The sequence below is a fragment of the Citricoccus sp. GCM10030269 genome, from assembly GCF_042665635.1.
Lineage (GTDB): Bacteria > Actinomycetota > Actinomycetes > Actinomycetales > Micrococcaceae > Citricoccus.
On record NZ_JBHTCV010000002.1, the window covers coordinates 682,044 to 739,714 of the forward strand.

Sequence of the window (57,671 nt, forward strand, 5' to 3'; positions counted from 1 at the left end):
GTCCAATCCGGCGGCCGAGAGCCGGTCCACCGGGCCGTCGTCGGGCATTGCGGGGGTGGCATCCTGTGGGGGGGTGGCGGGCAGGGCGGCGGCCACCTCACGGCGGAAGGCGCCCACCGCCTCACCGAGCTCGGCGGGGCGGCCCTCGGCGTCTCCGCGCCAGAACGGCAGGCGTCCGGGCTGGCCGAAGGCCGGGACCACGAGGACGCGGTCGTGCGTGATGTCCTGGATCTGCCAGCTGGTGGCTCCCAGGACGATCACGTCCCCGACGCGCGACTCGTAGACCATCTCCTCGTCGAGTTCGCCGACCCGCCGACCGCCGGTTCGCGTGGTGCCCGCCGAGGCCTTTCCTGTTGACTCGGGGCCAGCCGGGGTATTGCCGTTGCCAGCTGTGCCCTCGCCAGCCGTCCGATCCTCCGTGCCTGCCAGAAAGACGCCGAAGAGTCCGCGGTCGGGGATGGTGCCACCCGAGGTCACGGCCAGCCACTGAGAGCCGGTCCGGCCGCTGAGACTGCCGGCCTCACGGTCCCAGACGACGCGTGGGCGCAGCTCGGCGAACTCGTCCGAGGGGTAGCGGCCCGAGAGTAGGTCCAGCACCGACTCGTACGCCGAATGGGGCAGGGTGGCGAAGGGGGCGGTGCGGCGAAGACGGTCGAACCAGTCCTCGACGTCCAGGTCCTCCAGGGCGCAGGCGGCCACCGTCTGCTGGGCCAGGATGTCCAAGGGGTTCTTCGGGATGGACAGTGACTCGATCTTGCCGGCGAGCATGCGTTCGACCACCACGGTGGTGTCCACCAGGTCGCCGCGATGCTTGGGAAAGAACCAGCCGGTGGAGGTCTCACCGACCTGGTGACCGGCGCGACCCACTCGCTGCAGCCCAGAGGCCACCGACGGCGGCGACTCCACCTGGATCACCAGATCCACCGCGCCCATGTCGATGCCGAGCTCCAGGGAACTGGTGGCCACCACGCACCGCAAGCGCCCCGACTTCAGAGCGTCCTCGATCAGGGCCCGCTGTTCCTTGGACACGGAACCGTGATGGGCCCGCGCGAACTCGGCTTCGGTACCCTCGCCTGCGGTCCCGGCTGATTGACCCGCGCCTCCCATCAACTGGGCCGGGGCCTGACGAGCAGGTGGGTGGGCAGGTTCGCGGGCAGGTTCGAGGGGAGGTTGGGGCGGAGGATTGCGGAACTGGTCAGCGACCTCCCGGTTCTCCCAGATCTCATTGAGCCGTCCGGTGAGGCGCTCGGCGAGACGCCGCGAGTTGGCGAAGACGATGGTGGAGCGGTTGGCGGCCACGAGATCGACGATCTGTTCTTCCACATGAGGCCAGATGGAAGCCTGCGCCTCGATCCCCGAGGCCGGCCCCAAGTCGTGAGCCGCTTCTGCGGCCGGCAGCTCGGTCATGTCCGGAACCGGGACGGTGACATGCACGTCCCAGGACTTGGTGGCCGCCGGCGCCACGACGCGCACCGGTTGAATGCCGCCCAGGAACCGGGCCACCTCGTCCTTCGGTTCCACCGTGGCCGACAGTCCGATGCGCTGCGCCGGTTGAGGCAACAGCGCGTCGAGCCGCTCGAGGGAGATCGCCAGATGGGTGCCGCGTTTGGTGCCGGCCACTGCGTGCACCTCGTCCACGATGACCGTCTCCACACCGGCCAGGGTGGACCGCGCCTGCGAGGTCAGCATCAAGTACAGCGACTCCGGAGTGGTGATCAGGATGTCCGGCGGATGACTGACCAGGCGTCGGCGCTCGCGGGCCGGAGTGTCCCCGGAACGCACGCCGACGCGGACCTCCGGGGCGTCATGGCCGAGCCGTTTGGCGGTCTGCGTGATGCCGATCAGCGGCGCCCGCAGGTTGCGTTCCACGTCCACCCCGAGCGCCTTGAGCGGGGAGATGTACAGGACCTTCGTTCCAGCGTTCGCGGATCCCGACGCCGGCCGCTCGCCTCCCGCTTGCGACGTGCCCTGCTGCTGTGGGGCTGCGGCGGTCGAGGAGGCCGAGGCGGAATCGGTGCGCAGGAAACTGTCGAGCGCCCAGAGGAACGCGGAGAGCGTCTTACCCGAACCGGTCGGGGCCACCACTAAAGCGTGCTGTCCCGAGGAAATGGCGTCCCACGCCCCTAACTGGGCACTCGTGGGCGTGGCGAAGGCCCCGGCGAACCACTCACGGGTTGCGGGGGTGAATCGGTCCAGGACAGACGCGGGATCCGGGGCAGTGGGCATCGTGGATTCAGCCTACGACTCGGCACGGACACGGCAAGCGGGTCAGTCCGTCGGCTGACTCCTGATTTGTCCCAGTGCTCCGGACCGCACCCAGCACTACATCACTGGGTCCTGTCCGCTCGACTGGGTCCCGTCGGGCGCTACACAAGCCGATGGGCCGGCGTCGGGACGGTCATACGTGGTGGTAGGGGCGACCGCCGGCGATTTCCTGAGCTCGGTAGAGCTGTTCGGCCAGGATGAGGCGCACGAGCTGGTGCGGGAAGACGAGCTTCGACAGCGACCACACGGTGTCCGCCCGGGAATGCACTGACTCATCCACGCCGTACGCGCCGCCGATCACCACGGTGACGGCCTGCCCGGTGTCGAAGCGTGACTGGAGGTGCCGTGACAGGCCGGGGGAGTCGAAGGTGGTCCCGCGTTCATCGAGCAACAGCACATGGTCGCGCTCGCCGACCTTGGTGAGGATCCGCGCTGACTCTTCGGCACGGGCGGAGTCGCCGTCCCGGGCCGAATGGGGCAGCAACTGCCACGAGACGTCGAAGGGCTTCTTGAGGCGCTTGGCGTAGCGGTCGATGCCGTCGGCCACCCATGGCTCGTGTTTCTTGCCGATGGCCAGGATCTTCACGCTCATAGGTCTATGTTCTCAGGGTGCTCTCAAGATGCCCTGATGGCGGAAAACTCCCCCGGGGCACCGCGGAGAGCGCGGATCACGGTCCGATGGAACCAGTCGAGTGCGGCGGTGTGCTGACTCGTCTGGCGCCGGAGCAGGGAGATCTCGGCGCCGGGTGCCTCGAAGGGGAGATCGCGCACCACGAGCGGCCACGACTCGGACCAGCCGGCGGCGATCGACTGCGGGACCGTGGCGATCAGGTCATCCCGTGCCGCCAGCAGCGGAGGCAGCGAGGCGAAATGGTTGACGGACGCCACGGGTTGCACGGCGGTGCCCACGCGACGAATCGCGGCTTCCAGATGGGGGCGTCCCGAATCCCCGGCGACGACGGCGTGGTCGGCCTGGAGATAATCGCTGACGGACACCGGACTCGCAGCCAGCGGATGGTTCTCGCCCATCAGGACGGCGTACCGCTCCTCTTTCAGCACCACGTGATCGAAGGAACCAGAGATCGGCAAGGACGTCACGGCGAGATCCACTGTGCCGCGGGCCAGCCACTCGGGCAGCTCACTGACGTTCAGGGGCACGGTGTCGATCCGGACTCCGGGTGCCTGCGACCGTACGGCGGCGAAGAGGGCGGGGAAGTAGCCGATCTCGCCCAGCTCGGACATGGCCACGGTGAATCGTCGCTCCGAGGTCTCCGGGTCGAATCCGTGCACCGAGTCGAGGACACGGTCAATGGAGACCAATGCGTCCCTGAACTCCGGATACATCGAGTGGGCCAGGGGACTGGGGTCCATGCTCCGACCCGCTCGCGTGAACAGCGGGTCGTCCAGGTGGCGCCTCAACCGGGACAGCGCCTGACTCATGGCCGGTTGGGTGACGTACAGGCGAGCTGCGGCCGCAGTGAGGCTCCGCGACTCGTAGACGGCCACGAATGACCTCAACAGGTTCAGGTCCACGAGGTCTCCTGGGGTAAGCGCCGACATGTTGTGCATAAGCAATCCTTATGCCCACTCGGCCCAACTATACGTACGCTGATGGTGATTCATGCCCCAACCTCATGACCCACCTCATGACCCACCCCTCGACTCGTTTGGAGACTCCATGACCGAATCATTGGCCGATGCCATCACCGCAGCCGGCTCCGCCGTGAACTACCTGCGCAATGCCCCCGTGAAACCCACCGTCTTTCCTGTCCAGCCGGAGTTCACCAACTGGCGTTCGGAGCAGAAGTCTTGGCGGACCTCGGTGGCACTGCTCGACCAGTCCCATCACATGACCGACCTGTTCATCACCGGCCCTGACGCGCTGAAGCTGCTCTCCGACGTCGGGGTCAACAGCTTCAGCTCCTTCGCGGTCGACCGGGCCAAGCAGTTCATCGCGGTGAACCATGAGGGATACCTGATCGGGGACGCGATCCTGTTCCACCTCGAGGAGAACTCCTTCGACCTGGTCGGATGGCACATGGTGCTGGACTGGGTGCAGTACCACGGAGAGAAGGGCGAGTACGACGTCTCCTTCGAGCGAGATGCTAGCTCCGCGGTGCGTCAGGGCGACCCGAAGCAGTACCGCTTCGAGATCCAGGGGCCGAAGGCGTTGGAGCTCATGGAGAAGGCCACGGGTCAGCCGGTGCCCGAGACCAAGTTCTTCCGCATGGCCACCTTCGAGATCGACGGCGTGACCGTGCGGTCGTTGCGCCACGGCATGGCCGGTCAGCCCGGCTTCGAGCTCTTCGGGCCGTGGGCCGATGGCGAGCGAGTGCGTTCCGCGCTGTTGGCTGCTGGTGAAGGACTCGACCTCGTGCAGGTGGGGTCGAAGGCGTACTCCTCGTCCAACCTGGAATCAGCCTGGGTGCCGTCCCCGTTCCCGGCGATCTTCAGCGGCGAAGGAACCCAGGAGTACCGGGAATGGCTGCCGGCCAGTCGGGCCGGATCTCTGGCCGGCAGCCTGCAGTCCGAACGAGTGGAGGACTATTACCTCACGCCGTATGACCTCGGTTACGGGCGCAGCGTGTCCTTCGACCACGAGTTCATCGGCCGGGCCGCTCTGGAGCGCCATGCCGCCGAGCAGCGGCGCCAGAAGGTGACCCTCGTCTGGGAGCCGGAAGATGTGGCCGCGGCCCTGCGGTCGCAGTTCGAGCCCGGAGTGCCCGCGAAGTACATCGATCTGCCCAAGGCCCGGTATGGCCAGTACCAGGTGGACCGGGTGCTCGTGGACGGCAAGGACGTCGGGATCTCCCACGACGCCGGCTACATCACCAACGAGCAGGCGTTCGTCTCGCTGGCCAGCCTCGAGAACGAGTTCGCCAGCCCCGGGACCACGGTCACCGTCCTCTGGGGAGAAGAGCCGAACTCCACCAAGCCGTCGGTGGAGGCGCACCGACAGGTCTCCATCCGGGCCACCGTAGAACCGGCCCCGTATTCGGCCTTCGCCCGGGAGAACTACCGGAAGAACTGACCCGGCTCTCCAGGGGCCAGGGCCCTGACGAAAAACGCCCCCGGCTCCGTGGATCTCTACGGAGCCGGGGGCGCTTTCTCGGCGGTGACGGTGGGATTTGAACCCACGGTAGGGGTGAACCTACACAACATTTCGAGTGTTGCACCTTCGGCCGCTCGGACACGTCACCAGGCGTTCCATGGTATCCGCCGGGCACGTCGGTCCCAAAATCGCCGCTCAATCGCTTGCCCAGTGCTTCTGCCGTGCCGGCTCACCGTCTGCTCACCGCCGGCTCGCCACTGCAGATCACCTGTTCACCGTCTGTGCAGGGTCGGTGGTCCGCTGATGCCACAGGTCGCTTCCGAGAGTGCTGCCGGCATCGCCGCGTCCGGACGCACCAGGTTCCGCGGTCCTCCGGTGCTGATCCACGATTCCAGAGCCTCGAACCGGGTGCCTTGCTCCGTTCCGGTGAACCACACGAGAGGGCCGGCCTGCCCGCTGGATCCGTCTCGACGACCCACCGCGGCGACGCTGGCCAGCTCGCACCGTCCGAGACAGGTCGACGAGACCATCACGGCACCGGCGGTGCCGGCAATCGTCGACTTGATGCGGTCGGTCGTCTCGCCGTGCCGGCTCAGTCGCCGCAGTGCGGCGCACCGGTGGCCGACGCACCACGCCAACAGCGGCCCGCTGGCGTCATCGTGGTGGGCCGGCCGGGGCGACCGGCGAGTCTGACGTGGCTGGGGTGACGCGGACGACTCAGGTGACTCGGGTGACTGCGGCGACGATGAGGGCATGGCCCGACGGTATGCTAAATGAGATCGGTTCGCAATAACTGGAGTCGATCACAGAGCCCCGCCCCGCGCTAGCCGCGGTGAGCGTTGAAGAACTCGGTCAGCAACCCGACGCATTCCGGACCGCGCACTCCCGGATGCACTTCGACCCAGTGATTCAGCCGGGGTTCCCGCACCACATCGAACACGGACCCGCACGCCCCGGCTTTGGGGTCCCAGGCGCCGAAGACCAGGCGCGGAACCCGGGCCAGCATGATCGCGCCGGCACACATCGCGCAGGGTTCCAGCGTCACCACCAACGTGCAGTCGGACAGTCGCCATCCATCGCCAGAACCGGTTTCCCGACGCGCGGCGGTCGCCCGGCGTAAGGCCAGCACCTCCGCGTGGGCGGTGGGGTCGCCCGTCGCCTCGCGCTCATTGCGCCCCGTGCCCAACACCTCGCCCTGCGGTCCGACGACGACGGCGCCGATCGGCACGTCGTCGGACTCGGCAGCAGCCCGGGCTTGCTCGAGGGCGAGTCCCATCCAGGCATCGTGCTCGGTGTTTCTCATGACCGCGCTCCGTCGCCATCGCCAGGAGAGCGCGGAATCGCCAGGAAGGAGGTCCCCGCCAGGGCGGCGCAGCCCAAGGCAAAGGCGGCCATCGGCATCGGATTGTGCTCCCCGCCGATGCCCACCAAGGGGGCCACCGCTGCACCCAGCAGGAACTGGAAGGCGCCCATGAACGCCGAACCGGTGCCGGCCGCCGTCGGGACCGACCGCATGGCCAGAGCGGAGGCGTTGCCGAGCACGAAGCCCAGCGAGAAGGTCAGCGCGAACATGCAGATCAGCACGGGTACCAGGGCCGTGCCGAGCAGGACCGTGGTGAAGAGGCCGACGGTGGCCAGGAGCAATAGGGTCAGTCCGCCTCCCAGGACCCGGCGGACGGGCAGAGTGCTGACGAGGCGAATGCTCAGCGCGCCGGAGCCCATGAGGCCGAGCGAGTTCACGCCGAAGACGATCGAGTACTGCAGTGGCGTCAGCCCCACCACGTTCTGCAGCACGAACGGCGAGGCGGAGATGTAGGAGAACAGCGCGCCGAAGGACATCGCGAAGACCAGGGTGGCCGTCACGTAGCCGCGGTGACGCAGTACCGTCCCGGCGTTGGCGAGCAGGTTGCGCAGGCCTCCGGCGTGCCGCTGAGCCGGCGGAAGCGTCTCCCGCACCACCGTGGCCACACCGAGGATCATCACGGCCACCAGGGCGGCGACGACCCAGAAGATCCCGCGCCAGTCGAGGAACTCCAGCACCACGCCACCGGCCAGGGGAGCGAGGACGGGCATGATGCCGCCGATCACCATCATCAGGCTCATCAGCTTGGCGGTGGAGGGGCCTCGCGTGGTGTCGGTGATGATGGCCCGGGCCAGCACGATGCCGGCGGCACCGGTGAACCCCTGGAGGAACCGGGCGATGGTCAGCACGGTGATGTCCGGAGCCAGCGCACAGACCACGCTCGCGGCCAGGCAGAGCACGGTACCGGCCAGCAATGGCCCTCGTCGCCCGGTGGAGTCGGAGAGGGGGCCGATGACCAACTGCCCGGCGGCCAGGCCGAGCATGAAGGCCGTCAGGGTGAGTTGAACGCCCGAGGCGGTGGTGCCCAAGTCGGTGGCGACGTCCGGGAAGGCCGGAAGATACATGTCGGTCGCCAAGGGTGCGACAGCAGAGAGCAGGGCCAGCAGGCCCACCAGAAGGGTGGTGGGCGCTCGCGGTGCTGGTTCTGGGGTGGGTACGGTGTAGCTTCCGCGGCTCGGCTCGGGCACTCGGTTCCTTTCGGAGTGTGGGGATGGCAGGCGCTGACGTGGGCGCTGGCGTGGGCGGTGCCGTCAGGACTGACACTGACATTGTGTCAGGACTTGGTGGCGGCAATCCGTGGGCGGAGGGCGGTCGCCGGGCAGTCGGGAGGCGGCCCGGTAGGGTTGTGACCATGCGCGTAGAGCTCGTAGAACACCCGTTGGTGGCCCACAAATTGACGGTTCTCCGGAAGGCGAAGACACCGTCGATGATCTTCCGGCAGCTGACGGAGGAGCTCGTCATGCTGCTGGCCTACGAGGCGACGCGGGACGTCGCCATGGAGCCGGTGGAGATCGAAACGCCGGTCTCGGTCACGACGGGGATGCGGCTGGCCAAGCCCACGCCCCTCGTGGTCCCCATCCTCAGGGCGGGCCTGGGCATGCTGGAGGGCATGGTGCGCATGGCTCCCACCGCAGAGGTCGGTTTCCTGGGCATGGCCCGGAACGAGGAGACCCTGGACATCGTCACGTATGCCGAACGTCTTCCGGCGGACCTGACCGGCCGCCACGTGTTCATTCTCGATCCCATGCTGGCCACTGGTGGAACCCTCGCCGAGGCCGTGCGCTTTCTGTACGAGCGCAACGCACGGCGCGTGACCTGCATTTGTCTGCTCGGAGCGCCTGAAGGCATCGACCGGTTGGAGAGGGAGCTCTCCGAGGTGGACGTGACCATTTACCTCGCGGCTATTGACGAGAAGCTGAATGATCAGTCGTACATCGTGCCCGGTCTCGGCGATGCGGGCGACCGCCTGTATGGCCTGGCCGAATGAGCTGATCCGGTCGGGTCGCTCCGGACGTCGATCGGCCCCCGTCAGCGTGAGCTTGGTCACTTTTGAGCGTGTTTGTCTCAAATGCTGAGACAACAGGGCAATTGTTACTTGCACGGAACAAATATGACGACAGAGTGTTGTCCCATGAACTTCAGCGACTCGGCCCTCTCCGAGGGGATCGCGACCGCCGGGCGATGGCGCCAGCGGTACGGCCGAGTCGGCTCCCGTCGCGGGTGTAGCCGGCGGGTTCGGCCGTAACCCGGTCTAACCCGCCAGCTCCGCACCGGACAGGACACTGACGCAAGGATTCATCGACATGACTACAAGTCCCCAGGGATACGTCCACATCTCCGTCCGCAACGCCCAGCGGCGCGCGGCCCGAGTTCGCAGCTATCGCCAACACGGCGGCACCTATGGGGCACCGGCGAGCCAGCCGAACCACCAGCTGCACTCGGTTCAGAACGAAGCGGAGGCCGGGTCGGACGGGACGCAGCCGGGCCCTCAGACCGCGCCGATGCCGGTCTTGGCGCCCAATGGCGTTCCAGGTCCCCAAGCTGTGGCCACGGAGACCGAGGCCCGTGGCTTCGTGATCTACGTCGGCATGGACGAGTCCGCCGCATCTGCCGCCGGGACCTCGCTGACCCGTCTGGCCAATGAGTTGCGCCACTACGTCGAATCCCTGGTGCCCGGATCTGAGTCTGCGGCTGCCGTTGCGATTGCTCCCGCGGGAGCCCCGGGATCGGACTTGGAGGTCGTTCGGCAGGTCCTGGGAGACCCGACGATCCAGCTGGGCGAGCGTCCTGACCTGCGCCAGGCTCCGGCGCCCGTGTCCACCCGGCAGCCCGGGGTGCTCATCGATCTGGCCCGGCGCGAGGTTCAACTCGATGGCGAAGGGCTGAACCTGACCTACAAGGAGTTCGAGCTGCTGAACTACCTGGTCGAGAACGGTGGCCGGACCGTGGGCCGCGATGAACTCCTCGAGTCCCTGTGGAAGAACTCCGACGAGGTGCCCAACGAGCGCACCATCGACGTCCACATCCGTCGGCTGCGCTCCAAGCTCGGTCGCCTCTCCGGCACCGTGCGCACCGTGCGTGGACAGGGCTACCGCTTCTACGAGCACCCCGAGGTCGTCGTGTGGGCGGCCCCGGAGTACAGCATCTGAGCCGACGTCGTGATGTCCGCACCAGCCGGTGCCGAGAGGACGGGCGAGAAGACGCTGCTGATCCTCCGCCACGCCAAGTCGGATTGGCCGAACGGGGTCTCCGACCATGATCGTCCCCTCGGTGGCCGTGGTGATCGAGAGGCTCCCGTGGCCGGGCGATGGCTCGTGGAGCAGGGGCTCTATCCGGACATGATCCTGTGCTCGGACGCCGTGCGAACCCGGCAGACCTGCACCTGGGTGTGCAGCGAGCTGGGGGAGAAGGCGCCGACGCCGTATCTGGACTCCCGGCTCTACGACGCCGACGCGGCCGCCGCCCTCGCCGTGATCAATGAGACCGAGGAGCAGGTCCGGACGCTGATGGTCGTCGGGCACATGCCGTGGGTCCAAGATCTCGGGATGCGCATCGCCTCCGTCGATTCTGATGAGGACGCCGTGGTGAGGATGGCCGAACACTATCCCACCCTGGGGCTGCAGGTCTTCCGGATTCGAGGCGAGTGGGCCACCCTCGACGGCCGTGACGCGCGGATGACCCATTTCGTCGTCCCGCGCCCCTGAGCTGCGGTCCTTGAACTGCGGTCATCGAGGCTGGCGCTGGTGCTTTTCGCGCCGATCCTGACACGTCGCAGTCATTTTGCATGCGAGTCGTCAGGATGAGCACGAATCGCGCGAAAGTCACCACTAAATCGCGGGCAAGCCGCCCTTGACTCGTGAGCCCCGTTAACGACGAAGGTCGGGACACATTTTCACTGTGTCCCGACCTCTGAATTCGGTGCGCCCTAAGGGATTCGAACCCCTGACCTTCTGTTCCGTAGACAGACGCTCTATCCAGCTGAGCTAAGGGCGCTCGGCCGCGAACGGCCTTGAAAGACTATACCGGTCCACCCATTGTTCACCAAATCGTGGGGACGCTCGGTCGGTGGATGCTTCCGCGGGCGAAGACGTATAGGGTAGCCCGACCGACTTCGTCACCGAGAAAGCGGCGGAATCTCCGTAGGTAGAATGGCCACCGGAGACGGTGTACGCACAATGGAGTGCCGGCCCCTGCACGGCCGCATTCCCGGGGCGAAACCGGAATGCACCCGCAACCCAATGGAGGAAACCCCCATGGTCATCAACTCCTCGCTCACGTTCGCAGATCGCGCCGTGGCGGACGCGCCGACCAGCTACGGCAAGCTGCTGGACTGGGTGAAGGAGGTCGCGGAGCTCACCGAGCCCGACTCTGTGTATTGGGTGGATGGGTCGCAGGAGGAATACGACCGTCTCGCGGGCGAACTCGTCGAAGCCGGAACGTTCGTCAAGCTGGCCGAGGACAAGTTCCCCAACTCCTATGCAGCGTTCTCCGACCCGGCCGACGTCGCGCGGGTGGAAGACCGGACCTTCATCTGCTCCGAAAAGGAGGAGGAGGCCGGCTTCACGAACAACTGGATGGACCCGGCCGAGATGAAGTCGATCCTCCAGGACGCCTTCAAGGGTTCCATGCATGGCCGCACCATGTACGTGCTTCCCTTCGTCATGGGCCACCTGGAAGCCGATGATCCGAAGTTCGGTGTCGAGATCACCGACTCCGCCTACGTGGTGAACTCCATGCGGATCATGGCCCGCATCGGTACCGATGTGCTGAAGAAGATGGAAGAGACCGAGGCGTTCTTCGTCCCGGCACTGCATTCCGTCGGGGCGCCGCTGGAAGAGGGCGACGTCGACGTGCCGTGGCCGTGCAACGAGACCAAGTGGATCGTGCACTTCCCGGAAGAGCGCTCCATCTGGTCCTACGGTTCCGGCTACGGCGGCAACGCCCTGCTGGGCAAGAAGTGCTACGCGCTGCGGATCGCCTCGGTGATGGCCCGGGACGAGGGCTGGCTCGCCGAGCACATGCTGATCCTCAAGCTGACCAACCCCGAGGGCAAGTCCTACACCGTTTCCGGCGCCTTCCCCTCGGCCTGCGGCAAGACCAACCTCGCGCTGATCGAGCCCACTATCGAGGGCTGGAAAGCCGAGACCCTGGGCGATGACATCACCTGGATCCGCCCCGGGAAGGACGGCGAGTTCCGCGTTGTCAACCCCGAGGCCGGCTACTTCGGCGTGGCACCGGGCACGGGATGGTCCACCAACCCGAACGCCATGAAGGCCATCAGCAAGGGCAACTCCATCTTCACCAACGTCGCCCTCACTGACGACGGCGGCGTGTGGTGGGAGGGGATGACCGAAGAGGTGCCTGCCCACCTGACCGACTGGCGGGGCAACGACTGGACTCCGGAGTCCGAGACGCCGGCCGCCCATCCGAACTCGCGGTTCTGCACTCCGATCGACCAGACCGAGATGCTGGCGCCGGAGTACCAGGAGCCCAATGGGGTCAAGCTGGACGCCATTCTCTTCGGCGGCCGCCGCAAGACCACCATCCCGCTCGTCACCGAGTCCTTCGACTGGGAGGACGGCATCTTCAAGGGCGCCACCCTCTCCTCGGAGACCACGGCGGCCGCCGCCGGAGCTGTGGGCGTGGTCCGCCGCGATCCGATGGCCATGCTGCCCTTCATCGGCTACGACGCCGGCAAATACCTCGGCCACTGGGTCAAGGTCTCCGGCGAGGTCGATCAGGACAAGCTGCCGAAGATCTACCTGGTGAACTGGTTCCGGCGTAACCGCGACGGCGGCATGGCCTGGCCCGGATTCGGGGAGAACTCCCGCGTGCTCAAGTGGATCGTCGAGCGGCTCGAAGACACGGCGGGTGCGAAGGAGACCTCCATCGGCTATGTGCCCACCGCAGACGCCCTCGACCTGACGGGCCTCGACGTCGCCGAGAATGACCTCGAAGACGCCCTGAAGGTGGACCCGGAGGAGTGGAAGACCGAGAGTGCCTCGATCCAGGAATGGTTCGACCGCTTCGGTCCGTCCCTGCCGGAGTCGATCCGCGGTCAGCTGGAGGGCCTGAAGCAGCGCATCGGTGCCTGACCGGAAAGCACTGCTTTCCTGAACTACTACACAATGCACGACGGCGGCCGTGTCCTCCCCGGACCCGGTCGCCGTCGGCGTAGCGCGTCCGGCCTGCCTGGAATACTGAGTCCATGGCGGACATCAACGACGACGGCGGCTCCCCAGCGATGATCGCGGAGACGAGCCGTGCCGACTTGCGCGCAGAGGCACGGGAGATCCTGTGCGCACTGGTGGGCCGTGAGGACGCCGATTTCCACCCGGGGCAGTTCGAGGCCATCGAGGCCCTGGTGGCCGACCGCCGTCGTGCACTGGTGGTTCAGCGCACCGGCTGGGGGAAATCAGCGGTCTACTTCGTGGCCTCCCTGTTGTTGCGCGCCCGCGGCGCGGGGCCCACGCTCATCGTCTCGCCGCTCCTGGCCTTGATGCGGGACCAAGTTGCGGCAGCGGCCCGGGCGGGGGTGCGGGCGGAAGCCATCAACTCGGCCAACGCCACCGAATGGGATCTGATCCAGGAGCGTTTGGCCGAGGACGCCGTCGACGTGCTTCTCGTGTCTCCGGAGCGGCTCAACAATCCGCGCTTCCGGGACGTCCAGCTACCGAACCTGATCCGTCGCACGGGGATGCTGGTGGTGGATGAGGCCCACTGCATCTCGGACTGGGGCCACGACTTCCGCCCGGACTACCGCCGGATCCGCGATCTGATCGGTCAGCTGCCCGGCACCGGGGACCGGCGGGTTCCGGTGCTGGCCACCACGGCCACCGCCAATGAACGGGTTGTTCAGGACGTCGCGGAGCAGTTGGGCGTGGCCAGCACCGAGGACGTGTTCATTCTCCGGGGGCCCTTGGCACGTTCGTCTCTGCGCCTCGGGGTGCTGCGCATGCCCAGTCCGGCCAGCCGGTTGGCCTGGCTGCTGACCCATCTCGGCTCCTTCGGCGGATCCGGCATCGTCTATGCCCTCACGGTCTCGGCGGCAGAGGACACGGCCCGTGCCCTGCGAGAGGCGGGCTACGAGGTCGCCGCCTATACCGGCCGGACCGACCCGGAACAGCGCGCCGAGTTGGAGCAGTCCCTCAAGGACAACCGGGTCAAGGCCCTGGTGGCCACGTCAGCGCTCGGAATGGGATTCGACAAGCCGGACCTCGGCTTCGTGATCCACCTCGGCGCTCCGAGTTCTCCGGTGGCCTACTACCAGCAGGTGGGCCGTGCCGGACGCGCCACCGATCATGCCGACGTGCTCTTGCTACCCGGGACGGAGGACCGGGAGATCTGGCGCTATTTCGCCACCACATCGATGCCGGATGAGCACCGCGCCCGCGCCGTGCTGGGCGAGTTGGAGGCGGCGGGCCGGCCGCTGTCCTTGCCTGCCCTGGAGACCAGAGTGGACGTGAAGAGAACGCCGCTGGAGCTGCTGCTCAAGGTCCTCGCCGTGGACGGGGCCGTGGAACGCACTCAAGGTGGTTGGCAACGGACGAGCCAGCCCTGGAGCTATGACGGTGAACGCTACGGTCGGGTGGCTCAGGCCCGAGTGGCCGAGGAAAAGCTCATGCTCGACTACGAGAACACCACTGAATGCCGGATGGAGTTTCTCGCGCACGTCCTCGACGATCCGGACGCCTCCCCGTGCGGCCGCTGCGACAACTGCGCCGGCGCCTGGTACCCCACGAGCGTCGAGCAATCAGCCAAAGACCACGCCACCCGTGCCCTGGGCCGAGTGGGGGTGGCGATAGAGCCCCGCCGCAGCTGGCCGAGCGGCATGGACCGCCTCGGTGTGCCGCTGAAGGGACGCATCCCCGAGGACCTGCAGGTCAGCGAAGGCCGGGCGGTGGCCAGGATGACGGACCTCGGGTGGGGTGGACGGCTTCGCGCACTGTTCAGTACGGCCCAGGACAGTGCGCCGCAGGACGGTGCAGTGCAGAACGCGGTGCACAACAGCGCGGATGCTCCGATCGACCAGGATCTGCTGCAGGGTGCCGTTCAGGTCCTGGCCGCCTGGAACTGGGAGCAACGTCCGGTGGCGGTGGTGTCCATGCCATCCCGGACCCGCCCCGAACTGGTCCGTTCCTTCGCCGAGGGCATCGCCCGCATCGGGAAGCTGCCCTACCTGGGATCCTTGGAGTTCGTGGACGGCGGTCCGCGCAGTGAGCCCGGCGGCAATAGTGCTTTCCGGCTCGCCTCCGTCTGGAAGCAGTTCACCGTCCCGGAGGCGATAGCGGCTCAGCTGGCCTCCGCCAGAGAGGCTGGTCAGGACGGGCCGATCCTGCTGGTGGACGACCGGGCGGACAGCAAGTGGACGCTCACCGAGGCCGGACGGATTCTGCGCGAAGCCGGCGCCCCCGGGGTGCTGCCCCTGGTATTGGCCCTAGCGGGATAGCGCCAGTGGACTACTAGCGGACTACTAGCGGATCAGCGGTGCCCAGGCTGTTGGTGCCGCGGGTCAGGATCCCTGACCGCCCACCAGGCCCAGCACCTCGTCGCGCACCGTCGCCATGGTCTGCTCGTCATGAGCTTCCCCGTTGAAGCGCAGGAACGGTTCCGTGTTCGAGGGCCGGAGGTTGAACCACCAGGAGCCGTCCTGAGCGGAGACGGTGGTGCCGTCCAACCGGTCCACCGTGACGGCGGTCCCGGCCAGTGCCGTTCCGGCCACCGTGTCCTGGCCGGACGCGGTGGCATCCTCGGCCAGTGAGGGAGCGAAGACGGACAGCACGCGGCTGACCGCGCCGACCTTGTCCTGCACTTCGGAGTTGATCTCCCCGGAGGCGAAGTACGGGTTGTATTCGGCGGCCAGCTCGGACAGGGGCAACTGCTGCTCTCCGAGAGCGGCCAACACGTGCATTGCCGCCAGCATGCCGGTGTCCGCGTTGTAGAAGTCGCGGAAGTAGTAGTGCGCGGAGTGCTCCCCGCCGAACGCCGCGTGCTCCTGGGCCATCACGGCTTTGATGAAGGAGTGCCCCACGCGCGTCTTCACGGCCCGGCCGCCTTCGGCCTCGACCAACTCGGGCACGGAGCGGGAGGTGATGAGATTGTGGATGACCACCGGCTCGGTCTCCGGGGCGTGGACGGTCCCGTTGACGGTGTCGCCGGCCTTGGCGCGGGCGATCTCGCGGCGAGCGACCAGTCCAGTGACCGCCGACGGCGACACGGGATCGCCCTTCTCGTCGATCACGAAGCAGCGGTCCGCGTCGCCGTCGAAGGCCAGACCGATGTCCGCGCCATGGTCCACCACCGCGCGCTGCAGGTCGCGCAGGTTCGCCGGTTCCAGCGGATTGGCCGGGTGATTCGGGAAGGTGCCGTCCAGCTCGAAGTACAACGGCTCGATCTGCAGGGGGAGGGCGGAGAGCACAGTGTCGCCCAGGACGGCGGGGGTCGTCTTGCCGGCCATGCCGTTGCCGGCGTCCACCACGACCTTCAGCGGCCGGATGCCGGACAGGTCCACGAGGGAACGCAGGTAGGACGCGTAACCGGCCAGCATGTCCTGCTCGCTCACCGTGCCGGACGCCTCGGCGGCCGGGATGTCTCCGGCATCGAGATAGCGCTGGGCGACGTCACGGATCTCGTACAGGCCCGTGTCTGAAGACACCGGAACGGCTCCGGCCTGAGCCATCTTCATGCCGTTGTAGGCGGCCGGATTGTGCGATGCGGTGAAGACCACGCCGGCGGCGTCCTCGACACCACAGGCGTAGTAGAGCATGTCCGTGGAGATCAGCCCGAGCATCACCACATCCGCCCCACGCCGGGTCGCGCCCTCGGCGAAGGCCTGTGCGAAGGCGGGGGAGGAGGGGCGCATGTCGCCGCCCACCAGGACCCGCGAGCCGGCCAGTCCGAGCACATCCACGAAGGCTGCTCCCACCGCCCGCACGGAGTCGTCGGTGATGGTGTCCCCGACGAGGCCGCGCACGTCGTAGGCCTTGAAGGACTGGCTGAGATCCACTGAAGTCGTCACGGAATGCCATCCTAGGCCAGGTGCGCCGCGGGAGATGGTCAGGCACGGGCCAGCGGCTAAAGTCGACAGCGTGGGCGGAGACGAAACGGGATCCTGGTACGGGCACACGCCGAGAACTCCCGGATACCGCAAGCTGCTGCTGGGACTGTTCCTGGCCGGCGTCGCCACCTTCGCTCAGCTGTACTCCCCCCAGGGGCTTCTGCCCCTGATCAGCGTCGACCTCGGTGTCACCGCCCACGATGCGGCCCTGACGATCTCCTTGGCCACCCTCGGACTCGCGATCAGCGTGATCCCGTGGTCGTACGCCGGAGACCGCTTCGGGCGGAAGAAGACCATGGGATGGGCCGTCATGGCCGCCAACGCCTTCTCGCTGGTGGCCGCGCTGGTGCCCGGATTCGAGGCGGTGCTGGCATTCCGGTTCCTGGAGGGCTTCGCGCTCGGGGGCGTGCCCGCACTGTCACTGGCGTATTTGAACGAAGAGGTGTCGGCGAAATCGTCCGCGTTGGCGGCCGGAACCTATATTTCGGGAACCACCCTGGGCGGGCTCCTCGGCCGGATCGTCGCCGCCCCCATCGGTGAACTCGCCCACTGGCGTACCGGCATGCTCGTGGTGACGGTGATCTCCGTGGGCTGTGCCGTCGCCTTCCTGCTGCTGGCACCGGCGGCCCGCGGCTTCATTCCGCACCGCACCTCCCTGAAGCAAGCCATCGGCGCGCTGTCCGGGAATCTGCGGTCGCGAGCGCTCTGGACCATCTACGCCCAGGCCTTCCTGCTCATGGGTGGCTTCGTGGCCATGTACAACTACCTCGGTTTCCACCTGGCCGAGGCCCCGTTCAACCTGCCGGTCGCCGTCGTGTCTCTGGTCTTCCTGGCGTATCTGGCCGGGACTTGGACGTCCCCCCTGGCCGGGCGACTGGCCGGCACGTATGGGCGCAGGCCGGTGCTGTTGGTGTCCACGGCGGTGATGATCGGCGGCGTCCTGCTGACCCTAGTGCCGCTGGTCTGGGTCGTGCTGGTGGCCACGGTCGTCTTCACCGGCGGATTCTTCGCGGCGCACGCGATCGCCTCGGGCTGGGCCGGGGCGGCCGCGGTGGCGGGACGGGCCCAGTCGGCGTCGCTGTACAACTTCGGGTACTACGCCGGCTCGAGCGTCTTCGGCTGGCTCGGCGGGATCTTCCTCGCCGGCGCAGGCTGGCCCGGGACGGTGTTCATGACGGCGGGCCTGGCGGTGCTGGCGATGATCCTGGCCAGTCTCATGCGCAGCCCCGACCACAGATGAGAACGCTCTCATCCTGGACTCATGTGCTCCTCATAGCGCGTTGATTCGATGGTTCTCGAGGCCGGCGGAACACCCCGAGCGGTCACGGAAACACAGTGAGAGGCCACGCCATGACCATCGAGATGACGCATTCGAGCAGCGCACTGACCATCGTGGACACCGCCGCGGCCACGTACCAGCGTCTGGATCTGCCGCCGTCGTGCCGCATCCAGGCCGCCTACACGACCCGTTTCGTCGCTGAGGCGCTGGAGGCCGAGAGCACCTCGTTCCACTTGGCCGCCGGGCCCACGGTTATCCCGCGGGCCGGCGACGTGGTCGTGGCCCGGGTGACCGAGATCCGCCACCACAAGCGCGTCGAGACCCCCGCATCCCGCAAGGCTATCCTGTTCCCCGGTTCCCTCATCATGGTCGCCTACGGTCATCGGTACGCCGCCGACCAGTTCCTGGCCCACGTCCCGTCGTCCTTGGAGCCGTGCCACCTGATCGCCGCTGGCGGACTGGCCGGCACCGTCACCGAACAGCATGCCGACATGGACGACCCGACGATGATCGAGCCGCTGGGGCTGCTGGCGGACGAGTCCGGCATCGTGAATCTCTCCCGCTTCGCTCCGTACTCCTTGAACCCCGTCCCGGAGATCGGCGCCTCCGCCGCGGAACTGAGCGCCGCCCTGCCGGGCCGCCCGACCGTCGTCGCCGTGCTCGGGACCTCGATGAACTCCGGGAAGTCCACCGCCATGGCCACCCTCGTCAACGGCCTGACCAAGGCTGGCCTGACGGTCTCGGCCGGCAAGTCCACCGGCACCGGCGCCGGCAATGACCCGATGATCTACGGGGACGGCGGGGCCGCCAAGGTCCTGGACTTCACGGACTTCGGGTACCCGACCACCTTCAAGCTCGATTTCGAGCAGGTCCGCTCGCTGACCGTGAACCTGGTGGATGCCATGGCGGAGACGGACACGGACGTGGTGCTCGTCGAGATCGCCGACGGTGTCTACCAGGGGGAGACCGCCCGACTGCTGCGGGACCCGCTCTTTCAGTCCGTGGTGGATCGGGTGGTCTTCGCCGCCGGAGATGCCCTCGGCGCCGTGGGCGGCGTCCGCGAACTGCAGGATGCCGGCCTCGACGTGGCCGCGGTCTCCGGGGTGCTGACCTCATCGCCGCTGGCCACCGCCGAGGCGAACGAGATCCTCGCCCGCCTCGGGGTGCCGGTGATCGACACCTATGAACTGACCGACGCCGCGGTCTCGACAGCACTGCTGCCCCATGCCTGAGCGGCTGGCCATGAGACCGCACAGCGATGTCCAGTCCGACGGCTCAGCTGATCCAGTGGGCGCCGACACGGATCTGGAGGACGAGGGAACGGTTGAGGCCACCGGCCGGGGCGAGAACGGGCAGAGCGCGAACAGCCGGGGCGCGAACAGCCGCGGCGAGAACAGCGAGAAGATGCCCACCGTCTGGGCGGGCCGTCGTCGCTATCTGCTGGTCATCCTGTTCCTGTTGGGCATCTTCCAGGCCATCATGGCGCTGGTCATGGCCTTCACGGTGAACGCCCTGCTGGGGGCTCCCGCCCGAGTCAACGCCGCTCTCAACAACGGCACGGCCGCGGATGGATCCGCCCTGCCCCCGGCCGTGGCCGAGGCCGGAACCTACGTGCCCTGGCTCCAGCTCTCCATTCTGGCCGTCTCTGTGCTGTCCATCTTCGGAGCCCGTTGGGGCGAACGCGTGGTGGGGGAGGACCTCGGGCAGGACTACGTCTACGAGCTGCGCCGCAAGCTGATCGGGACGACCTTGGCCGGGCCCGGCAACCCATCGCTCGGGATCACCATCACCCGTGCGTCCAATGACCTGACCGCCGTGCGCAATTGGATCTCGCAGGGTCTCGTCCCGTTGCTGACCTCGCCGCCGTTGATCGCGGTGGTGCTCGGGGCGCTCGCCATCTCGCATTGGCAGGTGGGGCTGGCCGTCGGTGTTCCCATCGTGCTGCTCGGTGTGGCGGTGCCGCCGCTGGCCAAGGTGACCTTCACCCGCGCGAGGTACCTGCGCCGTCGTCGTGGGCGGATGTCCGCTCGCATTGCGGACACCGTCCGGGCCGGGGAATCGGTCAAGGCCGCCGGGGGCATCAAGCGCGAACTCAACGCGCTGGACCGGGATTCGGGCAAGGTGGTCAACGCCGCCGTCGCTCGCGCTCGCATCACCGGACTGGTCCGCGCATCCGCCATCACGGCGGCCTCGCTGGCCACCGCCGCCGTGGTGGTGCTGGGAGCTCTCGGGCTGATCGACACCGCCGGTGTGGCCTCGGCCATGACCCTGGTGGGCGTGATGTCCACCCCGCTGGGGGACCTGGGGCGCGTGGTCGAGTACCGGCAGAACTACAAAGCCGCCCGCCGGATCCAGGCCCCTCTACTGGCCCAGGCCGAGTCGCTCCTGAAGGCCGAGGAAGACCGGGAAGAGCGTTGGAAGCACGTGGAGCGGGACCGCTCGGTCGCCCAGCGCAATAGCCTGTGGGTCCGCCGCATGGTCGTCCAGGGTCGGCGCGTGCCCATGCTGCACGCCACCGCCGGTGACGTCATCCAGATCCAGTCCCATGACCCCGGCCGGATCGAGCCTTTCCTGGCGACGTTGTTGGCGGGGCAGAACACCGCCGCGGAGCCGGGCGGCGACGTCCCGCCCCTCGAGATGACGGTGGACGGCTACGACTACACCCGGGCGCCGGGACGCCAGCGCCGCAAACTGCTCGGCCACGCCTCCACGCGCATTCCGCTCGAGCGGGGGAGCCTGTCCCGAGCGATCACCTACCGCAAGCCTCAGGCCACGGAGGAGCAGACCCGCGAGGCCTTCGCCCGAGTCGGGCTGGACGAGGTGCTCGGTGCTTTGCCGCAGGGCGAGAGCACGAGGATCAAGAACGGTGGACAGCCGCTGACGGGCTCTCAGGTGGCCCGCCTCAAACTGGGCCGTGCCCTGCTGGACAATCCGTCGCTGCTGGTGCTGGACGGTATCGATTCCGACCTTGACGAGGACGGATTGCGCCTGCTCCGAGCCGAGCTGGAGGCCTACCCCGGGGTCGTGTTGTTCACCTCACACAACCCGGAACGAGTGGCCCCCGGGCATCGGGTCTGGACCGTCGACGCACCCTGAGGGTATCGCCCTAGACTGGGACCATGGAGTACTTCATTCCGGTGCTGATCGTCGTGGTCGTGGGCGCCGTCGTCGGCGGTGGTGCCTGGTGGCTCTCGCGCCGTGCGAATTCCGGGACCACGTCCGAGCAGGACAGCGGCCGCACGCGCCGTGGGTTGCTCGCCGGCCGCGTCAGCTCCGAGAATGCGCGCGCCGCCTCACGTCGGCTGGACCAGGAAACCCACCGGGAGGTCTACCGGCTCATCGCCGCCGGGCGGACGTCCGACGCCGTCATGGCCTACCGCCGCTCCACCGGCGTCGGCACCTTCGAGGCGATGATCGACGTCCAGGCCCTGGCCACCTACCCCCAGATGTGGAGCAAGCCGGACACCGGCAGCGACACCAACACCAGCACGACGCCGGCTCCCTCGCCCGCCGCCGACGGCTCGCCGTCCATCCCGCCGCAGGAACAGACCCCGGATGCCCCGACGGCGCCGGAGACCTCCGACCTCGTGGTACCCGAGGATTGGCTCGGCGATCAGCTGCCGGCCGACCGCCCCTTCGAGTTGGAGGTGGTCCGCGACGAGACCACGGTTCGTGTCTCCTCCGACGACCTGCCGCCGTTCCTGCGCGACCAGCTCACCGCCCTGGTGCGGGACGGCCGCGTAGAGGATGCGGCCCTGGAACTCTCTGCCAACACGGTGCTGACCGCCGAGGAGGCCCTGCACTTCCTGCACATTCTGCAGCGGGAGCAGGGCCAGGACGACTGAGGGTTCTCTCAGCCGGGGCCGGTGGGGCCGTCCTCCGGATTGGCCGTGTTCACGTCCCTATTGAGGTCGGACGCGGTCTCGTCGGTGTCTCCGCGCTGGGTTCCGAGTCCACCGATCCCGGTGGCCGCCGTGTCTTGGGCAGCCGCTAGACCGAGATCCCGGTCGCTGTCGGCATCAGGGTTTGAATCTGTGCCGGGGCTGGAACCGGGCTCTGTGCCGGATTCCGGTGGTCGACCCCCGCCGCCGCGGTATTCCATGGAGTAGTGCTCGTAGAGGCGGCGCTCCTCATCGGGCGACAACAGGCCATCGGGATCGACGTTCGGGGCATCCTTGATGAATGCCTTGTCATAGGGAACCTGGAGGCCGTCGTCGGTCTGTGCAGCCTGATCGACCGGCACGAAGGTCTCCTTCAGGCCGAACAGGCCGGTCTTCACGGTTACGAAGGTCGGCTGGTCACTCTGGTCGTCGAGATACACCTGGCCGACCGTTCCGATCTTCTCACCGTCGTTGCCGAAGACGGTGGCGTTCTGCAGCCAGTCGATGGAGTGGTTGTCGGGCATGATCTGCTCTCCTTCGTTCCTAGCTTTCGGACCCAGCTTTCGTACCGAGCGGTCACCCTTCCGAGGCTAGGCACTGTGCAGTCCTGAGGCTAGATCCGCGGCGCTCCCGCCCGCCTACCCGCCTGCCCGCCTGCCCGCCTGCCGAGTTTTCGCGCTGATCCTGACCGCTCGTGCTGAAAATGACTGCGACTCTTCAGGATCGGCACGAATCGCGACACGGTAGCCAGGGAATCGCGGCGCAATAGCAATAGGGAGGAGTGGCGGCATGTGAGCACGGTAGCCAGCGAGCGGCAGAGTCAGGGCAAGGAAAAAGCCCGGAACCTCATGGTTCCGGGCTTCCCACTGCGGAGACGGGGGGATTTGAACCCCCGGTCCAGCTTTCACCGGACCCTTCATTAGCAGTGAAGTCCATTCGGCCGCTCTGGCACGTCTCCACTGTTCCCATCGCTCAGATGGTAACCCTGACATGGTAGCGGGACTGGCCCGCATAGATCAAAGCGGTCCATCACCCACGGACTGCCAGAGGAACTCGAGAGATCGCGCGTGCATGGCCGCAGCCTGGCGGTGGTCGGAGGCGCCGGCGTGGCCGCCGTCGAGGTCCTCGTGGAACCACACGTTCGGCACGCCCAGGCGCTCCATCCGAGCGGCCATCTTGCGGGCCTGCACGGGGCCGACTCGATCGTCCGAGGTGGCCGTCCAGACCAGCAGGTCCGGGTAGCCGGTTCCCTCGCCCTCGGCGTCACGTCCCGCCTCTGCACCCGGCACGTCGCGGTCGAGCAGCAGGTGGTACGGCGAGAAGGTGCGGATGAACTCCCACTGGGCCGGATCGTCCGGGTCGCCGTACTCGGCAATCCAGCTGTGACCGGCGGAGAGGACCGTGTAGCGGCGCATGTCCAGCAGCGGCACTCCGCAACTCAGGGCCCCGAAGAGTTCGGGGTACCGGGTGGCCATATTGCCCATGAGCAGACCACCGTTCGAGCGGCCGGTCGCCGCCAAATACGGCCGACTCGTCACCCCGCGGCGCACGAGGTCACGCGCGACGGCGGCGAAGTCCTCGTAGGCCCGGTGCCGGTTCTGCTGCAGGGCGGCCCGGTGCCACTGAGGGCCGTATTCGCCACCACCGCGAATGTTGGCGATGACGTGGATGCCGGACCGGCCGGCGTCGTTCCGGCGGGTCAACCAGCCCAGGCCGTACACACCGGAGTACGCGGGCAGTTTGGAGGCGAGGAATCCGCCGTACCCGTCCATCAACACGGGGTTCTGCCCGTCGCGCTCGAGGTTCTCCGGGCCGATCTGGAAGTAGGGCACCCGGGTGCCGTCCGCGGAGACCGCGAAGTGCTGCCGGACGGACATCCCCGTGGCGTCGAAACGGTGGGGGGAGGTCCGCACGGTCACCAGGGCGGGCACGACGTCGTCCGGCAGGGTTCCGGCGTCCGGGTCCGGGTCCACGTCGGGCCGGGCCTCGTCCAGGTCCACCGGGAGCGTGGCCCGCAAGAGAGTCGGCGGCGTGAGCGCGCCGGTGGCGGTGATCCACAGGTCGTCACCGCACTCGGGGTCCTCGTCGTCGACGGCGGAGACGGACAGCGTCAGGAACGGATCGGCCGGATTCGGTTGGGCCAGGGCGATCCACCGGGCGGACTGATCCGGCCGCCGCGCCTCGACGGCCGTTTCGGGGGTGCCCAGCGTGGACTCCGGGGCGCTCAGGGAGGCCTGGGGCAGCACCATCAGCCGGGAGGCCACGTCCTGCAGCACGGTGAGCACCAAGTGAGAAGCGGTCCAGGTCCAGGAGGACAGGGTGGCATCCGGTGCGGGCATGAAGGCCGGACGCGGTTCCTCGGAGCCGTCGAGAAAACCCTCGACCGTGCAGATGAGCAGTGAACCGGCGGGGTGGACGGCGGTCGGCAGTTCCCACTCGGATTTCAGGAACACGGTCAGCCATTGGCGGTGCACATCTACCTCGGCATCGCGCGGGACGTCGATCTGGCGCCACCCCGGGCGACGGCCGCCGGCCTCGGGCTGACGCAACCAGGTGGTGGAGTGGAAGAAGTCGATGGCGTCGATCGCCAGGGTGCGTTCCCATCCCGGGGTCGAATCGTGACCACCGAACGCGGCCACGTGGCCCGGGTCCACTTCGAAGACGGTCTCGGCCTCGGCCAGCGCCTGGCCTCGGTGTAGGACGCGGAGGGTTCGAGCGTAGGAGGAGCGGGTCGCGTCACCGCTCTCGGGATCCGGGTCGGTGACCGTGCCGACCAGCACCTGGTCCCGGTCGATCCAGGACACCTGCGTCTTGGCCACCGGCAGCACGAACCCTTCACCCTCGGGCACGAAGTCCTGGGTGGCCAGATCGAACTCGCGCAAGGCCACGGCGTCACCGCCATCGGGGGAGAGGCGGATCAGGGCGCGGTCCCAGTCCGGGCGGAGCAGGCGAGCCCCGGAGAACACCCAGTCGGTGCCTTCCTCGGCGGCGAGACGATCCACGTCCAGCAGGATCTCCCAGTCGGACTCACCCGCAAGGTACGGCTCCCACCGGATTCGGCGCCAGATACCGCGCGGGTGGTCGCCGTCGCGCCAGAAGTTGTAGTACCACTCACCGCGCTTGGACACGTGCGGAATGCGGTCCGGGGCCTCCAGCACTGCGGTCAGGTCCTGCTGCAGCTGCTCGAAGCGGTCCGAGTGGAGCAGGGCCTCCGTCCGGGCATTCTGCTCCCGCACCCACTCCAGCGGGCGCTCGCCGTGGATGTCTTCGAGCCACAGGAACTCGTCCTCGGGCTCTTCCTCGGGACGCGGAATCGTCGTCGCGGGGCTGCAGGTGATGGGGCGGTTGGTCGCGGCGTGGCGATCGGGCTTCGGCTCCATCCACCTATCGAAACACACTGCCCGACGACGGCCGGTACTCTGCGCCCCGGCAGTGTCGGGTGTCGTCTTGGCTCGCCGTAGGCTGGAATCACCCACTCAGAGAGGATTTCCTGCCATGCCGCCCCACGCCGAGCCCGAGCATCTCACCGTTGCCGTGGTCGGGGCCGGACCGCGAGGGACCTCGTTTCTGGAGCGTCTGCTGGCCGCCATCGAGCAGGCCGATGAACAAGCCGGTGGACAGGACACTGAGCAGGCCGCCGAGAGCACGCCCCCACCGCAACGTCTCGTCGATATCGTCGTCATCGACCCTTACTCGCCCGGAGCAGGGCACGTCTGGCGAACCACGCAGTCCGGGCAGTTCCTGATGAACACCCCGTCCTTCTTCCCGACCGTGGCCGCAGCGGGCACTCCGGGGCTCCGACCGTCGTCGGTGGCGCAGACCTTCGATCAATGGCGCCAGGCCAATCCGGCCCGAGCGGAGGTGCTGGACCGCACCGACTATCCGCCGAGAGCGGTCTACGGGCAGTACTTGACCGACGCCTACCGGGAGGTGACCGAGGCACTGCAGGCCAGCGCCGCCGTCGGGAGGGTGGAGTGGCGGCAGGACGAGGTGGTGCACTTGGAGACGCTGCCGGAGAACCGCTCCAAGCTGACTCTGCGTGAGGGCGGTACGGTGGAGGCCGATGCCGTCGTGCTCTCGGTGGGGCACGTCCCGGCTCGGCTGACCCGGGAGCAGCATCGGCTGGCCGACGCGGCGGCGGAACGGGGACTGGGCTATCGCGGGCCGAACATCCCCTGTGACCTCGACTGGGACGCTGTTCCCGCCGGCGCCGACGTGCTGGTGCGGGGGATGGGCCTGAACTTCTTCGACGGGCTGGCGGAACTGACACTGGGCCGCGGTGGACGCTTCGAGGAGACCGGGGCGGGCCCGGGGCAGTCACTGCGCTATGTGCCCTCGGGGCGGGAACCGGTGCTGCACCCGGCCTCGCGACGGGGCGTCTGCTACCTGCCGCGGGCCGAGCTGGACTCCTACGTGCCGCGCGCGGTGTCCCTGAAGTATCTGGTTCCGGAGGCGGTCCGCGCCCTGCACGCCGAGCATGGGCCGCTGGACTTCATGATTCACCTGTGGCCGCTGATCCACCGGGACGTGGTGCGCGCGTACTACAACGCGATGGCGCGCACTCGCCCCGACGTTCTCGGCGGACCGGGGCCGGCGGCGGAGTTCCAGGCGGCGCTGGTCGGGTTGCTGGAGTCGGCGGCCCGCGGTGAGCCGGTCATCAGTCACCAAGCTCAGGCGTTGCTGCAGCACTACGCCCCCGGGATGCCGTTCCTGGACATTCGCACGCTGGCGCGACCTTTCGAGGGGCAAGTGTTCGACTCGGGTGAGGACTACCAGCGGGAGGTCGTCGGCTTTCTTCAGGGGGCCTGCGCGGAGGCCGCCGCCGGTGAGGACTCACCGCTCATGGTGGCCATCGGGACGCTGCATGCCGCTCGGTTGATGGTGAAGCAGCTGGTGGCCGAGCAGCGGCTCACTGACGCCTCGGTGCTGCGGGATGTCTCCGGCTGGTTCGAGACGCTCGTGGAGGGTCTGTCCTCCGGGCCGCCCTTGGTGCGCGTGGAGCAGCTGTTGGCCCTGGAGCGCGCGGGCCTGGTCCGGTTCGTGGGTCCGGACCCGCAGTTCGAGCCCGACGCCGGCCGCCCAGAGTTCGCCGTCTCCTCACCACAGGTGGCCGGTGACGAAGACGCGCAAGATGTCCACCGGGGAACCTGGCTGATCGAGGCGATGATGCCGCCCAACCGGGTACAGCAGGCCGAGTCCGCTCTGGTGCGCTCGCTGCTGGCCGAGGGGACCGCTGTTCCCCACACGGTGGAGGACGAGGACGGCGAACCCTTGCCGGGGCGGGGGTTCGATGTCACGGAGCGACCCCACCGGCTCAAGCGTGCCGACGGCACCGTTCACGAGCACATCTTCGTGTTGGGACTGCAACTGTCCTCGGTGCAGTGGGGCACCGCGATCGCTGCGGAAGCCGGCCAGGATCCGGATGGGCGGGCCCGTACCCTCGGTGATGCTGAGGCCGCGGCCCAGGCTGTATGGGCGATGGTTCGGCAGAGAGGACGTTAGTTGCAGTGCCTGATGTCACCGGTTAACGCTCGGTTGGTAAGGGACTCGAATCCCTTGGCACGGGGCTACCGCACACTGGTTTTCAAGTTTTGGCTACCCCGGAATGTCGGGTTCCCGGCAGTCTCGCCGTGCCCCAATTTCCCCGGAATCACGCGCATTTGAGTCTGTCCCGTGTCTCCTCGTGTTGCGACGTTACTGCGCCTGTGGCCACAGATTGGCCACAGTTGGGACCAAGCGTCGCCGGGATCAGTCAGAGTGACGGCGCGACGTCCAGTGCAGCTCGCCTACGATCAGGGCCATGGATGATTCCCTCCTTCAGTCTCTCCGTAATGCCGTGCTGGACGAGTCTGAGCCCTTTGCCGGGCTGCTCCGCAAGTGCATATTCCTCGGTGCCGACACGAAGTCTCAAGCACTCCGCGATTGGGCGCAGAACGAACTTCATGGTTACGGCTTTGAGGACGATTTACCCCATTATCGGGAAGTTGGTACACCGGCACTCATGGTCGACTTGGTAAGTGGCTATAGTCATGCCCGGGGCATCTAGTACGTTCGCGAGCAACTTCCTCAGCAAGCGCGCGAGTTCGTACCCGAGAAGCTGATGTTCCGTCAACCTGCCAAAGAGTTGGAAGCCCTGGCGGGAGACTCTTCGCTGGCCTTCGGCAGTCCGGCACTGGCTGTGGCACGTGACCAGTGGAATAAGACGCTGGGGTGAGGTCAGGAGATAGTTGGTCTGAAGTTTTCCATAGGCGGATCACCGATCTCCGGGATGGTAGATCAAATCAGGACAACAATGGCCGAGATGGTGGCTGACCTGACTGTGGACACGCCACTCGGGTTGCTTCCTCCGAAGGAAAAGGTGGACGAGACCGTCGCCCACAGGGCGGCGGCGTTCAGTACGTCACTCATGTACACCAGAGCAGTGGACCTCTGGCAATCGGCAATAAGGCCTATGCCCATGCCGAGGGAGCAAGCACCGATGATTTGCTTTCACTCCTCGCGGGTCTCCGCCAAGAGGCCAACGAGGTCAGCGGTCAGGATGTCCGTGAGGTGCTGGCGGCACTGAATGATCTGGAGGAGGTGTTGAAAGTTCCGAACCCCGAGACCCGTGAAGTGGTGAAGTGGTGAAGAAGGCCGGCGTGTTCAAGAGAGCCGCGGCTAGTTTGGGGCTTGTCGGCTTTACCGCCTCAACAAGCGGAGCGGTCGAGGCCATCACCTACGCCGCCATGAACGGAAAGTTCGGATGATCCTGAATACATCAGTTACCTCATGAACTGAAGTTGAATTCCGGACCATTCGGCGGGGCTTTCCTTTCCGACTCTGCTCTTAAGCTCCCGCAGGCTCTCGTCCCAGTTTGTCCAAAGCCCGGCCCGAACAGCAATTCCGCTCACAAGTTTTGGCCCAAGAGCGCGTAGCGTCCCGCGGCCGGGCAATGCTGGCTGGCAACTACCAGGAATCCCAACCCTGTTCTAGGTCTCTGTCACCAAAGTTTGCGGCGGCAACGGAACATAGATCACCTGAATCGACTCAATTGCATCTCCTCGGACAACGAGTTCGGCAAGGTGCTCGACAGGTTCAGGGTCTGAATTCGCAGGACTTCGGTGGGAAATCGGGGGGGCCAAGATGATCTCGCGTCCAGCTACCTCGAAATCCGCGGAGTAGTGCTTGACCAGGCCACTCCACTCATCACCGGAATCAGTCTTGAGACGCACGTAGGTCTGCGTTGCTTCTGGCCGATCACGCTTGAAGGCTTGAACCCACTGGGAATGAGTAGATGTAAGGGTGGCGCCGTGCTTTCGCCTAAGCCAGAGGTCCGTCAGGTAAGCCGTACCCACACTTCCGGCGAGGTATGCCACGAGTCCAAGTGGAAAACCCCATCCGAGTTCGACGAAAACCCCGCCGTCGACAATTTCGCTTGGTTGCGGAACTTTCTGTCTGTCAAGTACCCACCAGAGAAGAATGGCCAGGGTCACGCCTGGAAACGCGAACCAGACGGACGCTTGTACGACCCTGCTGCTTTCCCGAAAGATGGATTCGTCCGCGTTTGGACGTCGCCTTTGGCTGAAGTAGTCGAAGGCAAGACCCGGCGTGACGAACATGATGAACAGCAGGAACGCTGTCCAAGAAGTCGGTATCACTTGCCGTTGGAACCAGTGTCCGACGTCCTATCCCCAGCCAAGGCCTGTAGCGAGACGGTGGCTACGGGGGGCGCATCAAAATTGAGTGTGTCGAACGACTTTCTGGATTCTTGCGCCAAGACGGTTTCGTCTGAACTGGTCCATCCGTTGGTGGGCTGCTCTGTCATTATATTTTTCTCCTGCTCTGGGTTGGTAATTGAGGAAGTCGTTAACGAAGACTCTATATGGCGGCCGGCTTGGAATCGTCGACAGAGAGGCTCTCCTTTTTTTCAAGCAGGTCAGGCAGCCGTCTGTAGACGTTCACTTTCCTGCCTAGTCTCAATTGTGCCTGGGCAATCTGACTTGCCATGGGTCGCTCCGCAACTACATAGTCAGCGTAGGCGGCTGCACTTGTCAGGTACATGAGGTCGACCAGATCGTTGTTGGTCCATTTCCTGGATTTGTTCAGGTGGAGACCCGACATGACCTCCCGAAAAAGACCGAACGCAGGGATGGCTCGAAGGTCTTCTTCCCGGTGGTTGCAAAGCCAGTCGCTGAACTGGTTCTCGGAGACCACCGGGGGAGTGCTCACCCTGGACCCGGACTACCTGGCCAGCTCCATCGAACTCGGGTACGCCACCACAGCCCACCGCTCCCAGGGCGTCACCGTGGATTCGGCCCACGCCGTCGCCAAGGCTGGCCTGTCCCGCGAGTTGTTCTACGTGGCGATGACCCGCGGACGCCAGGCCAACCACGCCTACGTCGACTTCGGGGTCGATCACGAGGCGCACTCCCCGGACGAGTGGGGACTGCTCACCGAGACCCCACCGGCCGAACATCCGGTGACCGTCCTCGAGGGCGTCCTCAAATGTGAATCCGCCGAGCACACCGCCCACGAGGTCCGCGACCAACAACGGGCCTGGGCCAACGGCCTGGGCCGCATGGTCCACGAACTCGACTACCTCCACTGGGCCGCCCGCTCCGCGCGCACGCATGAGTGGGTGCAGTCCACCTACGGAGACGACCCCGAGACCGTGGCCCGGCTGACCGAGGCCGCGACCTGGCCGCAACTGGTCAAGGCCGACCCCGCCCTGCACCACGAGGGCGAGGTCGGTCCCGAGGATGCGGTGCCAGAGACCCTGGCCCGCTGCCCCCCACGCCACGAGGATGCGCCGCTATCCATGCCCCAGCGCCAGCCCGAGACTCAGCGCGAGGTCACCGCCGACCTCGTGGCCCACATCCACCGAGAGCTCGACGGCCGACTGGAACGGATCGAGGCTGACCCACCGGCCTGGTACGACGAACTCGCCCAGCACCACCCCGACCCGGCCGACCGCCGCGCCGCGGCCGCCGACGTGCTCGTGTGGCGCGCCGCGTCCGGACAAGACGACGCCGACACACCCTTGGGCAAGGCCCCCACCGAGAAGGACAACACCGCTCGGTACCACCAGGCCGCCTACGCTGCCCTGCACCCGAGCCCGGAGAACCGGACGGACAACCGCGATGCCCGGCACGAGGCCCTGGTGTCCGGGCTGTCGGATAACTGGATCAACCTTGAAATCAGTAGACCCGGCCGTCCGACTGCCGACGAGCAGGTCATCGTGTCCGGCCCGCGCCGTGGCCGGGATGGGGAAGAGTGGGACAGGTAAAGTCGCAAAATGTGTATTTGGCTTGGGCAAAGCTAGCGATGGATCATTCTTAGGGGATGAGCACAGAGACAACGTCCGTCAAGCGGAGCGCTAATCCTTTCATCATGGGCCTCATACTCTTCGGTGCTGCGGTGGTTCTCTGGTTCGTTTGGTGGTCGACCACAGAGAACCATTCTTGGGTTCCCCTCTTCGACGTAGGAGTTGCAGGTCTTGCTGCCTGGCTGTTCCTCAAGGAGCCGGTCAAGCGAGATATGTCCTTGCAATCACTCAGGACATTGCGAGCTGTCAATGGTGGGATCGTGTTGATCGCCCTTGTCCGGGCTCTCGCGTCTGCCATAACCGTGGGCGAGCCATGGGTTCTTGTAGTCACGCTCATCGCGTCTGTAGTTGGCATCGTAATCTTCGGCCCAATTGCCTGGGCCGGGCTCAAGGAGTTCGGCAGGGGACTGAAGGCAGACCGAAAAGCGGCCGGAAGATGATGGGCATCGCTCTTGAAGCTGGTGCGCGTCTAGCTTCATCCTGACATTCCCTCGATCAACATAGTTTGGGAACAATCAACCTGCCAGCAGGATGAGCCGCACGATAAATCCTTGTCGGCGAAGGGCCACCCGGCCAAGTGACTGCCGCTCTGTCCTGCCCATGCCTAAGGATTCGGTCGGACCCAATAGCTCTCAGTTGTGTACTCCGTATCGACGGACAGGTCGGGTGCCACTCGCTGGGGCAGCGGGCGGCCCGAACCATGGTTCTTTCCTGCGCACGAACACACGCAGTCCCAAATTGTGTGAGGGCTGGCATCCCAGCAAGCCGAAACACACAGTGTTTGCGCTGCCCCGTAGAGAACGACTTCAACCGGGCGACCAATCTCGTTGGGGAGTTGTTCAATCAGTTTTCCGAGGTGTGCTCGTGCCACCTCAAAGTACTTAAGGTCCGCGTTCCAGTCTGGGTGGGTCCGTTCGCCGCAGATGGATTTGAGCAGGTCATAGTTCCCTCCCTTCGGCCGGTACGGCAACCGTCTGATTTGAATCTTTCCCCTTACGGGGCGAATGATCTGTGTCATGCCCAAAGCCTAAGGAGGGAAGCGGACGTCGCTCCGAGCTCACCTTTTCGAGTCGAGAGTCCTGATCGGCGTTACCTCATGCCATCTTGCGGTTCTTCGTCAGTAGCATCGGTGCCGTTCGCGACGGGGGTGAACTGCACGCCCCTGCCTATGGCTTCGTGGTACCGTTCCCGAACGAGGCTCATCAGACGCGTGTCAGCGCCATCCCAGGACGCGGCGGCTAGACGTTCGCGGTTGGACAGCCCGTTGTCACCGAGATCGATCTGAGGCGGCAGCCCGTCCGTCATCTGCAGGCCCGTCAGCAATACCGGAACAACGACCTGGCTCACGTGGCGCCGCATTGCGTTGAGGTCATTGACGGGATTGACCCAGGCAGCGAAGGGGTCTGGTCGCTGGATCATCAGGGCCGTGTTGGTTTCCAGAATGGAGACCTGGCCCCAGGGTGCGGGGGGTCCCATCGGGTCGCCCACCTTCAGTTCCTGGTGATAGAGACTCTGTTCGGCCAAAGGACTTGCGTCCGTAGAGCTGAAGGTTCTGGCTGCGGCGACCCGGATGGCGCGGTGCTTATCCTCGTTCGAATACGCCTGCAAGAGACGGAGAGGCTGCGCGTATTCAACCTTGTGACCCATCATTGCGGCCAGGGCCTCGCTCATGGACGGCACATCACTCTTCGTATCGACATACGGCTGGAGTATCCGCAGACGGCGGCCCAGCGGGGTGCCAGGACCAAAGACTGTGATCCCCTCTTTCACCCTCCGCTTCGTCCACTTGTCGAAGGCCTCTAGAGACTCGTGGATCGGCATGTTGACCAAGGTTGCCTTGAAGCCGCTCAGCTGGCCGTGTTCCCGCTCGACGAGATACCAGATGACGTTGTCGATCGCGGCCCGGAGATGATTCACGGCCTCGCTGAACAGCAGAGTCACGACAGGAGGTACAGGCTTCACGGATTTTAGGAAGGTCTGCACCTGCCCCCCGCGGCGTACCTGCTCAAAGCCCAAGGGGCCATCTGCGGACCACTTGGACGCCACGTCTCCGATGTTAAAGGCGCATTCGTCAGCCCTTGCCAGCCGCGAAGCAACACTTTCCAATTCCTCGGGAAGCCAGCTGAAGTTATCCGTCGGTGCATTCGGAGTGGCCATGCCTGTCAACGTACAGTCCAGAGGGCTTCGACTCTCGCCAGGGGTTACATGGTGGCCATATGCGTGCATCCGGGCCGTCTCGCAACCCAAGGGTTGCAAGACGTCTCGTACGGCACTTTCACGAGCGTTCGGTCAACCGCGGATTGCCGACGGCGCGTCCGCCCCAGTGGTGTCTTGTATCTACGTATTGGAACCACGGGTCGGGGATCGGGTCTTCAACGTCGGTTGCAAGACACGAGGACGGCGGGCGCGAGTCCTTCGAATTTGGCGTTTCCCCAAATTTATGCGTCCATTTCAGCCTTTGAGCGACTCGTTGGAAGGGGGGCGAGGACCTTACAGCAAGCCCGGGCGCCTCACCTCTGAATCATCCTCGCATCCTATTAGCCAGCCCTGACGGTACTGGATGCGGAGGCTAGGCAGAACGATCAGTGCGCGTATGCGCCGGCTAAACAGAGCGTTACGTCAACTCAGGGAATGCCTCGTATTTGTGTCGACGATTGTCAAACGCGGGCTTGGTTCCTTCCAATACGTTCAAGGCGAACTGGGCGACGTCGAGCTTGGCGATACTGCCGCTCTTGACGGTGAATCGCTGGCTGCGGAGTTCGCAGTGAATGATTTGATCGGCGTCTCCGACAACGGCGAGGTTTGCATTGTGGGTTACTACTATGGTCTGCCTTCTACCCGCAGCCTCATGAATTGCTGGGACGAGTTTGGAAGAGATGGTCTCATTGTCCAAGTTCTCCTCGGGCTGATCGAGGAGAAGCGGTGTTGTGCGGCGGTCCACTACGAGATAGAAGAGTGCCAGTACCAGGCCGCGTTGGCCTGGTGACAGCTGCGAAAGAGGAAGCCCGTCGCCGGTCAGCCCGAATCGAACTTCGAGCCACGACAAATCGAACATGTTCATCAGGTAGTCGTCCAACGTGGTGGTGCTGCGAAGTGCGTGAGCAGGATTCCTGTATACGGAATCCAGTTCTGCGCGCTCGTGCTCCAAGCGCCGGAGGGCCTCCGTGAGCTGGACAGAAAGCTGCTCCCAGCTCGTATCCTCGACTCGTTGAGGCAAGTCGGAGAGCCAATCGGGGAAATCTCCATTGCGCCTGCCATCTAGGGCACTTACTACGCTTTGCCAAGTCGGAAGCATTCGCAACTCAGCGTTGAACTGAAGGCCGGCGTTCTTAACAACATCGGAATTTGCGATGAAGTTAGACGCCGGCGCGTACAAGCTTTCTACAGCTTGGAGTTGGGTACCAAGTGCTGCATGGATCCGTCCGGCCTGCTCGATGATTCCATCACGAAGGACGCCCATCTCTGCTGGTGCTTTCTTGATACGCGCACGAAGCGCTTCGAGCCCTGCGAATGATTCCGCGTCACCCTCGCTTCCGATGAGGTCAGACAATCGCTCCTCGGACTGAAGGACGCGCTGGCGGGCGCGCTCACGTGCACCATCGGCCGCGGCCAGTGCGGAAGCGTTTTCAAGACGTTCTCCATCTAGCGCTGCAATGTCTCGAACGAGTACATCGTGTTCCGCTTTTGAGATGCCAAGATCGGCCTCGATGGCCTGTAGCCAGGAGTCGTACCGCGCGTGGTTGATCGTCACGGCGACATACGGCTCGACCCCCGTTGTTAGAAGAGCCTCGGCTTCTGTGTTGATGTCAACAGCATCCGCCCGCAAGGCCTCAGCTCGCTGGGCGACGGCATCCATTTCGGACGATGCCTTCCGAAACCCTGCCTGACGCTGTTCGTTGTCGACTCGCTTGGCTAGTAGTTCCGCACGCGCCACCTCGATCTCTTCAGAACGCGTCTTCAGGGCTGCGAGTTGGTCGTTGTCACGACTGGCAGCGTCGACCTCATTCAGTGCCTCTTGCGCGGCTTTGAACGCATCTTCAGCCGCCGTCACCTCGGCTTTCTTGAGGGCGAGGCGTCCGTCGACTTCAGACAGTAAGTTGTCCGCCCGGAACGTGGCGAGCGATACATACAAGTCAACGGCCGTACGTAAATCGTCGCGTAGCCGGTCAATGTCGTTTTGAGACGCGCGCGTTTTCTGCGCTAGAAGGGAATCGAAGGTTTTCTCGCCCGAGCGATCTTCCTCCCCAATATGGGTGAAGAGGACAGCCCGTAACTCGCGCTCGAACTCGTCGGAATCTCCAGTAGCAGGGTCGGTGTTGCAAACGCGCTCAACGAATGCCTGAGGCAGGTACTCGATAGAGATCGGAGCTGACCTGTCATGCTCATCATTTAACTGAACGCGGCGTCTTCCGCCAGTTGCCCACTCCAACTCGGAGTAGTATTCCTTCGCCACTTTGGCGTTATTGGATCCTAGGAAACGTGTCCGCGTCAAGAATGCAAACTCTCGGTTGCGTGAAGAGTTTCCGGCTAAGGCAATGCAGTCAAGCAGTGCAGACTTGCCTTGGCCTTTGTTTCCAACAACTGCCACAAATCCGGCATTGAGCGGTATTTCGTAGTCGAAAAGCTTGTATTCCTCTTTGTCCGACTGCACTCTTACTCTCGAAATGAACCGTTCGGGGTTTTTGCGGACGCGCACGAGTGCTGGCGGTTCAAGTCCCACGAATACTCGGCGCTCAAATTCTTCAAGGGCGTAAGCAAGACCTGCAAGCGTTGGAGTTGTATTCATCCAAGTCTGACAAGCGCCGAGTCGCATGTGCTGGTCAGAACCTGAGAAGTGATGAGCGTCGCTGCAATCAAGAAGTCGATGGTTCACCTTGCTTGATCGCAAGGACTCAACGTCAGCTTCCCAACGAGCGGTATCCTCAAAAGCCGTGAATATGAAGTGGGCTGAATTGATGACGTTCTTTTTTGCAGCAATCGATTGGTCATTCCACTTGATGTCGGCCCACTCGGTCTTGCCTACTCCTATCAAGGCTTTGCCTTTGAAGTACGGGCCGTCAAGTATTGCCTGGACGTCATCTAGCGCGACGTTGAGATTGTTGAATCCTTCTTGAAGATTAGAACCATACTTGCCGAGTTGTTCCTCAGGGACAGATTTCTTGATCCTTTCCCCAAGATCGATCAGTGACGCCTTGGTGATAACCCCCTGCCACCCCAGCGCGTCGTGGCCGGGAGACAGTTTGACTCTGGGCTGGAGCGCGTTTAGGAACTGAGTTTGGATTAGCTCTGGATCAAGCTCTGGATCGAAGATCACATGGCCATTGACGCGCGACAGCTTCCCGGCAGTGCCGCCGAACTGGTCTAGGCGTACTTCGATTACGGGGAAGATTGCTTCCACGTTCTTCAGCCTGCCGTGATCTCGGGCCGCGAGGACCCGCTTATAGCCATCGAGGAACCAGTAGTCGTTGATGCCTATAACACTGATGTCCGTGGGCAGAGCCTCCAACTCATCAATAAAACGCGCCCACGTCTCTTCGGATTCACTGCCGTACTGCTGAACCATCGATGCCGGCGTATGGATGTGCAAATCCCAGATTCGCCAAGCTGTTCCGCGAGTTCGCTCTGCACCTGAGTTGTCCATACCTATCCTTCCACCGGCTTTGACAGCCGCCGATGTAGACAGGGCAAGCCGCTATGAGATCAGGAGCTATCGTATCCGCGAATTCGTTTGCTAATTTGCGGTTTTGTCGGTCATGCTTCGCTGCCCTAAGTCCTTGTTGGTGATGGGGTGGTGGCGAAACCGGTGTCCCCGGTGCAGTAGGTGGCGTGACGTCAGACTGGGGTACACCCCAGCCTGACGTCAGGCGCACATATTTCTGGGTGTCAGAATAGGGTCGGGTTTTATCTTTATTGACATGGCGGTCCGTGGGTCTTAGATTTCAACCTGACAGTTCCGGGGTTGGAGGCTCAGATGGCGGGTCAGCGAATCGGGTACGTGCGGGTGAGCACCCTGGACCAGAACGAGCAACGTCAGCTCGAAGGGGAGGTCCTGGACCGGGTGTTTACGGACAAGGCCTCCGGCCGGGACGCCAACCGCCCCGAGTTGGCCGAGCTGCTCCGCTCCGCCCGCGACGGGGACACCGTCGTGGTGCACAGCATGGACCGGCTGGCGAGAAACCTGGACGACCTGCGCTCCCTCGTCCGCACCCTCACCGGCAAGGGAGTGCGGGTCGAGTTCGCTAAGGAACACCTGGTCTTCACTGGAGAGGACTCCCCGATGGCGAACCTCTTGCTGTCGGTCATGGGGGCCTTCGCCGAGTTCGAACGCTCCGTGATCGGGGAACGCCAGCGCGAAGGTATCGCCCTAGCCAAGCAGCGCGGCGCCTACCGCGGACGCAAGAAGTCCCTGACCCCCGGGCAGGCCGCGGAGTTGCAACAGCGGGCCGAGGCCGGAGAGCAGAAGACTGGCCTGGCGCGCGAGTATGGAATCAGCCGAGAAACGCTCTACCAGTACCTGCGCCAACCTGTCGGGTCCGCAGAGGCTGAGGAAACAGCAGAATGAGCAACTCGACGGAGGAAACGCCGGATAAAACCACGCCCCCACGCAGGGTGCCGAAGTTCCAAGCGGACGTTGAACCGCCACTAATGAACCGTCTGCAGAAGCCGTTCTACCAGCGCACCTTCCTCCCGTCCTTGATCGCCGGTGACCCGGTGGACCTGCAGGGACAGTGGGGATATTTCCACGTACTGTTCTACGAGCTGCTGGACGAGCGCCGATCGGACCCAATAGAGGCTAGGCGCAAACTGAAGATGCTGATCGATGCCTACGAAGGCGCTGGGGCCCCCTACTTCGCCAACTCCGCATTGGCCGATTTTTACTTTCTGGAGGGGGATTTCGCGTCCGGATATTTCACTCTCGGCACGCAGCCCCACCCCTCTCACCACCTTTCCCTGGCGCCGCATATTGGCCATCCGAAGCTGACGGCGTGGCAAGTGCTGAGGTGGGCCCCGGGGGGATTCACACAGAAGGGCTTCAGGGGACTCGGATCCGCAATGTTCGAGGAACTCCAGAGACTGCTCGATGATTTCCACACCGAGCGGGGGTTGAGTATCGTTGAGGACTTCTGGTTGAGGCTGACCGCGGAAGGAACGATCCAAGATGTATCGGCCAGCATCCAAGATGATGTTGTGCAGACGTACACGCACCAGGACGTTCAGGTCTTGCTCTCGAGGGGGAGCCAGTACGGCATGACGGTTGATCCGCCCCTGGCGTTTGGGCGGCACCCCGGCTATGAAGAGGAAGTCGAGTGGCCGGGACCCTGGGCCAATTGTGGTGCCTATGCGGGTCTCATGGAAGCGCGACTGCGGGCTGTCCTGCGCGATGCCGAGAACACCGCCCGCGACAAGGCGGGGGTTCACCGGGTGGGGGAGCGGTGGCCTTCGGAGCGAGCACTATTTGAGCGGATCCGGGATGCTTTCCCAGACGAGAAGATTTTGCACCAGTTTCGACCATGGTGGCTGAGGCCCCAGAGCCTGGATATTTACCTGCCCGACCACAACATCGGCATCGAGTACCAGGGCGCCCAGCACACACGCCCGGTTGAGTTCTTCGGTGGCGAGGAGGCGTTCGAGGACGGTCAGATGCGCGACTTTTACAAGCGGCAGCGGTGTGAGGAGAACGGCTGCACACTCATTGAGGTGCACCCTGGCTACGTGCTCGATGAGGTCGTTGCAAAGGTGAGGGCCTCCATTGCGGATGCTCGAAGGCGTCTGGCGGCTCGTCGGGAGTCTCATCAAAGGAACGATTGTTGATACGGGTGGAGTGGCGTGCGGCCGGCACGTGAAGCGGGAGCGGGGGCTCTCTCAGTGATTGGCATTGGCATTGATGCAGCGTTCAATGCGGCTCGTTATGGTGAACAGCATGAGTGACTACTGGGGTTGTCCGAAGTGTGGCCATTTGAGGCTTCGCTATGAAGATAAGAATGGGCGATGCGACGTGGCTACATGTGAGTGCGACAAATGCGACTACTTCGATGAAGGCAGCCCCGAGTGATTCCTGCCGGCCGGGAGCGGTAACTATCTCTGTTGCACCCGGCGGCAGGGTTTACTTGCAGTCCTGAGCATTCAAGCCGTTGCTGGTCAACGGTCGACCTGGAAGGACCGCCTCATGGCTTCTTATGTCTGCCCCACCTGTGACATTGATTTCGGTTACCCGCAAGGCCTCACTGTTCACAAGGAACTCGGCTGCGAATGGGGAGATGACGATGGGGGCGGCGCAAAGTACTGCTGCGGAATGATTTACGAGGACGGTGAACCTACCTGCATGAGCTGCGGTGAGTCCCTGTAGAGACTCACGCCGCGTGGTCCGCAGTGTCTTCTCAAAGGTCCTGCGGCTTGAACAGGGCGTACTCGATGACGTGTGTCGGCTCGTTCGGCGCCCAGGCGTCACGGACCGCAGTCGAAAGGTTGAGGTATTCGCCGTACTTAGTCGCCGACCAGCCATGCGGGGGCCAACCCAGCGACTCCGCTACTCGCTTGTCGAGGATTAGCGGGGCTGGCGAGGAATCTGACTCCGAGAGGTCGTGGGCAGAAAAGTAAAGCCACTTGGTGAAGAACGCCGGCCCTAGGTGCTTGATGCGGTCGTGTTTATAGGAGTACAGGCGGCGGTACGCCTCTACCGGATCCCCTTCCTGTGCTGCACGGGTGGAGGACAGGAGCCTCTCAGGGGCACCGTCCTGATGTAGGACCGGGACGACACGGGCGATACTGCGGGCTTTGGTGCCGGTGCCCCATGCGGCCATGAGCAGGAACAGCTCGACAGCATCGGAGGGCGTTTCGACCCGCTTGGCTCGCTCGAAGACGTCCTGACGGGTGATGTAGGGCCGCGTCGGTGCCTCCTCATGGAGTTGCTCCGGCAGTGTCAGTTCTGATGGCCACCGCTTGCGCCACTGTGCCGTGGACCAGTGGAAGCCTTGTTGCCGCACGTCTTCGTCGGTTGGCGGGCCGCCAGGGAACTTCCGCTGCAGTAGGTCAACGACTTCGGTGACTCGCGCATCGACGTCGACAGCTCCGCCGGTCTCGTGTGTATCTGCCATGTCAACTCGACCTCCGTCGGAACTCGTCGTAGGTGCCGCCGAGGTAACCCAGCAGCATCTGTTGGAAGTCGGGGTTGGCGAAGAACTGGCTGAATAGTTCACCGTTCTTCTCGTGGCGTTCAAGGAGGAGTTCCTTGACCTTCTCCTCAAGTACGAGCTGGTACTGGTTGCGGTCGTTGTGCAATGCCACCACGGCCATTTCGTCGTCTTCCATGACGACGGTCCGTTGCTGGTCGATCCAGACCTTATCGGCCTCGCCGAGGTCGGCGCCGTACTTCTCGTTCATCACTTCGATGAGTGCGGACAGCTTGTCCAGCACGGGGTCGGTCGCCGACCCCTTCCCCTCGCCAGGCAGAGCGCTTCCCGGTTCCTCGGAGGCTTCCAGGGCGATGCCTCCTTCTCCGGTGACGGCCAACCGCAGGTGGGTCAGCTGCACCGAGTGGCTCAGCTGCGGCATCGGGTCGGAATCCAGCGCCGGCAATTCGTGCAGTAACAGCTTGCCGTAGAGGAAGAGCCGCTCAAGATCCGCGTCCGGCCATGGCATGACCTGAGCGACAAACGCGTACGCCCTGCAGAAGTGCGTCAAGCGCGCTCGGAACTCTGTTTGAGCGTCTTCCTCCAGCGACAAGAACCGTCCCACCGCGGGGTGGAGGTTGGCGTAGATCACCGGCTGCTCGGCCGGGTCATCCGAGAGCAGTGCCTTCGTGGCCGCGGAAAGTTCGTCCACGGCGAGTACGCCGGCGGACATCAGGTCGTGCTCCATCGTGTACAGCACGTTCGGGTCGGTCGGCTGGGCCATCGACTGTTCGTAGAACGGCTCGAAGGCGGCTTGGATCTCTTCGGCGGTGTTGGCGAAGTCGAGGACGAAGGTGTCCTGCTTGCCGGGGTGGGTCCGATTGAGCCTGGAGAGGGTCTGGACGGCCTTGACCCCGGAGAGCTTCTTGTCGACATACATGGTGTGCAGTAACGGCTCGTCGAACCCGGTCTGGTACTTCTCCGCGACGACCAGTACCTGGAAGTCTTCTCGGAAACGCTTGGGCAGTTGGGCCTCGGGGAAGCCGTTGAGCATCGGTTCGGTGTAGGCCAGCTCGGGCGCGTCCGGGTCGGTTACCGTTCCGGAGAACGCGACCAGGGCGCGCAGGGGGTGTGGTCCTTGGTCGTAGCCCTTGCGTTGTATGTATTTTTCGATGGCGGCCTGGGTGCGGACTGCGTGCAGTCGGGAGCGGGTGACGACCATCGCCTTGGCCTGTCCGTCGATCTTGTGGGCGGTCTTCTGTCGGAAGTGCTCGACGATTACCTCGGCCTTGGCGTCCATCATGTACGGGTGCAGCGAGGCGAACCGCGCTAACGCCGCCCGGCCCTTGGAGGAGTCGAGCTCCGGGTCGACGCGTGGACTGGCGGTGGCGAGCTTGTAGTACGTCGCGTAGGTCGTGTAGTTCGCCAGCACATCGAGGATGAATCCCTCGTCGATGGCCTGACGCATCGAGTAGGTGTGGAAGGGCCGCTTGATCCCGTCCGGGCCAGGCTGACCGAAGGTCTCCAGGGTCTTGGGCTTCGGGGTGGCGGTGAAAGCAAAGAACGAGAGGTTCTTCTGCTTGCCCCGCTTTCGGGCACTCTCTAACAGCGCGTCATCGGGCTCGTCGGCGGCCTCGGCTGCGGCCTCGACGGCCTCGGCTTGTTCGAGGGCGTCCTCGCCGGCAGATAGGACCGTCTTCAGCTGTTTGACTGCATCCCCGGTGGTGGAGGAGTGGGCTTCGTCCACGATGACCGCGAAGCTGCGCCCGGCCACGCCCTTGGCTTCCCCCTCGGCGGCTTCCTCGGCGGCAATCTTCGCGACGACGGGGAATTTCTGCAGCGTGGTGATGATGATGCGGGCGGCGTTGCCCTCCAACGCTTCCTTCAGTTGGGACGAGTGCTGATCGACGCGCACGATCGTGCCTGGCGTGTGGTCCAGGCCGGCCACGGTTTCCTGCAGCTGCCTGTCCAGCACGCGACGGTCGGTGATGACTACGACCTTGTCGAAGATCGGCTGGTCGCCCGCATCGTGCAGTCGGGAGAGGGAGTGTGCCGTCCAAGCGATGGTGTTCGACTTGCCCGACCCTGCCGAGTGCTGGATCAGCCGGTCGACGCCGGCACCATCGGCGTAGGTGGCGGCGAGAATGGACCGAACAGCGTGCCACTGGTGAAAGCGTGGGAACAGAACCCGTCCGTTCTCGGTGTGGATGAAGTTGCCCAGCAGGTCCAGCCAGGCGTCGCGGTCCCACACCTGCTCCCACAGGTACGCACTCTGATAGCCGTTGCTGGCCGGATTGCCGGCCGACCCCGGACTCCCGGGGCCGGCTGAACCTTGGTTGAACGGCAAGAAGCGGGTGTCCTGCCCCGCCAGCATCGTTGTCATTGCCACCTGGTGCGGGTCGACCGCGAAGTGAACGAGCATGCGCTTGGCGAAAATCTTGTCGTGGGGGTTGCGGTCGTTACGGTACTGGACCATAGCCTGCTCCAGGCCCTGCCCGGTCAGCGGGTTCTTCAACTCCGCAGATGCGACCGGGACACCGTTGATCACCAGCACTAGGTCTAGCGAATCAGCGGGGTTGGACTCCGAGTGGTGCAACTGGCGGACCACGGCGAGCCGGTTGGCGGCGTAACGCTCCAGCAGTTCGGGGGCGAGGGTGTTGGCCGGCTTGAACCAGCACATACGCACCGTCACCCCAGAGTCCTTGACCGTGCCCCGCAGCACGCTGATCGTGCCGCGGTGATCAATGGCGTCGGCGACGACCTTGAGGAACCGCTGCCGCGCGGTGGCTTCACCGCCGTGGCGGGCAATAAGGGTGTCCCATGCCTTCGGCTGGGATGCCTGAACGAAGGCGATGACCTCCTCCGGGAACAATCCCAGATCACGGTCGTACGATGACGCAGGCACCGCGTCCCAGCCGCACGAAAGCAGGTGGGCCTCAATGTTGCTCTCGAACGTCGCCTCAGTCGTGTTGATCAATCAGATCACCCCGGGATGGTAGAGCCTGCGGTTGTCACGTCCAGCTGCCCCGTCACAGCCGCTGAGATCAAGGAGGACTTGTACTCGGCAAGGAGGGCGATGGAGCGTTCTAGGTCACGAATACCAGCGCGGACCACTTGTTGATCTTCCCGGACTCGATCGACAATCTGATCCTGCACACTTCGGGGAGGCAAGAGGAGGGGGGTTGACCGGACTCCCGCCTCGAGGTGCGGGTGAAGTGCGCCGGTGGCTCTGGCTAACATCGCCTGCTTGCCGAAGTTGCACTGCAGGAAGGTGGCCAGATACTCAGGAGAAATCAGCGATGAGTTCGCTCGGGCGATCAAGAGCGCATGGCAACTTGCTTCACCGAAACCTTCTGGCACAAGCGCCACCTGCCCGATAGCTCCCGTTTGCACGATCAGCACGTCCCCGGCTCTCAGATTGATTCGCCGACGCGCTGCGTGCCACTCCTCCGAAACGTAAAAGGGTCTACGGTCGAAGTCGATCGTTCCGTTCTTGATATGGACGCTTTGGATGTACCTGATCCCGTCATCGACCAAGATGTCCCGAGTCGGTCCGACGTACCCGTTCGTCAACTGACGCAGAACTCGACCAAGAGTAGATGCGCGCCAGCCCTCTGGAAGCTGATGTCCCTCCCATCCCGTTTCGATCGACTGAGGCATGCCCGCACTACGCGCCTTGAGTTCACGAGCTATGAGGTTTGGGAGAGTCTCCTGCAACAGTCGGGCTTGCCGCCGGCGAGCAGCGATGATGCGATCGAGCCGGGAAACGCGGTCGTCAATGAAGTCCGCGATTCGCCGCTGCTCGGCCAAGTCCATCTCGGTGAACGGAAAGTTTGCTACTTGCTCAGCATTGAGATTGGCTTGAGTCGCAGAGCGCGCCTCAGCTACTGCTTCGGGCGCATAGTGCTTCAACCAGTACGCCACGAATCTCGGGTCTGCTCGCTGTGGCTTGGGGACAATGCCCAACAGCGCCTGGTTCCAAGTGGCCGCGATACCCAGCGTTGCCACCGCGCCCACACTCGCGTACATCGCGAACAAGACAGTCCCGGGTTCACCCAGTGTGAGCCTCCGGTTCCTTACCCCTGCTTCCGTAAGCGACTTGGCGGTTGAGGTCACGATGTCAACGGCACTCATATCGCCGATCGAGACCCAAGGGATTCCCTGCTCGCTCCAGAACTGCTCATTATTTGTGTCGGGCGTACCACCCGCCACGAAGTGCGCAACATGCTTGAGTTTCACAGACCCAGTCCTTTCATCCACTCCTGGATCTGCACTTCAAGTTCCTTGACTTCTGCTGCGATGTCTTCAACGGGGCGTGGAGGTTCGTACATGTAGAACTGGCGAGTGAAGGGAATCTCGACGCCTACCTTGGTCTTGGTGTGGTCAATCCATGCGTCCGGGACGTAGGGATGGACCACACGAATTAGGTGTGTCTCGGCGGCCTCGCGTAAGGCCTTGTCTCGCCCGGCTTCCTCGAGGTCGAAGTACCCGGCGGGAACGGGCACATTCTCCTGATCGCGCAGCTCTGGGTCCGGCTCGGGTTTCCCGTTGCGTTTGGTGATGACTTGCGCCTCAGGATCGGCGATAGCGCAGGCCGTGGCGAAGGCCTTCTTCGCTTTGGCCGTCAGGTCACTCACCTCGGTAAGTAGAGCCCTCTCGGTGTCGAAACGGCGCCCAACAAGGTGGGCGTACTCGTCAAAGGGAGCGGCCGCGACAGCCTCGGGCGTGACTTCCCACCTCCGTTTCAAGGGGCGTTCGACGACGATGCGTTGAAAGGCGAACTTTTCCCGGGGCAGGACTCTTACCTTGGGATCGTCGGCAAACTCTGTCTTCGCCCCGCCGTACAACTGGGCGATTTGCGCGATCGCGTCTGCGGTGAGTTCCTTGCGCTTGTCTCCGAGAGATTTGCGCATCTTCGTGCCCAGCTGCCGGGCGTCGATGAGGCGGACCAAGCCGCGGTCTTCAGCAGCCTTGTTGTTGGTCAAGATCCACACGTACGTGGAGATACCGGTGTTGTAGAACATCTGGTCTGGCAGGGCGACTATGCCTTCGAGCCAGTCCTGTTCGAGGATCCACCGACGGATCTCCGACTGGCCAGAACTAGCCGCACCAGAGAACAACGGTGATCCGGACAAGACGATGCCCACCCGAGAACCCGTTGGCTTCATCTTGGACAGCATGTGCTGCAAGAACAGTAACGATCCATCCGCGACACTCGGGAGACCGGCGCCGAAGCGACCGTGGAAGCCCTGTTTCTCGTGCTCGTCCACAATGGGCTTCGCGTAGGACGACCATTTCACCCCATAAGGCGGGTTGGCCAGGATGAAGTCGAAACTCTTCCCTGAGAAGGCGTCCTGGGTCAAGGAGTTGCCTTGGGCCATCTGTTGCGGGTTGGTGTCCTGCAGCATCAAATCCGATTGGGCGATCGCCCACGTCTCGGCGTTGAGTTCCTGCCCGTACACGTGGACCTTGGCGTCGGGGTTGGCTTGGGTGATGCCGTGCAGAGCGCCCATGAGCATCCCGCCGGTGCCGGCTGCAGGGTCGTAGATGGTGCGGACCGGCTTGGGGTTCTCGGTCAGTTCCGCATGCGTGCGACCGTGCAACAACAGCTCGACCATCAGGTCGATGACTTCCCGTGGGGTGTAGTGCTCACCGGCGGTCTCATTGCTCATCTCGGAGAACTTCCGGAGCAGTTCTTCGAAGATGTAGCCCATCGCCTCATTGCTGACCACCGAGGGGCGCAGGTCCAGGTCGGCGAAGTCCGCCATGACGGGGTAGAGGATGCCCGCGCGGTCCATTCGGGTGATCTTGTCGTCGAGGTTGTACGACTCCATCACCGTGTACGCATCCGGGGACAACCGGCGGATGTAGCTGGCCAGCTGTTCGGCCAGCTCCTTATCGTTCTGCAGCATCGAGGCGAACGTCAGCGGGGAGAGGCTGTAGAACCGATGACCCGAGGCACGCTTGAGGAGCATGTCGACGCCCTCGCCGACCGCCTTCCCCAGGGTCTTGCGGTCGGCCTTCAGGGCGCCGCTGGCGACGGCCTGGTCCAGGACCGCGTCCTTGGTTGGCGACAGCACCGCATCCATGCGCCGCAGTACGAGCAGGGGTAGCATCACCGAGCCGTACTCGTGCTGCTTAAAGGTGCCACGCAGCTTGTCGGCCACCTTCCACACGAACGCAACCTTGTCCGCGAATCCCTTCGGTGCCATTGCTTCCCTTCGTTGAGCTAATACGACTTGACCCTAGTCGTCAGGGGGACATGCCATTCCCGCCGCCGGCGGGACCGGCCTCCGTGACGGTCTCGTGGATCAACGCCAAGCCCACGGCGGCATGCAAGGCGGCGTCGCCGCCGGGGACTAACCGAGGCTGATGGTTCCGGCGCTGGTTGCGTCGACGAGGGCATTCCGGGCTTGGCGGGCTGAGTCCAAAATCGCCTTGGCGGATTCCTGGAGGGCGCGGATCTCGGCGAGGCGTTCCAGGGTGTGGTCCTGCTGCTCCACCGGCAGCAGGGGGATCTTCAGGTCCTGTAGGCGGATGCGCTGGACGGCAGCTCCCTGTGCCTGGCTTCGGTTGTGCGCACTGACAATGAATTCCGCGAGGAACTGAGGGCGCAAGTTGTCACTGAGGGGACGCAGCAGGTGGAAGCTGTTGGTGGTGAGCACGCGCCCACCGTGGGTGTCCACCCGTGTGGCCAGTCCACCGGTGTTCTGCAGCAGGACGTCCCCGGGCTGGGTGATTGTCGGGTCCGTCTTGAACAGGCCGAGCTCGACCGTGCGCGGTTCGTCGTCCCCGCGGATCCAGGCACCGGACGCGACGGGAGTGCCGTCCGTACCGTGGTCGGCCTCCCGGATGGTTTCCTGGGCCCGCAGGATCTCGAGGCTGCCAGCCTTTTCCAGGTCAGTGATCGACACGAGCTTCGGAGTCTGCGTGCCGGCGGCTATCGATTCGGCCGTGAGCTGGGTCAGCGCTTGGGCGCTGGACGTGGCGCGGTGGAGCGACTCGACCGTTGACCGCACGCTCTCCAGATCCGGTGCGTCCAAACCAGAGGAGAGCCATCGGCGCGGGTTCACATCGGTCTTGTCCGCGACCGTAAGAATGTCGGCGATGGAGACGGCTTCGGCGGGTAAAGCGGTGGGAACGGTACGGTTCTCTCGCCAGTCTTGCAGGGCCGTGGCAAGGGCGTCGGGGTTGATGTCCTTGGTCTCGCTGTGGTCGACCATCAGGACCCGGTCCGCGTCGCTGACCTCTCCGGGGCGCGCCAGGACCCACAGGTTCAGCGGTATCCGCGTGTGGGAGGCCAACCCGGCGGGCAGGGCAATGATGGCCTCGATGGTTCCGGCCTGCAGCATGGCAGCACGGATCTTTGCCTCAGCCCCGCCCCGGAACGCGCTGCCGGCCGGCTGGAGCACGAACGCGCGTCCTCCTGTCCCGAGATACCAGGTGGCCAGTTGGAGCCAAGCCAAGTCCATGCTGGATTTCGGTGGCGTGCCGTAGGGCAGACGGGGGTCCAGGTAGAGGTGTTCAGTATTGTGGCCTCTCACCCCGTAAGGCGGGTCCATGACCACGACCTGGGCCAGTGCCTGGTCGAAGTGGTCCATCGCGAAGACGTCACCGTGTCGGAGGTCGGTCCGAGGGTGTCCAGCGAGCAAGGCGCGCTGGTTCGCTTGGATGACGGCACGGGGATCGATGTCTTGACCGGTGAGTGCAGTCCGATTCTCACCGTGACGGGCCGTGGCCATCAGCATCCGGCCCGAGCCCACGGCGGGGTCATGCACCGGCCCGGGAATGCTACTGGCGAGGGTCGCCACGAGTTTCACCAACGTGTCACTGGTGGCCGCCGAATCGTAACCGCGTCGTACCGAGCGGGTGATCTGGTCCTGGAAGCTCTCAAAGGCCTCTTCCAACTGCTCGAGCCCAAGGTGATCCACCACGGGAAGCGCCAGACTCAGCAGCAACTCCTGGTCGCGTGCCTGATCGTAACCGGGGGAGTTGGAATGAATTGCGTTGAACAGAGGCGCAGGTTCTGGATGTGATTCCTCACAGGCCCACATGCCTTTGCGAATCAGTTCCGCCGTGTCCCGGGACATGCCCGAACCGACCAGCTGGGACCACTGCGTCTCGGCTGGTAGCGCCTCATCGAAGCCGTCGCTTTCACGGTCGGAGACGTATCTCCAGACGATCAGGTCGGCCGCAATTGCTCCGGCTTCCTCGGCCTCAATAGCGCCGCGAATACCGTTCATCGCACTCCATAGATGCCGGCCGAGGGAGATGTCCTTGACCTTCTTGCCGTGGTCCTCAAGCCACTGCTCGACCTCCGCTTTTGTAAAGCGGGGGCTGGTGGTATCTCCTGCGACAGGCTGTGGGAAGTCCGGGTAACGATTGCGCCAGTTGCTGACCGTGGAGCGGCCGACGTCGGCCAGCTTTGCGATGTCGCTGGCGCTGAGGGTGAGGGTGAGGGTGGCGGGCGTGCTCATGCTGCGTCCTTCGTGTGAGTGAACAGGTTGACGACGTTGGCGGGGAGGCGCGAGCCCAGGGAGACCACGTTGGGTCCCGCTGCCCGGCGCAGGGCGGAAGAAAACCCGATGTCAGGGCGAATCACGATGACCTCCACGCCGGCGGCTCGAAGCGACGCGACAGCGAAGGTGAACGTGTGGTCCCCGGAGGCGATGACGACCCGGCGATATCGCTCGGCGATCCAAGGGATGTCAGCGACTGCCTCCAGTAGAGCCAAGTCGGCCCCGTCGATCCCACTGCGCCACTTTCGCTGGGCCGTTCCGGTCCAGCCAAGACTCATTGCCAATGCGTTGTGGTGGCTGGCCGCGACCACGGTGTGGTCGCCCGCACAGGGCTGCACTGCAGCGCAAATGCGACGTTCGACCTGGGCGACCTCGCTACGCGTGGGGGCACTACTGCCCACCATGTTCTCGATGTCCACCAAGTAAAGAGTCCGTCCGCACAAGTCGCGGGCGTTGGGAGCCCCGTAGGGGCAGGTGTTCCTCATCATAATCTTGCCTTTCCGATATGGAGGGGCTCCCGGCGAGCCTCCCTTCTGATCTAGTTTTGCCAGCTTATACCTATCCAGCCGATTTATGCAAGGGGAATGTGTTCACACACTGCGAACGACGTCGCATCGAGTCTATGGCTACAATTCACAGACCATTTCTAACACCCTCGAATGGGTTCGGTTCCGGATTGGTGACGCGGGGTGGCGGAGTAGAGAAGGGATTCGCGGCGCATCGTGGATGCTCCAACCTGGGGTGGATCTTCTGGCTCACAACGATGTGCGCGGAGAACAGGCGCATGTTTCCCGTTCCATGGATCGAGTTACCACTTCATTCCGCTAGCGCGCTTGCGGGGCAAACTGGCGCGGTAGCGAAGGTCTGCTTCGTACGCTCCGTCCAGGTGACACGTGCCCGCGGGTACTTAAGCTCGACGGAGGGCGAAGACCATCAGGCCGGCGTTCATCGCCAGGGTTATCAGCCTGCGCAGGGCGCGGTTCGTGGCGAAGATGCCGAAAACTCCGGCGAAGCCTACGGCCAGTCCTGTCCAGCCGATCAGTTCTGCGGTGCCCAAGCTAGCGCCCCCTTGGCTCGTTCCCGTTCCGCCACTCCACCCTCACGCATCACAGGGACACCTCAGGGGTGTATTTGCGCGGCCGGGCCTCGTGCCATACCCCGCGAGGCGCTGGTGACGGCTGGGGTGGCGTGCAGTTGGTAAGCGAGGGCCGGGTCCAGTTGCGGTGACTGCCGTGGCTGCTGTGCAGGCTCCGATTCGGTGCCGGGGGAGAAGCCGGTGGAGTGTTGGTAGACGTCCCCGGTGACAGTGGTCCCGGCCGGGACTGTCGTCGTCGCCGGGGTTTCTGGTGTGGCCTCTGGGACCGGAGCCAGTCGCAACTCGGCCAGGCTCACCGATTGATTCACCACGGTGGCATGCCCGCCGCTTTGCGTGGGGATGCGCAGGTTGTCCCCGTCGGGGGTTTCGATGACGAGCTGGTTGACGGTGATCCGTCGTCCCATGGCCCCGGTCTTGTGCTCCTGCTCCACGTTCTGCAGTCGCCCGGGGATGAGTCCGCCGGCCAGTTCACCCTTGGTGGGCAGGTCGAACAGGACGTGCTGGCCGGTCGGCTCCGGATGAAGCAGTTCGCGCAGTCCCATTCGGGGTGGCAGGTCCGCTTCGGGCCGGGCGAGGGTGAGCAGTTCGTGGCCGGTCAGCGCTCCGTGGGTGCGGTCCAGGACGGTGACCTCGGACTCGGACCGTTTCTTGCCTCGCCGGTCACCAGTTCGTTGCGGTACCGCAACTCGAGGGTGGTGTCTCCGCTGATGCCGGTGATGGTGACGGGTTCCTTGGTGCTGGCGTGGTTGTCGATGTCGGTGGCGGCCACGACGTCCCCGGGGCGCAGGTCCTCGATGGTGACCGTGAAACTGGCGGCACCGTAGAGGGTGGTCCTCTGGTCGTCGGTGAGCCGCAGTGGGGGAGTGGTCGTCCCCAACAATTGGTTCAGGGCGAGGAACGCGAGGCGTGGGGCGAGGCCTACCGGGACCATGGATTCGTGTTCGCCCGGGAGGACGGGACGCCGATCCGGCCCAGCTGGTTCACAGCGCGGTTCCTGGAGCTGCAGGACGGCGTGAGCGTCCCGAGGGACCCGCAGAAGCCTGAAGGCGCTCAGAAGCCATTACGGCGCGTCCGGCTGCATGATCTACGGCACGGCACCGCGTTGCTGATGATCGCGGCCGGCGTGGACGTCGCCGTGATGTCCAAGGTGCTGAGGCACAGCACCATCAAGGTCACCGTGGACACGTGTGGGCACCTGCTGCCGGGCGTCGGGGAGACCGCCGCGGAGCAGCGCGCCGGCATGATCCCCCCGCCAGGCGGCGTCGAGGACCGACGGCCACAGTGCGGCCACAAATCGGACCTAAACGGCCCCCGAAAAAGCGGAAGCGGCCCCACTCAGCGGGGCCGCTTCCCTTTATTCACGCGGATGGTAAGGGATTCGAACCCTTGGCACGGGGTTACCGCACACTGGTTTTCAAGACCAGCTCCTTCGGCCGCTCGGACAACCATCCTGAAGGATCCATTCTAAAGGACCTGCACAGCCTAACGTTCGCTGGCGAGATGTGCCTCGAACAGGGGATCATGGTCAGATCCATCCGGTTGCCGGCCGGCCGACCACGAGTACTGTGGAGGACCAATGTCCGTTGAGCACACCACCTCTGTCACGCACACTCCCACCATGCGGGCCGCTTCCTACGCGGGCGCCGGTGGGCGCGAGGTCGTCGAGGTGGTGGACCGCCCGATCCCGGTTCCCGGCGAGGGCGAGGTGCTGATCAAGGTCGCCGCAGCCGGCATCAATCGTGCCGACCTGCTGCAGCGCTCGGGCAACTATCCCGTTCCGCCGGGGGCCTCCGACCTTCCCGGGCTGGAAGTCTCCGGGACCATCGAGGAGACCGGGGCCGGCGTCGTGGGCTGGGAGTTCGGCACCCCGGTCTGCGCCCTGCTCGCCGGAGGCGGCTACGCCGAGTACGTGGTGGTCCCGGCCGGGCAGATGGTTCCGGTGCCCGACGGCGTCTCCCTCACCGAGGCGGCCGGCTTGCCGGAGGTCGCGGCCACCTGTTGGTCGAACCTGGTGATGCACGCCGGGGTGAAAAAGGGGGACTGGGTCCTCGTGCACGGAGGCACCGGTGGCATCGGCTCCTTCGCCCTGCAACTGCTGAAGGCGTTGGGAGCGCGTCCACTGGCAACAGCCGGCAGCCAGGAGAAGGTCGAACGCTGCCTGGAGCTCGGCGCTGAGGCGGCGATCAATCACCGGGACGAGGATTTCGTGGAGCGGGTGCAGGAGATCACCGACGGTCACGGGGCGGATGTGGTCCTCGACGTGATCGGGGCGAAGTATGCCGAGAAGAACCTCGAGGCGTTGGCTCGTGGCGGGCGGATCGTGGTCATCGGACTGCAGGGCGGAACGCAGGGGACTGTGCCGCTGAACAAGCTGATGGGCAAGAACGCCTGGATCACCGGAACCACCTTGAGGCCCCGCCCGGTTCAGGAGAAGACCGAGATCATGCGTCAGGTGCAGGAGAACGTCTGGCCGATGATCGCCTCCGGCCAGATTCGCACCACCACGGATGCCACGTTCCCGCTGGACCGGACTGCCGAGGCCCAGGATCGCTTCGAGGAGCCCGACCGCACCGGAAAGGTGCTGCTCGTGACGGACGACGCCCATCCGGAGCCCGTCGGGGTGACGCGGTGAGAGCTGGTCCCTTCGCCCGTCGGCGCCAGGCCAAGAGGGACGATCAGGAACTGGGCAACGGCCTGTGGCGGCGCGGTCATGATTGGTTCCACCGTTCTCTGGACCGGTATTGGCAGGTCGTGGAGGAGGCCGGCAAGGACGGCACCATTCCGCAGGACCAGCTCAATGGGCTGGCTCACGCCGGCAACGTCCTGGCGGACCTGATGCCGCGGGTGCGGAAACTGTGCATGACGGCTCACCGTGAGCATCCGGGTCAGGGGATGGAGATTCCGGGCGCCGCGAGTGAGGTGCACCGGATCCTTTCCCGTGCGGCCAACGACTTGGCGACGACCGCCCAGGCCGCGACGATGTTCCGTCTCGGGCAGACCTCGCTGGACTCCGTGGGGCGCCGGGCGGAGAAGGTCGTGGCCGCCGTCGAAGAGGCGGAGGAGGCCGCCGCCCGGATGACGCCGACGTCGCGAGGCTCCTAGCTCTGATGAGCGCTCCCGCTGGGCGGTTACGAGCGCTCACGGTGAGGCGGAGCCTCTGGGGCCTTCCGTGCGAGCACCTCAACGTTGCGCATTGACGCCATGCGCAGCTCCCGTGTGAGACGGATGGTCGGTTTCAGGGCGAAACAGATGGAGCCTGCGACGAAACACCAGATACCGGCGGTCTTGGTGGACTCCGAGAAGAACAGGAAACTGCCGACGATGAACAGACCTGCGGCCAGGAAATCGACGGCGGTGTGCACAATTTCAAAGGCGGCGTAGACACGGGCGAGGTGGTCGGTGTCCTTACGGTCACGGGGGTCGAACAGTCGCACGGTAGTGGGTCCGTTCCTGGGCGCTGCTGGTTTCGAACGTCCCAAACAGCCTAGGGCAGCCTCGTCCACCGAGACCGCCCTAGTCCAGTACATTCGCAGGTTTCAACAGGTCAAAGAGCCGGATGTCGCTTGTGCCAATCCGTAACTGACTGGAAGCTGCCCGCAACCCGCAACACCGTCGCTTCGTCGAATTTAGATCCGACGAACTGCACAGAAACCGGCAGGCCATGGTCGCTGAAGCCGCCGGGTACGGTGACCGTTGGCAACTGAGACATGGTGAAAGGCACCGTATAGCGGTGCACTTGGGCGACGGTCTCCTCATCCATTCGCTCCATGTCGGCTGCGGGGGGAGCCTCGAACGGAAGCCCAGGGACGAGCATGGTGTCCACGGCAGCAAGTACACCTTCGGCCTCGCCCATGAAACGAGCTCTTCGCTGCAGCAGTTCGTCATAGGATGTGGAGTCGAGCGCACGGCCACGCTCAATAATTTCCCTCAGCGCTGCGCCATAATCGCTCTTGTGCTCGTCATACCAAGTGCCATGGGCGCGTGCCGTTTGCACGCCACAGACGTCGAACCAGTCCTCGACGATGGCTTCCGAATCGGGGAAGGCGATGTCGACAATTGTGGCACCCAGAGATTCAAGTATGGCGAGAGCCCGATCAAGGGCCACTCGCACGTCTTCGGAGATATCGGTATAAGCCCAGGATCGGTCAATGCCGACTCGCAAACCATCAACGCCCGCGGTGACTGCACGGATGTAATCGTCGACAGGAAACAAGCTGGAAGTCGGGTCGGCCTCGTCACGTCCGGCAATAGCGGCAAGCATGAGGGCGCCGTCCATGACTGACCGCGTCAGCGTACCCACATGATCAAGAGTCGCGGCCAGCTCAAAGACATTGGCTCTACTGACGCGGCCCCACGTGGGTTTGATGCCGGTCAGTCCGTTGGCCGATGCCGGCATGCGGATCGAACCGCCGGTGTCCGAAGCTAGAGCGCCGTAACAGAGCCCAGCCGCCGTGGAGACTCCACTGCCGCTGGAAGAGACCCCGGACCAACGGGAACCGTCCCACGGATTGAGCGGAGCCCGGAAGGGATCGGTGTGCTCGGCATACACGCCTTCTGTGGTATGGACTTTCCCTAAGATAATCGCGCCTGCGGCTTGAAGGCGTTTCACTACAGTCGCGGTGTGGACAGAGACCTGGCCGACTCGACTCGGCATCCCGTGGGCTGCTGGCCACCCTTTCACCTCGTAGATGTCCTTGACTGCGATGGGAACTCCGTACAGTGGCCCGTTCTCTTCTCCGCGCCGTGCGTCGAGTTCCGCAGCAGTGCTCAAAGCGCCCTCTGCGTCTACGAAGCTATAACTACCCAGTGTGCCGTCGAGCCGTTCGATGCGGGCAAGCGTCTGTTCGACGAGTTCGACTGAGGTGATCTCGCCGGCCGATAGACGGTCGGCTACGTTGGAAAGCTGCTCGTACTGATCGATCCCTTCACCCTCCGAAACATACGCTGATTTGAACTCACTCCTGGGCATCGACGTTCTCCTTTGCCTTCTCGGCGAAGCTGTTGTCGACGACAGCTTCAAAGGCACTCGATTCGGCATCTTTGTCGACGATCCCGACGAAGTCAGAAACACGCATAACGTTCGCCCACGCTTTCTTGGTGATCTCCACCGTCTCGGGGTAGCCGAGAACATCGATCTGCCGAGCGACAGCTGCTTCAACAACGGATTCATCCAGATCGGGGAAGGCCTTCTTAGCAATATCAGCCGATTCGTCCGGGTGTTCGTAAATGAATCGAGAAGCAAGTTCGAATCCGTCGACCACAGCCTGAGTTGCCTCAGGGTTCTGCTCGGCGAAGGCCTCGGTTGTCATGAGCGAAGAAAACGCATAGGGATACCAATCAGGATTCTCTGGGAACGCATAGACGGCGTGCATGCCCTCGGCCTCGACTTGGCTGATCTGCGGCTCAGTGCCAAGGGCGTAATCGGTTTGGCCCGACAACAGCGGAGCCATCTCGTTGCCGATACTCGTCGGAACGATCTCGACATCGCTGGCTGAGAGCCCATTCTCTTGCAAGAGGTAATTCATGAAAGCCCAGGTGGTGTCCGGCTCCGGCATCGTGGCTATTGAACTGCCTGCGACTTGGCTGATGTCGTCCTGCAAGTCGTCGGTATCGCTACCCACCATCCACACGGAGGGGGCATTCTGAACGGATGCGACAGCGATGCCGGGACCGCCTTCTGCTTTCGAAATAGCACCGAAAACTGGGTCATGAATGGAAAAATCCGCTGAGCCGCCAAGCACTGAAGCCCAAGACTGCTGTCCGCCCCCGCCCGTTTGAATTTCAACGTCTACACCCTCGAAGAAGCCTTGATCATCAGCGACATAGAGCGGTAGGTAGAGCAGCGACTGAAAGGCCTGACTGATTCGGACGGTCTGGGTATCTCCGGATCCGTCAGAGCCGCCAGCACTTGCACCGGTTCCGCAGCCGGCAAGCATGGTGGCGATCGCTAAGCCGACGGTCGCCAAGAGCGGACGAGTGGATTTTTGTTGCATGGGAATGCCTTTCAGAAGCAGGATGGAGTGTGAATTAGCGACGCTTCCATGGCAGAAGCAGGCGTTCGATGACATACATGGCGAGCTGCAACAGTGCGACAAGAACCACGACCATGACGAGCCCGGCCATGACGCGCGCGATCGAGAAATTAGCGCTGGCGACTTGGATCGAGTGGCCGATTCCGGCAGACGACGAAATGTACTCGCCGACGATGGCACCGATGACAGCCAGACCGACGTTGAGCTTCAGTCCGGAAACCACCCACGTCATTGAGGACGGCACCACAACCTTGGTGAAGATTTGATGCCGGGACGCACCAAACGACCGCATCAGGTTAAGTTCGTCTTGGTCGACATCGAGTGCTCCGCGGTAAGCGTTCGTCAGCGATACGACGACGCAGGAGAAGGCGACAATAACTACCTTCGACAGCATGCCCGTGCCAAACCAGATAATGATCAGTGGCGCTACGGCGAGGACCGGAATGGCGCCAATGGCCGCTATATAGGGTGCAGAAACACGGGCGACCACTCGGGAATACCAGAGCACCAATCCGAGCAACGATCCACCGACTGCACCGAGAAGAAAGCCGAACACAGTTTCCTGCATGGTGAGGAGAAAATCACTGACGAGCGTGCCCGCGCCTGCCTGCTGCACTAGCGCCTGCCATATGAGAGTTGGACTGGCGAACAGGAAAGTGCTGACGACACCGGCCTGCGCAAGTATCTCCCACAGGGCGAGCGTGACGATGAGTATCGCCAGTTGAGCACCAACGATGACGGAGTGCCGTTGGTCCAGCCGCCGTGGGGACACTCTGGCGGGCGGCGCGTTGGTAGCGGCGGTGACCGTGTGAGGTTCAGCGACCGTGGTCATGCTGCGACTCCTGACTTGCCGTTCGAACGCGAGTAATTGCCATCCGCGATACTGCGCCAGATCTGTTCGTAGTAGTCGTTGAAGCGTGGTGATGTGCGTCGCTCGGCGACGTCAGTGCTGTCGATGCCGAGGTCCACGGTGATCTCCTTGACGATTTCCCCGGGCCGCGCTTTGAGTACATAGACGCGGTCGGAGAGCGTGACGGCTTCTTCGATGTCGTGCGTCACGAAAACGACCGTTTTGTGGAGGCTCTTGACAGTCGCCAGCAGATCACTTTCCAGCTCGATCTTCAGTGGATAGTCCAAGGCCTTGTACGCCTCATCCATCAGGACGACTTCAGGGTCCAGGACCAGGGTGCGCATAAGTGCCGCCCGTTGGCGCATGCCGCCCGAAAGACTGTGCGGATACTGGTCTTCAAACCCCTCTAGGCGATAGCGAGCGAATAAGGGGCGGGCACGTTCATAAGCTTCGCGTTTAGGTACACCCCGGACTTCGAGGCCGAGCACGACATTGTCGATGAGGGTGCGCCATGGCAACAGCAGGTCTTTTTGCAGTACATAGCCAAGGGCCGGATGTGGCGTGCCAGTGATGGCTTCGCCATTGACGAATACATCGCCTCGGCTGGGGGTGAGCAGGCCGGCGAGCACATTGAAGAGCGTGGACTTTCCCGAGCCACTGGGGCCGACAAATGTGACGAACTCTTGCTCTCTCGCGTGGAAGCTCATGTTCTGCATCGCGACGACGGACTCGCCCTTTACCTGAAAGGTATGCCCGACGTTCTCGGCCACGAGTTTATGGGTCATGAGATCTCCGATGGGGTCCGAAGGTGCCGCGCCTCCCGCGGCTAATAGCCCACACTCGCAGGCGGATGTTTCACGCCG

General features: G+C 64.4%; 45 protein-coding genes and 4 tRNA genes (1 of these 49 only partly in view). 19 read left to right on the forward strand and 30 right to left on the reverse strand.

The window, feature by feature from the left end; all coding sequences use genetic code 11:
- The 3 genes from ACFQQD_RS06230 to ACFQQD_RS06240 form a co-directional block, all read right to left on the reverse strand.
- On the reverse strand, positions 1-2,226 hold the beginning of the coding sequence (locus ACFQQD_RS06230) for a DEAD/DEAH box helicase (protein ID WP_378087341.1). 2,841 nt of this gene lie to the left of the window's left edge; only the first 2,226 of its 5,067 coding nucleotides appear in the window; the start codon lies at positions 2,224-2,226; its stop codon lies beyond the left edge, outside the window.
- A 172-nt stretch (positions 2,227-2,398) separates the two neighbouring features.
- Complete coding sequence (locus ACFQQD_RS06235; RefSeq protein WP_378087343.1) at positions 2,399-2,857, reverse strand: 23S rRNA (pseudouridine(1915)-N(3))-methyltransferase RlmH; 459 nt, start codon at positions 2,855-2,857, stop codon at positions 2,399-2,401.
- Positions 2,858-2,880: 23 nt separating this feature from the next.
- Positions 2,881-3,834 carry a LysR family transcriptional regulator gene (locus ACFQQD_RS06240; protein ID WP_378087345.1) on the reverse strand — a complete coding sequence of 318 codons (954 nt, stop codon included), beginning with the start codon at positions 3,832-3,834 and terminating at the stop codon, positions 2,881-2,883.
- Positions 3,835-3,943: 109 nt separating this feature from the next.
- On the opposite strand from ACFQQD_RS06240, the gene ACFQQD_RS06245 reads away from it, so the two are divergent.
- Entirely contained in the window at positions 3,944-5,296 is a 1,353-nt protein-coding gene (locus ACFQQD_RS06245) for an aminomethyl transferase family protein (RefSeq protein ID WP_378087347.1), read from the forward strand.
- Between the two features lie 82 nt (positions 5,297-5,378).
- Here the strand turns inward: ACFQQD_RS06245 and ACFQQD_RS06250 are convergent.
- The 4 genes from ACFQQD_RS06250 to ACFQQD_RS06265 form a co-directional block, all read right to left on the reverse strand.
- Positions 5,379-5,465 (reverse strand) — tRNA-Ser (locus ACFQQD_RS06250).
- A gap of 124 nt (positions 5,466-5,589) precedes the next feature.
- A complete protein-coding gene (locus ACFQQD_RS06255) occupies positions 5,590-6,072 on the reverse strand; it encodes a hypothetical protein (protein ID WP_378087349.1) in 483 nt (160 codons plus the stop codon).
- 68 nt (positions 6,073-6,140) lie between these two features.
- Positions 6,141-6,620, reverse strand: a complete 480-nt coding sequence (locus tag ACFQQD_RS06260; protein WP_378087351.1) for a nucleoside deaminase — start codon at positions 6,618-6,620, stop codon at positions 6,141-6,143.
- Complete coding sequence (locus tag ACFQQD_RS06265; protein WP_378087353.1) at positions 6,617-7,867, reverse strand: multidrug effflux MFS transporter; 1,251 nt, start codon at positions 7,865-7,867, stop codon at positions 6,617-6,619. Before ACFQQD_RS06265 ends, ACFQQD_RS06260 begins: the two co-directional genes overlap by 4 nt.
- A 164-nt stretch (positions 7,868-8,031) precedes the next feature.
- Here ACFQQD_RS06265 and upp point away from each other — a divergent pair, with 164 nt between their 5' ends.
- The 3 genes from upp (at position 8,032) to ACFQQD_RS06280 (ending at position 10,384) form a co-directional block, all read left to right on the forward strand.
- The gene (gene upp / locus ACFQQD_RS06270) at positions 8,032-8,667 is read left to right on the forward strand and encodes a uracil phosphoribosyltransferase (protein ID WP_378087355.1); all 636 of its coding nucleotides are present in this window, start codon (positions 8,032-8,034) and stop codon (positions 8,665-8,667) included.
- Between the two features lie 316 nt (positions 8,668-8,983).
- On the forward strand, positions 8,984-9,829 hold the full coding sequence (locus tag ACFQQD_RS06275; protein WP_378087357.1) for a winged helix-turn-helix domain-containing protein: 846 nt from the start codon (positions 8,984-8,986) through the stop codon (positions 9,827-9,829).
- Between the two features lie 12 nt (positions 9,830-9,841).
- Positions 9,842-10,384 carry a SixA phosphatase family protein gene (locus ACFQQD_RS06280; protein ID WP_378087542.1) on the forward strand — a complete coding sequence of 181 codons (543 nt, stop codon included), beginning with the start codon at positions 9,842-9,844 and terminating at the stop codon, positions 10,382-10,384.
- A 215-nt stretch (positions 10,385-10,599) separates the two neighbouring features.
- On the opposite strand, the gene ACFQQD_RS06285 is transcribed toward ACFQQD_RS06280, so the two are convergent.
- A tRNA-Arg gene (locus ACFQQD_RS06285) sits at positions 10,600-10,673 on the reverse strand.
- 260 nt (positions 10,674-10,933) lie between these two features.
- On the opposite strand from ACFQQD_RS06285, the gene ACFQQD_RS06290 reads away from it, so the two are divergent.
- Positions 10,934-12,775, forward strand: a complete 1,842-nt coding sequence (locus tag ACFQQD_RS06290) for a phosphoenolpyruvate carboxykinase (GTP) (RefSeq protein ID WP_378087359.1) — start codon at positions 10,934-10,936, stop codon at positions 12,773-12,775.
- A 149-nt stretch (positions 12,776-12,924) separates the two neighbouring features.
- The gene (locus ACFQQD_RS06295; protein ID WP_378087544.1) at positions 12,925-15,129 is read left to right on the forward strand and encodes a RecQ family ATP-dependent DNA helicase; all 2,205 of its coding nucleotides are present in this window, start codon (positions 12,925-12,927) and stop codon (positions 15,127-15,129) included.
- A 63-nt stretch (positions 15,130-15,192) separates the two neighbouring features.
- On the opposite strand, the gene ACFQQD_RS06300 is transcribed toward ACFQQD_RS06295, so the two are convergent.
- Positions 15,193-16,698: a phosphomannomutase/phosphoglucomutase gene (locus ACFQQD_RS06300; RefSeq protein ID WP_378087361.1), complete on the reverse strand. Its 1,506-nt coding sequence runs from the start codon at positions 16,696-16,698 to the stop codon at positions 15,193-15,195.
- A gap of 70 nt (positions 16,699-16,768) precedes the next feature.
- Here ACFQQD_RS06300 and ACFQQD_RS06305 point away from each other — a divergent pair, with 70 nt between their 5' ends.
- From ACFQQD_RS06305 to ACFQQD_RS06320, 4 genes are all read left to right on the forward strand, one after another.
- Positions 16,769-17,977 (forward strand): MFS transporter, encoded by a 1,209-nt coding sequence (locus tag ACFQQD_RS06305; protein WP_378087363.1) that lies wholly within the window; start codon positions 16,769-16,771, stop codon positions 17,975-17,977.
- A 110-nt stretch (positions 17,978-18,087) separates the two neighbouring features.
- Complete coding sequence (locus ACFQQD_RS06310; protein ID WP_378087365.1) at positions 18,088-19,248, forward strand: DUF1611 domain-containing protein; 1,161 nt, start codon at positions 18,088-18,090, stop codon at positions 19,246-19,248.
- Positions 19,241-21,112, forward strand: coding sequence for an ABC transporter transmembrane domain-containing protein (locus ACFQQD_RS06315; RefSeq protein WP_378087367.1), 1,872 nt, complete (start codon positions 19,241-19,243; stop codon positions 21,110-21,112). Before ACFQQD_RS06310 ends, ACFQQD_RS06315 begins: the two co-directional genes overlap by 8 nt.
- Positions 21,113-21,135: 23 nt before the next feature.
- Positions 21,136-21,861 carry a hypothetical protein gene (locus ACFQQD_RS06320; RefSeq protein WP_378087369.1) on the forward strand — a complete coding sequence of 242 codons (726 nt, stop codon included), beginning with the start codon at positions 21,136-21,138 and terminating at the stop codon, positions 21,859-21,861.
- An 8-nt stretch (positions 21,862-21,869) separates the two neighbouring features.
- Here the strand turns inward: ACFQQD_RS06320 and ACFQQD_RS06325 are convergent, their stop codons facing one another.
- The 3 genes from ACFQQD_RS06325 to ACFQQD_RS06335 form a co-directional block, all read right to left on the reverse strand.
- Positions 21,870-22,421, reverse strand: coding sequence for a PRC-barrel domain-containing protein (locus tag ACFQQD_RS06325; RefSeq protein ID WP_378087371.1), 552 nt, complete (start codon positions 22,419-22,421; stop codon positions 21,870-21,872).
- Positions 22,422-22,766: 345 nt separating this feature from the next.
- Positions 22,767-22,855: transfer RNA gene (locus ACFQQD_RS06330), tRNA-Ser, on the reverse strand.
- A gap of 58 nt (positions 22,856-22,913) precedes the next feature.
- A complete protein-coding gene (locus tag ACFQQD_RS06335) occupies positions 22,914-25,277 on the reverse strand; it encodes a prolyl oligopeptidase family protein (protein ID WP_378087373.1) in 2,364 nt (787 codons plus the stop codon).
- Positions 25,278-25,392: 115 nt separating this feature from the next.
- Between ACFQQD_RS06335 and ACFQQD_RS06340 the strand changes: the two genes are divergently transcribed.
- The 3 genes from ACFQQD_RS06340 (at position 25,393) to ACFQQD_RS06350 (ending at position 28,524) form a co-directional block, all read left to right on the forward strand.
- Positions 25,393-27,399 carry an FAD/NAD(P)-binding protein gene (locus ACFQQD_RS06340; RefSeq protein WP_378087375.1) on the forward strand — a complete coding sequence of 669 codons (2,007 nt, stop codon included), beginning with the start codon at positions 25,393-25,395 and terminating at the stop codon, positions 27,397-27,399.
- Between the two features lie 298 nt (positions 27,400-27,697).
- A complete protein-coding gene (locus tag ACFQQD_RS06345) occupies positions 27,698-27,943 on the forward strand; it encodes a hypothetical protein (RefSeq protein WP_378087377.1) in 246 nt (81 codons plus the stop codon).
- A gap of 437 nt (positions 27,944-28,380) precedes the next feature.
- Positions 28,381-28,524, forward strand: coding sequence for a hypothetical protein (locus tag ACFQQD_RS06350; protein WP_378087379.1), 144 nt, complete (start codon positions 28,381-28,383; stop codon positions 28,522-28,524).
- A gap of 341 nt (positions 28,525-28,865) precedes the next feature.
- Here ACFQQD_RS06350 and ACFQQD_RS06355 read toward each other — a convergent pair whose 3' ends face one another.
- Positions 28,866-29,534 carry a DUF6338 family protein gene (locus ACFQQD_RS06355; RefSeq protein ID WP_378087381.1) on the reverse strand — a complete coding sequence of 223 codons (669 nt, stop codon included), beginning with the start codon at positions 29,532-29,534 and terminating at the stop codon, positions 28,866-28,868.
- A gap of 461 nt (positions 29,535-29,995) precedes the next feature.
- On the opposite strand from ACFQQD_RS06355, the gene ACFQQD_RS06360 reads away from it, so the two are divergent.
- Both ACFQQD_RS06360 and ACFQQD_RS06365 read left to right on the forward strand, forming a co-directional pair.
- Positions 29,996-31,162, forward strand: coding sequence for a hypothetical protein (locus tag ACFQQD_RS06360; protein ID WP_378087383.1), 1,167 nt, complete (start codon positions 29,996-29,998; stop codon positions 31,160-31,162).
- 56 nt (positions 31,163-31,218) lie between these two features.
- Positions 31,219-31,641, forward strand: a complete 423-nt coding sequence (locus tag ACFQQD_RS06365) for a hypothetical protein (protein WP_378087385.1) — start codon at positions 31,219-31,221, stop codon at positions 31,639-31,641.
- A 649-nt stretch (positions 31,642-32,290) separates the two neighbouring features.
- Here the strand turns inward: ACFQQD_RS06365 and ACFQQD_RS06370 are convergent.
- Both ACFQQD_RS06370 and ACFQQD_RS06375 read right to left on the reverse strand, forming a co-directional pair.
- Positions 32,291-33,358, reverse strand: coding sequence for a hypothetical protein (locus ACFQQD_RS06370; protein ID WP_378087387.1), 1,068 nt, complete (start codon positions 33,356-33,358; stop codon positions 32,291-32,293).
- A 457-nt stretch (positions 33,359-33,815) separates the two neighbouring features.
- The gene (locus tag ACFQQD_RS06375; RefSeq protein WP_378087389.1) at positions 33,816-36,842 is read right to left on the reverse strand and encodes a TrlF family AAA-like ATPase; all 3,027 of its coding nucleotides are present in this window, start codon (positions 36,840-36,842) and stop codon (positions 33,816-33,818) included.
- 330 nt (positions 36,843-37,172) lie between these two features.
- Between ACFQQD_RS06375 and ACFQQD_RS06380 the strand changes: the two genes are divergently transcribed.
- Together ACFQQD_RS06380 and ACFQQD_RS06385 are read left to right on the forward strand one after the other, a co-directional pair.
- On the forward strand, positions 37,173-37,763 hold the full coding sequence (locus tag ACFQQD_RS06380) for a recombinase family protein (RefSeq protein ID WP_378087391.1): 591 nt from the start codon (positions 37,173-37,175) through the stop codon (positions 37,761-37,763).
- Positions 37,760-39,013 carry a hypothetical protein gene (locus tag ACFQQD_RS06385; RefSeq protein WP_378087393.1) on the forward strand — a complete coding sequence of 418 codons (1,254 nt, stop codon included), beginning with the start codon at positions 37,760-37,762 and terminating at the stop codon, positions 39,011-39,013. Before ACFQQD_RS06380 ends, ACFQQD_RS06385 begins: the two co-directional genes overlap by 4 nt.
- 566 nt (positions 39,014-39,579) lie before the next feature.
- Here ACFQQD_RS06385 and ACFQQD_RS06390 read toward each other — a convergent pair.
- From ACFQQD_RS06390 to ACFQQD_RS06435, 10 genes are all read right to left on the reverse strand, one after another.
- Complete coding sequence (locus tag ACFQQD_RS06390; RefSeq protein ID WP_378087395.1) at positions 39,580-40,296, reverse strand: hypothetical protein; 717 nt, start codon at positions 40,294-40,296, stop codon at positions 39,580-39,582.
- Between the two features lies 1 nt (position 40,297).
- Positions 40,298-43,288, reverse strand: coding sequence for a type I restriction endonuclease subunit R (locus ACFQQD_RS06395; protein WP_378087397.1), 2,991 nt, complete (start codon positions 43,286-43,288; stop codon positions 40,298-40,300).
- Positions 43,289-43,293: 5 nt separating this feature from the next.
- Positions 43,294-44,550 carry a restriction endonuclease subunit S gene (locus tag ACFQQD_RS06400; RefSeq protein WP_378087399.1) on the reverse strand — a complete coding sequence of 419 codons (1,257 nt, stop codon included), beginning with the start codon at positions 44,548-44,550 and terminating at the stop codon, positions 43,294-43,296.
- Positions 44,547-46,523, reverse strand: coding sequence for an N-6 DNA methylase (locus ACFQQD_RS06405; RefSeq protein WP_378087401.1), 1,977 nt, complete (start codon positions 46,521-46,523; stop codon positions 44,547-44,549). The genes ACFQQD_RS06400 and ACFQQD_RS06405 overlap by 4 nt, the downstream gene beginning before the upstream one ends.
- 147 nt (positions 46,524-46,670) lie before the next feature.
- On the reverse strand, positions 46,671-48,788 hold the full coding sequence (locus ACFQQD_RS06410) for an N-6 DNA methylase (RefSeq protein ID WP_378087403.1): 2,118 nt from the start codon (positions 48,786-48,788) through the stop codon (positions 46,671-46,673).
- Positions 48,785-49,318 (reverse strand): NYN domain-containing protein, encoded by a 534-nt coding sequence (locus ACFQQD_RS06415; protein ID WP_378087406.1) that lies wholly within the window; start codon positions 49,316-49,318, stop codon positions 48,785-48,787. Before ACFQQD_RS06415 ends, ACFQQD_RS06410 begins: the two co-directional genes overlap by 4 nt.
- Before the next feature lie 419 nt (positions 49,319-49,737).
- Entirely contained in the window at positions 49,738-49,887 is a 150-nt protein-coding gene (locus tag ACFQQD_RS06420; protein ID WP_378087407.1) for a hypothetical protein, read from the reverse strand.
- A 62-nt stretch (positions 49,888-49,949) separates the two neighbouring features.
- Positions 49,950-50,468 (reverse strand): hypothetical protein, encoded by a 519-nt coding sequence (locus tag ACFQQD_RS06425; protein WP_378087409.1) that lies wholly within the window; start codon positions 50,466-50,468, stop codon positions 49,950-49,952.
- A gap of 53 nt (positions 50,469-50,521) precedes the next feature.
- A complete protein-coding gene (locus ACFQQD_RS06430) occupies positions 50,522-50,857 on the reverse strand; it encodes a hypothetical protein (RefSeq protein ID WP_378087411.1) in 336 nt (111 codons plus the stop codon).
- 432 nt (positions 50,858-51,289) lie between these two features.
- Positions 51,290-51,377: transfer RNA gene (locus ACFQQD_RS06435), tRNA-Ser, on the reverse strand.
- Positions 51,378-51,544: 167 nt separating this feature from the next.
- Between ACFQQD_RS06435 and ACFQQD_RS06440 the strand changes: the two genes are divergently transcribed.
- Positions 51,545-52,558: an NAD(P)H-quinone oxidoreductase gene (locus tag ACFQQD_RS06440; RefSeq protein WP_378087546.1), complete on the forward strand. Its 1,014-nt coding sequence runs from the start codon at positions 51,545-51,547 to the stop codon at positions 52,556-52,558.
- Positions 52,555-53,028 (forward strand): hypothetical protein, encoded by a 474-nt coding sequence (locus ACFQQD_RS06445; protein WP_378087413.1) that lies wholly within the window; start codon positions 52,555-52,557, stop codon positions 53,026-53,028. Before ACFQQD_RS06440 ends, ACFQQD_RS06445 begins: the two co-directional genes overlap by 4 nt.
- 26 nt (positions 53,029-53,054) lie before the next feature.
- Here ACFQQD_RS06445 and ACFQQD_RS06450 read toward each other — a convergent pair whose 3' ends face one another.
- The 5 genes from ACFQQD_RS06450 to ACFQQD_RS06470 form a co-directional block, all read right to left on the reverse strand.
- Positions 53,055-53,360: a YrhK family protein gene (locus ACFQQD_RS06450; protein WP_378087415.1), complete on the reverse strand. Its 306-nt coding sequence runs from the start codon at positions 53,358-53,360 to the stop codon at positions 53,055-53,057.
- Between the two features lie 110 nt (positions 53,361-53,470).
- Complete coding sequence (locus ACFQQD_RS06455) at positions 53,471-54,895, reverse strand: amidase (RefSeq protein WP_378087417.1); 1,425 nt, start codon at positions 54,893-54,895, stop codon at positions 53,471-53,473.
- Entirely contained in the window at positions 54,882-55,919 is a 1,038-nt protein-coding gene (locus ACFQQD_RS06460) for an ABC transporter substrate-binding protein (RefSeq protein ID WP_378087419.1), read from the reverse strand. Before ACFQQD_RS06460 ends, ACFQQD_RS06455 begins: the two co-directional genes overlap by 14 nt.
- 34 nt (positions 55,920-55,953) lie before the next feature.
- Positions 55,954-56,790 carry an ABC transporter permease gene (locus ACFQQD_RS06465; protein ID WP_378087421.1) on the reverse strand — a complete coding sequence of 279 codons (837 nt, stop codon included), beginning with the start codon at positions 56,788-56,790 and terminating at the stop codon, positions 55,954-55,956.
- Positions 56,787-57,593: an ABC transporter ATP-binding protein gene (locus ACFQQD_RS06470; RefSeq protein ID WP_378087423.1), complete on the reverse strand. Its 807-nt coding sequence runs from the start codon at positions 57,591-57,593 to the stop codon at positions 56,787-56,789. Before ACFQQD_RS06470 ends, ACFQQD_RS06465 begins: the two co-directional genes overlap by 4 nt.
- Positions 57,594-57,671: the final 78 nt, after the last annotated feature.

What these genes read in the sequence shown, in the direction of transcription:
- ACFQQD_RS06430 (WP_378087411.1), bottom strand. Translation starts at nt 50,857, where the DNA reads ATGGTCCCGGTAGGCCTCGCCCCACGCCTCGCGTTCCTCGCCCTGAAC.
- ACFQQD_RS06325 (WP_378087371.1), bottom strand. Translation starts at nt 22,421, where the DNA reads ATGCCCGACAACCACTCCATCGACTGGCTGCAGAACGCCACCGTCTTC.
- ACFQQD_RS06295 (WP_378087544.1), top strand. Translation starts at nt 12,925, where the DNA reads ATGATCGCGGAGACGAGCCGTGCCGACTTGCGCGCAGAGGCACGGGAG.
- ACFQQD_RS06440 (WP_378087546.1), top strand. Translation starts at nt 51,545, where the DNA reads ATGCGGGCCGCTTCCTACGCGGGCGCCGGTGGGCGCGAGGTCGTCGAG.
- ACFQQD_RS06320 (WP_378087369.1), top strand. Translation starts at nt 21,136, where the DNA reads ATGGAGTACTTCATTCCGGTGCTGATCGTCGTGGTCGTGGGCGCCGTC.
- ACFQQD_RS06235 (WP_378087343.1), bottom strand. Translation starts at nt 2,857, where the DNA reads ATGAGCGTGAAGATCCTGGCCATCGGCAAGAAACACGAGCCATGGGTG.
- ACFQQD_RS06375 (WP_378087389.1), bottom strand. Translation starts at nt 36,842, where the DNA reads ATGGACAACTCAGGTGCAGAGCGAACTCGCGGAACAGCTTGGCGAATC.
- ACFQQD_RS06310 (WP_378087365.1), top strand. Translation starts at nt 18,088, where the DNA reads ATGACCATCGAGATGACGCATTCGAGCAGCGCACTGACCATCGTGGAC.
- ACFQQD_RS06410 (WP_378087403.1), bottom strand. Translation starts at nt 48,788, where the DNA reads ATGAGCACGCCCGCCACCCTCACCCTCACCCTCAGCGCCAGCGACATC.
- ACFQQD_RS06260 (WP_378087351.1), bottom strand. Translation starts at nt 6,620, where the DNA reads ATGAGAAACACCGAGCACGATGCCTGGATGGGACTCGCCCTCGAGCAA.
- ACFQQD_RS06465 (WP_378087421.1), bottom strand. Translation starts at nt 56,790, where the DNA reads ATGACCACGGTCGCTGAACCTCACACGGTCACCGCCGCTACCAACGCG.
- ACFQQD_RS06335 (WP_378087373.1), bottom strand. Translation starts at nt 25,277, where the DNA reads ATGGAGCCGAAGCCCGATCGCCACGCCGCGACCAACCGCCCCATCACC.
- ACFQQD_RS06385 (WP_378087393.1), top strand. Translation starts at nt 37,760, where the DNA reads ATGAGCAACTCGACGGAGGAAACGCCGGATAAAACCACGCCCCCACGC.
- ACFQQD_RS06340 (WP_378087375.1), top strand. Translation starts at nt 25,393, where the DNA reads ATGCCGCCCCACGCCGAGCCCGAGCATCTCACCGTTGCCGTGGTCGGG.
- ACFQQD_RS06315 (WP_378087367.1), top strand. Translation starts at nt 19,241, where the DNA reads ATGCCTGAGCGGCTGGCCATGAGACCGCACAGCGATGTCCAGTCCGAC.
- ACFQQD_RS06245 (WP_378087347.1), top strand. Translation starts at nt 3,944, where the DNA reads ATGACCGAATCATTGGCCGATGCCATCACCGCAGCCGGCTCCGCCGTG.
- ACFQQD_RS06370 (WP_378087387.1), bottom strand. Translation starts at nt 33,358, where the DNA reads ATGGCCACTCCGAATGCACCGACGGATAACTTCAGCTGGCTTCCCGAG.
- ACFQQD_RS06380 (WP_378087391.1), top strand. Translation starts at nt 37,173, where the DNA reads ATGGCGGGTCAGCGAATCGGGTACGTGCGGGTGAGCACCCTGGACCAG.
- ACFQQD_RS06425 (WP_378087409.1), bottom strand. Translation starts at nt 50,468, where the DNA reads ATGGGACTGCGCGAACTGCTTCATCCGGAGCCGACCGGCCAGCACGTC.
- ACFQQD_RS06255 (WP_378087349.1), bottom strand. Translation starts at nt 6,072, where the DNA reads ATGCCCTCATCGTCGCCGCAGTCACCCGAGTCACCTGAGTCGTCCGCG.
- ACFQQD_RS06240 (WP_378087345.1), bottom strand. Translation starts at nt 3,834, where the DNA reads ATGCACAACATGTCGGCGCTTACCCCAGGAGACCTCGTGGACCTGAAC.
- ACFQQD_RS06470 (WP_378087423.1), bottom strand. Translation starts at nt 57,593, where the DNA reads ATGACCCATAAACTCGTGGCCGAGAACGTCGGGCATACCTTTCAGGTA.
- ACFQQD_RS06455 (WP_378087417.1), bottom strand. Translation starts at nt 54,895, where the DNA reads ATGCCCAGGAGTGAGTTCAAATCAGCGTATGTTTCGGAGGGTGAAGGG.
- ACFQQD_RS06365 (WP_378087385.1), top strand. Translation starts at nt 31,219, where the DNA reads ATGAGCACAGAGACAACGTCCGTCAAGCGGAGCGCTAATCCTTTCATC.
- ACFQQD_RS06290 (WP_378087359.1), top strand. Translation starts at nt 10,934, where the DNA reads ATGGTCATCAACTCCTCGCTCACGTTCGCAGATCGCGCCGTGGCGGAC.
- upp (WP_378087355.1), top strand. Translation starts at nt 8,032, where the DNA reads ATGCGCGTAGAGCTCGTAGAACACCCGTTGGTGGCCCACAAATTGACG.
- ACFQQD_RS06390 (WP_378087395.1), bottom strand. Translation starts at nt 40,296, where the DNA reads ATGGCAGATACACACGAGACCGGCGGAGCTGTCGACGTCGATGCGCGA.
- ACFQQD_RS06460 (WP_378087419.1), bottom strand. Translation starts at nt 55,919, where the DNA reads ATGCAACAAAAATCCACTCGTCCGCTCTTGGCGACCGTCGGCTTAGCG.
- ACFQQD_RS06405 (WP_378087401.1), bottom strand. Translation starts at nt 46,523, where the DNA reads ATGGCACCGAAGGGATTCGCGGACAAGGTTGCGTTCGTGTGGAAGGTG.
- ACFQQD_RS06280 (WP_378087542.1), top strand. Translation starts at nt 9,842, where the DNA reads ATGTCCGCACCAGCCGGTGCCGAGAGGACGGGCGAGAAGACGCTGCTG.
- ACFQQD_RS06415 (WP_378087406.1), bottom strand. Translation starts at nt 49,318, where the DNA reads ATGATGAGGAACACCTGCCCCTACGGGGCTCCCAACGCCCGCGACTTG.
- ACFQQD_RS06275 (WP_378087357.1), top strand. Translation starts at nt 8,984, where the DNA reads ATGACTACAAGTCCCCAGGGATACGTCCACATCTCCGTCCGCAACGCC.
- ACFQQD_RS06360 (WP_378087383.1), top strand. Translation starts at nt 29,996, where the DNA reads ATGACCTCCCGAAAAAGACCGAACGCAGGGATGGCTCGAAGGTCTTCT.
- ACFQQD_RS06345 (WP_378087377.1), top strand. Translation starts at nt 27,698, where the DNA reads ATGGATGATTCCCTCCTTCAGTCTCTCCGTAATGCCGTGCTGGACGAG.